Raw genomic sequence first — 48,288 nt, forward strand, 5'->3', positions numbered from 1 at the left:
CTGCGCGGCCGGGCGGCACTCGTCTACGAACTGCGTCGCGGCGCGGTCGTGTTCAGCGGCGAGTCGGGCGAACGGGAGCGCCGTGCAGCGCACCGAAGCGGGTCGACCCCTTCCGGATGAGTTGCGATGTCTTCGAGGTCAGCCGTTCGGTGACGGTGGGCCGCCGCAACTCCATACGGCCCTTGAGTCCGTACCGTCTCGAGCAGTGCGGCCAGGCTCCCCACCCTTGAGTTGCCACCACCTTCCGGGCGATGGCGATCTGCTCCTTGCGGCTGGCGAGATCCGCGCGCGGGGCGTACTTCGACCCGCCGAAGCCCTCCCAGGTGCTCTGCGAGAACTGAAGCCCCCCGTAGTGGCCGTTGCCGGTGTTGATGTGCCAATTCCCGCCGCTCTCGCACTTGGCGACACAGCCCCACGGCCACTGGTCCTTGGCGCACGCGAGCGACGCGGGTTTGGGGGGCGGTCCGGGGGCCGGTCGGGGCGGCGCCGTATGGATGTGCCGCGTTGCGTGTGTTGCCTGTGCTGCGTGCGCCGGTCCCGGTGCGACGGCTGTGAACAGCGTGGCGGCCAGGACGATGGTGAGCGGTGTGCATTTCATATGAGCACGCTAGGCAGCCGATTGCGGCCATCCCGCGCGGCGCGTCCGACGAACGCCGGTGCCCCACCCGGTCGGCGGACCGGGTGGGGCACGGAAGCGTGGGCAGGGAGCGCCGCTCAGAGTTCGAGGCGCTGCCCGGGCACGATGAGGTTGGGATCGGCACCGATGACGGACTTGTTGACCTCGTGCAGCTGCCGCCAGGTGGTGCCGTGCCGGGCGGCGATGCCGCTGAGCGTGTCGCCCTCACGGACGGTGTAGTCACCGCGGGACGAGTCGCGGTTCGTGTGTCCCGACGAACGCTCCGAACGCTCCGACGTCTGCGCCGGAGTCGACGGGGCCGCCTTGGCGGCGGGGGCGCCCGAGCCGGCGGCGGATGCCGCGGGTGCGCTGCCGGACGCTCCGGCCCGGGCCGAACAGGTCGGCCACGCGCCCCATCCCTGGGCACGCTGGACCTTGGTGGCCACCGCGATCTGCTGGTCCTTGCTTGCCTGGTCCGCCGTGGGGGCGTAGGCCGTACCGCCGTACGCGCGCCAGGTGGAGGCGGCGAACTGCAGTCCGCCGTAGTAGCCGTTACCGGTGTTGATGTGCCAGTTGCCGCCGCTCTCGCACTGGGCGATGCGGTCCCACACTCCACTGTCCGCCGCTGCGGCGTTGCCGGTCGCGGCCAGCAGTCCGAGCGGGGCGAGCAGTGCCGCCCCGGCGAGGACCGCCGTCGTACGAGTCCGGCTCCCGTTCGGAGCCTTCGGCGCCTTACGAGCGTTGTCGTGAGTGGTATCGGCACATTCGGACATGTAGTTCCCTCTCCAAGGACCCGGGGTCCCTCAAGGCGGTAGGCCACTCCCCACGCCACCGGGCGTGTGAGTCGCGCTCGCCCCGTCCGCCCGAGGATGGTGCTGCAAGCTGGTTGGTGCGGTCGGCGGACGTACCCGAGCGGTGCTCGTTGCACACGGCCGAGGAATCTATGGACAGCGGGCAGTCGGCATCAACCAACTCCTCGTCACTCCAGGCCAGTTCACAGTTACCCCCGGTATCGGCGAATTTCAGCCACCCACTTCATTCGCTGATTTCCGGATTTGTCGACCAACCACCCCGACGATCTGTGACGCACCCCACGCAACCAACTGCCTTGCATTTCCCTCCCGTTGACCGTGAGTGCGCGATTCCGCACCCGGGGTGACGGTGCGCGATGGATGGTTCGATTCCGTTCGCCCTGATGCGTGACTCCCGCCACAGATCGCCCGTTGTCTTCTTCATGAGCCCGGGACCCGCCCGGTTCACGGGCCGGGAGCCACCCGGCCCGTCCACGCACCACATCCCGAGGGAGCCACCCGTGCCGCGCATGCTCGACGTCAGCGACGAGGTACGTGCCGAGATCGGCGACGAAGAGGCCGACCGGCTGCTCGCCGGAGAGAACGCCCCGGGCAGTTACGACTGCACCTCCTGCCGCACCCCGGGCGACTCCGAACAGGAGCGCACCAGCACCGTCCTGTTCATCGGGGACGAGACCGCCGTCCTCGCCTTCGCCCACGCCACCTGTCTGCCCTCCCAGGTGGTCCAGGTCACCGAGGAGCAGTTGAAGGGTGCCGTGAAGTCCATCACCGGCGACCGGGTCGACCTGGAGCCGGAGTCGATCGTGCCGGAGCAGGCCGTGCTCGGAGTCACCAGCGGACTGGTGCTGATCGCCGGGGAGTTGCACCCCGCCCTGGTGGTCGAGCCGACCGGGCCCATCGTGCGACCCGGGGCGATCGGCGCCGGGGACGACTTCCTGCCGCTGCTCATCGAACAGGGGTTCATGCCGCTGGCGGAGCTGGCCGATGTGCCGCCGGTGCTGCACGGGTGGTCCGTACTGCTGGCCATGGGGCAGCTGCACGCGGTTCTGCAGCCCGGGCCCACCGGGGGGCAGCCGGTCGCGTGGTGGCAGGCGCATCAGCCTCTTCAGGTGACCGACGGGTGGCGGGCCGCCGCGAACAAGCACCAGCAGGTGCTGATGTTCGCGGCGCCGGTGGGTTCCATCGGACGCCAGCCCCGGGAGGACCTGCTCCGGGGGGCGCTGGACAGGGCGGCGGCCAACGGGAAGTTGGTCGGGGCCGCGCTGCCGCTGGCGGGGACCTGAGGGAGCCCGCCGACCGGGAGCTGTGCGTGTAGTGCGTCGCCCGCGCCTCCGATGAGCAGGCGACCCTTCACCACGGCCGCATCTCTTCGAGCGCGGGGTCGTTTGGACATACGTGCATGCATACGACGTTCCCCGCCTCCAGGGCGGCTCATCGCCCACGCCGATCTACGACGCGCTCTACGCCGAGTACGTCAAGTCCTTCCGCTCGCTGCCGGGTGATCGCAGCGGGGAGGAGGACATGGGGTTCGTCGCGTTCGGGAACATGCAGCGCGGCACGGGCTCGTACGGCGGCCACCGCCCGGGGTCGTTCAGCAGTTCGTACAGCGCCTACAGCGCGGGGGCACACAGCGCCCGGCACGGCAGCAACGGCCAGCAGCCGCAGTGGCAGCGCGTCGGGCACATCGGCCCGCAGGGCGCGGGGATGCATCACGTCCCGGCCGCCCTGCCGCCGGCGCGCAGAGGCTGAGCACACGTCAAAGGGGCGGCCCTCACGGGCCGCCCCTTTGACGTGTCCTTGAGTAGCTCTTGCCGCTACTTCTTCTTGCCGCGCTTCTCGCGCACCCGCACCGAGATGTGGATCGGCGTGCCCTCGAAGCCGAACTCCTCGCGCAGCCGGCGCTCGATGAAGCGGCGGTAGCCCGCCTCGATGAAGCCGGAGGCGAAGAGCACGAACCGCGGGGGCTTGGTGCCGGCCTGGGTGCCGAACAGGATGCGGGGCTGCTTGCCGCCGCGGATCGGGTGCGGGTGAGCGGCCACCAGCTCGCCGAGGAAGGCGTTGAGCCGACCGGTCGGGACCCGGGTCTCCCAGCCCGCGAGGGCCGTCTCGATCGCCGGGACCAGCTTCTCCATGTGGCGGCCGGTGTACGCCGAGACGTTCACCCGGGGCGCCCAGGCGACCTGGCCGAACTCGGTCTCGATCTCCCGCTCCAGGTAGTAGCGGCGCTCCTCGTCGAGGGTGTCCCACTTGTTGTAGGCGATGACCATCGCGCGGCCCGCCTCGACGGCCATCGTCACGATGCGCTGGTCCTGCACCGAGATGGACTCGGAGGCATCGATCAGGATGACCGCCACCTCGGCCTTCTCGACGGCGGCCGCGGTGCGCAACGAGGCGTAGTAGTCGGCGCCCTGCTGGAGGTGGACGCGCTTGCGGATGCCCGCCGTGTCGACGAACTTCCAGGTCACGCCGCCCAGTTCGATGAGCTCGTCGACCGGGTCACGGGTGGTTCCGGCCAGCTCGTTGACGACGACGCGCTCCTCGCCCGCCACCTTGTTCAGCAGGGAGGACTTGCCGACGTTCGGACGGCCGATGAGCGCGATCCGGCGGGGGCCGCCGATCCCGGCACCGCCGAAGGTCTGCTCGGGCGCGTCCGGCAGGGCCTCCAGAACGGAGTCCAGCATGTCGCCGGTGCCACGGCCGTGGAGCGCGGAGACGGGGTGCGGCTCGCCGAGGCCCAGGGACCACAGGTAGGTCGCGTCGGCCTCGCCGCTCGGGCCGTCCACCTTGTTGGCGCACAGCACCACGGGCTTGCCGGCCTTGCGCAGCAGTCGTACGACAGCCTCGTCGGTGTCGGTGGCGCCCACCTTGGCGTCGACGACGAAGACGACGGCGTCGGCGGCCTCGATCGCGTACTCGGCCTGGGCGGCCACGGAGGCGTCGATGCCGAGGACGTCCTGCTCCCAGCCGCCGGTGTCGACGACCTTGAAGCGGCGGCCGGCCCACTCGGCCTCGTAGGTCACGCGGTCGCGGGTGACGCCGGGCTTGTCCTCGACGACGGCCTCGCGGCGACCGATGATGCGGTTGACGAGAGTCGACTTGCCGACATTCGGCCGGCCGACGACGGCGAGGACGGGCAGCGGTCCGTGACCGGCCGCCTCGATGGCACCCTCGACGTCCTCGAGGTCGAAGCCCTCTTCCGCGGCGAGCTCCATGAACTCCGCGTACTCGGCGTCGCCAAGCTCTCCGTGGTCGTGCCCGTCGGGCGAGCCCTCGGAGTGGATGTGGTCGTTCATGAAGTCCGTACCTCGTCGTTCATCGTGGTGATCGGTGGACCGCGCGGCTGTCGCCCTGCTGATCCACTACTCAGTGTCGCCTAGCGACCGGTCAGTCGCCTTGCGTTTTCCAGGTGCGCGGTGAGCTGCTTCTGGATGCGCTCGGTCGCCTCGTCGAGCGCCTTGCGCGTACGCCGCCCGCTGCCGTCGCCCGCCTCGAAGGGGTCGCCGTACACGACGTCGACGCGGTGGCGCAGCGGCGGCAGCCCCTTTATCAACCGTCCCCGCTTCTCGGAACTTCCCAGCACCGCGACCGGGACGACGGGCGCCCCGGCGCGCACGGCGAAGTAGGCGAGCCCGGCACGCAGCGAGGCGAAGTCGCCCTCACCGCGGGTGCCCTCGGGGAAGATGCCGAGGACGCCGCCGTTGGACAGCACGTCGAGGGCCTGCGTTATCGCCGTGCGGTCGGCGGAGTGGCGGTCCACCTTCAGCTGACCGATGCCGGTCAGGAAGGGGTCGAGCGGGCCGACGAAGGCTTCCTTCTTGATCAGGAAGTGCACGGGCCGGGGTGACACGCCCATCACCATCGGCCCGTCGATGTTGTGGCTGTGGTTGACCGCGAAGATCACCGGCCCGGTCGGCGGCACCTTCCAGGCGCCCAGGACCCGGGGCCGCCACAGCCCGTACATCAGGCCGACGCCGATGCGTCTCCCGACGTCGGCACCCCGCTCGGACGAATGACTCACTTCCCTGCTCGCTTCTCCTCGACGAGCGTGACGACGCACTCGATGACCTGCTGCAGCGTGAGCTCGGTGGTGTCCACCTCGACCGCGTCGTCCGCCTTGGCGAGCGGCGAGGTCTTGCGGCTGGAGTCCGCCGCATCACGCTTGACCAGCGCCTCACGCGTCGCGTTGACGTCGGCACCCTTCAGCTCACCGCTGCGGCGGGCCGCGCGGGCCTCCGGGGAGGCGGTGAGGAAGATCTTCAGGTCGGCGTCGGGCAGCACGGTCGTACCGATGTCACGGCCCTCGACGACGATGCCGACCTCCGCGGAGGTCGCCAGGGAGCGCTGCAGCTCGGTGATCCGGGTACGCACGTCGGGCACCGCGCTTACGGCGCTGACCTTGGAGGTGACCTCCTGGGTGCGGATCGGGCCGGAGACGTCGGTGCCGTCGACGGTGATCGTCGGGTTGCCCGGCTCGGTGCCGGAGACGATCTCCGGCTTGCCGGCCACGGCGGCGATCGCGGTCGGGTCCTCGATGTCGATCCCGTTGGCCACCATCCACCAGGTGATCGCCCGGTACTGGGCGCCGGTGTCGAGGTAGCTCAGCCCGAGCTGCGCGGCAACGGCCTTCGACGTGCTCGACTTGCCCGTGCCGGAGGGGCCGTCGATGGCGACAATCACGGGCTTGGCGGCACCGTTTTCCACGGGGGGACACCTTCCAGATGCGGTGTGACGGGAGCGTGGGGACGCGAGGGCGCCCCGCACAAGGTTACTGGGTGCGCGTCACTCGTCCGGCCGCCCATGAGCCGGCCGGGCTGCCACGGGGCGGCGCGGTGGGGTCAGGCCCCTACTGACGGATCGCCCAGCCCCGCTCCCGCAGCGCCGCCGACAACACCGGCGCCGCCTTCGGCTCCACCATCAGCTGGACCAGACCCGCCTGCTGCCCGGTCGCATGCTCGATCCGTACGTCCTCGATGTTGACCCCGGCCAGCCCCGCGTCCGCGAAGATCCGCGCCAGCTGTCCCGGCTGGTCGTCGATCAGCACGGCGACGACCTCGTAGATCCGAGGAGCCGCCCCGTGCTTGCCGGGAACGCGCACCTGCCCGGCGTTCCCCCGCCGCAGCACGCCCTCGATGCCGGACGTGCCCTCCAGCCGCTTGTCCTCGTCGGACGACTGCAGCGCCCGCAGCGCCCGCACCGTCTCCTCCAGGTCGGTCGCGACGTCGGTGAGCAGGTCGGCGACGGGTCCCGGGTTCGCGGAGAGGATGTCGATCCACATCCCGGGATCGGAGGCCGCGATCCGCGTCACATCACGGATGCCCTGACCGCACAGCCGTACGGCCGTCTCCTCGGCGTTCTCCAGACGCGCGGCGACCATGCTGGACATCAGATGCGGCATGTGGGACACGAGGGCCACCGCACGGTCGTGGGCGTCGGCGTCCATCACCACGGGCACGGCCCGGCAGTGCGAGACCAGCTCCAAGGCGAGGTTCAGCACCTCGGTGTCGGTGTCGCGGGTCGGCGTCAGCACCCAGGGGCGGCCCTCGAAGAGGTCGGCGCTCGCGGCCAGGGGGCCGGACTTCTCACGCCCCGACATGGGATGCGTACCGATGTACGACGCCAGGTCGAGCCCGAGCGCCTCCAGCTCACGGCGTGGCCCGCCCTTGACGCTGGCCACGTCGAGGTAGCCGCGGGCCACGCCCCGGCGCATGGCGTCGGCGAGCACCCCGGCCACGTGCGCGGGCGGGGCGGCGATGATCGCGAGGTCGACGGGGCCGTCGGGCGCCTCGTCCGTGCCGGCGCCGAGCGCGGCCGCCGTACGGGCCTGCTCGGGGTCGTGGTCGGCGAGGTGGACGACGACGCCCCGCCCCGCCAGCGCGAGGGCGGCGGACGTGCCGATGAGGCCGGTGCCGATGACGAGTGCGGTTCTCACTGGGCGATGTCCTTGCGCAGGGCGGCCGCGGCACCGAGGTAGACGTGGGCGATGCCAGCGCGGGGCTTGTCGGACTCGATGTGCGCGAGGACCCGTACGACCCGGGGCATGGCGCCCTCGATGTCCAGTTCCTGGGCGCAGATCAGCGGTACGTCGGCGAAGCCGTCGCCGAGCTTGCGGGCGGCGGCTGCCGGGAAGTCGCTGTGCAGGTCGGGCGTGGCCGTGAACCAGATGCTGATCAGATCGTCCGCGGTGAGGTCGTTCCGCTCCAGGATCGCGGTGAGCAGGGCCCCGACCTGCTCGTCCATGTGGCCGGCCTCGTCCCGCTCCAGTTGGACGGCCCCCCGGACCGCTCGTACCGCCACGGCGCTGCTCCTTGCTGACGTACGGATCGACTCTTCGGCTGTCCAGCCTAGTCAGCCCGGGTGCGGCCCAGGCATGTCGCCCGCCCGCTGAGACACCGGAGGGCACCCGAAGCCGATGGCGGACCGCTGCCACCTGCGCGCCACCAGACGTACGGGATGCCCGTTTTCTTCCACTTAGCCCCAAGTTGCTTCTTCTTTGCTGACTTCAGTGCAAAGATGCTGTTGATCCGCTCGGAGCGCTTCCGCCCTCTGGTTCTTCCGCACTTTCGGAGTGACGACATGACCTACCGTCCGACGCGGCGCACGATCCTCATCGCGACCGGCGTGACGGGTGCGACGGCGCTCGTCGCCGGCTGCGGCGATTCCGACGGCAACGGCGACTCGTCGCCGACCTCGACCACCGTCTCCCCCGGCCAGGACGGCGACGAGTTGGCCGGCACGTCCGACATCCCCGTGGGCGGCGGCACGATCTTCAAGGACGAGAAGGTCGTGGTGACCCAGCCCCAGCAGGGCGAGTTCAAGGCCTTCTCCGCCATCTGCACCCACCAGCAGTGCCTGGTCGGCAGCGTCTCGGACGGGACGATCAACTGCCCGTGCCACGGCAGCAAGTTCAACATCACGGACGGCGCGGTGGCCAACCCTCCGGCCACGAAGCCGCTGCCGGCGAAGAACATCGTCGTGGAGGGAAATTCGATCCGGCTGGTGTGATCCGCCGCGTACGCTCCGGGGGCATGCACCCCGAGACCCTGGTCCGCGACCACACGATCTACGCCTGTGTGATGGGCTCGCGCGCCTTCGGTCTGGCGACGGACGGCAGCGACACCGACCGCAGGGGTGTGTTCCTCGCCCCCACGCCGCTCTTCTGGCGCTTCGACAAGCCTCCGACGCACATCGACGGCCCGCTGGAGGAGCAGTTCAGCTGGGAACTGGAGCGCTTCTGCGAGCTGGCCCTGCGCGCCAACCCGAACATCCTGGAGTGCCTGCACTCCCCGTTCGTGGAGCACGTCGACGACACGGGCCGCGAGCTGCTGGCCCTGCGCGAGGCGTTCCTGTCCCGCCAGGCCTTCGAGACCTTCACGCGCTACGCGCTGGGCCAGCGCAAGAAGCTGGAGGCGGACGTCCGCTCCCACGGCGCCCCGCGCTGGAAGCACGCGATGCACCTCCTGCGCCTCCTGACGAGCGCCCGCGACCTGCTGCGCAGCGGCCACCTGACGATCGACGTGGGTGACGAGCGCGAGGCGCTGCTGGAGGTCAAGCGCGGCGAGGTCCCCTGGCCGGAGGTGGAGTCCCGGATGACCCGCCTGGCGAGGGAGGCGGAGGTGGCCGCCTCCCACAGCCCGCTCCCGGCCGGACCGGACCGCCGCCGGGTCGAGGACTTCCTGATCCGCGTCCGCCGCGGGTCAGCTCTCCAGCCGGGTCCGTACGACGAAGGCGTGCAGGGCGTCGAAGGCACTCGGGGCGTCGGGCAGCGCTGAGGCCGCCTGCGCCTCGTCCAGCACACCGTGCAGCCGCTCGACGTCGGCCGCCACACGCGCGTGCTCGACGTCGGCCGGCCCGTGCTCCCGCTCCGCCTTGGCCGCGATCAGCTCCGGCAGATAGCCGGGCGCGTCGAACTCCCCGTCCGTGTGGGCCTCCCGGACCAGTGTGGGCAGATGCGGCTGCACCTCACCGCTGCGCATCAGATGGATGCCGGTGAGCAGCACCCGGAAGGTGTAGAGCAGCGGCTTGAGCTCCCCGGTCTTCTCGAACAGCCGCCACTGCGTGTTCGCGAAACCCCGGTAGTGATGGGCGTGGTGGCCGGTGAGGACGCCGGGCACCAGCTCGGCCAGCTCCCGGTGGGCGTCCGTGGTGTGCACGACCAGCGGCGAGAGCAGCTGCTCCAGCACATAGCCGTTGCGGCGCAGCATCAGCCGTACGAACTTGCGCAGGTCGTGCGTGACCAGGTCCATCTCGACGCCGTCCCGGACCCACATCCGTGACCGCGTCTCGTCCGGCTCCCGCAGCCCGACGAGGTCGGCGGCCGGCAGCAGGTGCACGCCCCGCAGGTCCACGTCCGAGTCTCGCGACGGAAAGCCGTACAGATGCGCGCCGGAGACGGTCGCGAACAGCACCGGGTCGGGCTGCTCGGTGACGACGGGCGTGAGGTCGATGTCCAGGGCGTGGATCATCCGTCAAGCGTCCCAGAGCGCTCCGAGGGTCAGCAGATCACCCCGGTACTCGATCCGGTCCGCCCACTCGGTCGGCCAGGCGTCCGCGCCCAGATACGCGCCCGCGAAGGCCCCCGTCAGACACGCGATCGAGTCCGAGTCGCCCGACGTGCAGGCGGCCCGGCGCAGCGCCGTCAGCGGCTCGTCGACGAACCACAGGAAGCACAACAGGCCGCAGGCCATGGCCTCTTCGGCGATCCAGCCCTCGCCGGTGGCCAGGCACGGATCGGTCTCGGGCGAGACGGTCCGTGCGGCGTCCTGGACCCGGTCCAGGATCGCCAGGCACTCGTCCCAGCCTCGCGTGATGAAGTGCCCGGGGGTGGGATCCTGGCTGCGGGTCCACAGGTCGCCGAGCCAGCGCTCGTGGTAGCGGGTGCGGTTCTCGTAGGCGTACGACCGCAGCAGCCCGACCAGTCCGGTCGGCTCGGCTCCTTGGGCGAGCAGTCGTACGGCGTGCGCGGTCAGGTCGGAGGCGGCAAGGGCCGTCGGGTGCCCGTGGGTGAGCGCGGACTGCAACTGGGCGGCGCCCGCGCGCTGTTCGTCGCTGAGGCCGGGGACGAGCCCGATCGGTGCCACGCGCATGTTGGCGCCGCAGCCCTTGGAGCCGATCTGGCTCGCGTCCTGCCAGGGCATGTCGGTGCGCTCCAGCAGGTCACAGGCCCTGAGGCAGGTGTTACCCGGGGCCCGGTTGTTCTCCGGAGAGCGGTTCCATGCCACGAACTCCGCCCGCACCGGCTCCATCATCGCTTCGGGTCCGAGCACGCCCAGGTCCATCGCCGTCCGCAGCCCCTTCCCCAACGCCAGCGTCATCTGGGTGTCGTCGGTGACGATGGCCGGCGTCGGCAGCTCCATCTCGCGCCACGGCCCGCACTTGGCGAGGATCGACGGCACGTCGTTGAACTCTGTCGGGAAGCCGAGCGCGTCCCCGAGGGCGAGGCCGAGCAGGGCGCCGGTGGCGGCGCGCTTGCGGACGGTGGTCGTGGTCATGCGGGGCGTCCTTCCGGGGTGGGCCGCAGCAGGGGCGGGTGGAGGGCGGCGGCGGTGCCCGCGCGGTACAGCGCGGCCGGTTTGCCGCGGCCGCCGGTGAGCCGGGCTGCGCCGGGCACGGGTTCGACGAAGCCCGGCGTGGCGAGCACCTTGCGGCGGAAGTTGGGCCGGTCGAGGGTGGTGCCCCACACCGTCTCGTAGACCTGTTGCAGCTCGCCGAGCGTGAACTGCGGCGGGCAGAAGGCGGTGGCGAGACTGGAGTACTCGAGCTTGGCGCCGACGCGCTCATGGGCGTCGGCCAGGATCCGGTCGTGGTCGAAGGCGAGCGGACCTGCCCCGTCGTACGGCACCCAGCGTGCCTGCGCGGCGTCGCTGCCGCCGTGCGGTTCGGGCGGGTGGGGCAGCAGGGCGGTGAAGGCGACCGTCACGACCCGCATACGGGGGTCGCGGTCGGGTTCGCTGTAGGTCCGCAGCTGCTCCAGGTGCAGTCCGGAGACGTCCGACAGGCCGGTCTCCTCGGCGAGTTCACGCCGGGCGGCGGTCTCCGCCGACTCGTCCGGCTGCACGAACCCGCCGGGGAGCGCCCAGTGGCCCTTGTACGGCTCCTGCCCGCGCTCGACCAGCAGGACCTGCAGGACGCCGTCGCGGATGGTGAGGACGGCGAGGTCGGCGGTGACGGCGAAAGGTTCGTGGGCGTACTTGTCGTAGTGCATGCGAACCCACCCCCTTTATAGTCAGTACGACTATAAAGGGGGTGGGATGGGTCCCGCAAGCCCTGACCCGGTAACGGCTAGGCCCGCGCGCGGGAGGGCGCGAACGCCGCCACCCCCGCCCCCACGGCCGCCGCGGCCGCCGTCACCCACAGCGCCGCCCCGGCTCCGTCGATGAACGCCTCCGGCGAGCCGTAGCCGCCGTACGTCGTGAACACGGCCGCGGCGACGGCGATCCCGAAGACGCCGCCCAGCTCGCGCAGCGCATTGTTGACGCCGGCCGCGACGCCCGCGTCGCCCTGCGGAACGGACGAGGTCACGGCGTTGGCCACGCTCGGGAACACCATGGAGATGCCGACGCCCGCGACGATCAGCGGGACGACGAGACTGCCGTATCCGACGCCGGGTTCGACCAGCCAGGCCAGCAGCGCGAGGCCCGTCGCCTGGAGCACCAGGCCGCCCAGCATGAACGGCCGGGTCCCGAACCGGTCGGCGAGCGCTCCGGCGATCGGCGCGACCAGCAGGGGCGTGGCGTTCCAGACCAGGATCCGGACGCCCGCCTCCAGCGGGGAGTAGCCGAGGCCGAGCTGGAAGAGCTGCGTGATCATGAACAGGGCGCCGAGCAGCGAGGCGAACAGGAGGAAGGCGGAGGCGTTGGCGGTCGAGAAGCCGCGCCGCCGGAAGTGGGACAGCGGCAGCATCGGATAGCGGGCCCCGTTCTTCTCCCAGCCCAGGAAGGCCGCGACGAACACGATCCCGGCGGCCAGCGCGGCCAGCACCTCGGCGCTCCCCCAGCCCGCCTCGGGCGCCCGCACCGGCGCCCATGCCAGGCCCGTCAGGCCCACGGCCGCCAGCACCAGCCCGACGAGGTCGAGCTGGGGGCGGGTGCCGTGGCTCTCGCGCAGCTTGCGGCCGGCGAGGGGGATCATGGCCAGCCCGATGGGCACGTTCAGCCAGAAGATCCACTGCCAGGACAGGCCCTCGGTGACGGCCCCGCCCAGCACCGGCCCGGCGGCCACGCCGAGTCCGGTCACCCCGCCCCACAGGCCGATGGCGACGCCCCGCTTCTCGGCCGGGAACGCCTCACTGATCAGGGTCAGGGTGAGCGGCAGCAGTACGGCGGCCCCGGCGCCCTGCAGCAGGCGCGCACCGATGAGCTGGCCGGGGCCCGAGGCGAGGGCCGCCGCGGCCGAGGCGAGCGTGAAGACGGCGAGGCCCACGACGTACATCCGCCGCCGCCCGAACCGGTCGCCCAGCGCGGCACCGGTCAGGGTGAGACAGGCGAAGACGAGGTTGTAGGCGTTGATCGTCCACTCCAGCTCGGACAGGCTCGCCCCGAAGTCGGCCTGCAGCGCGGGCAGCGCGGTGGCGACCACCACGACGTCGAGGGAGCACAACAGCGCGCCGAGCCCGGCGAGGGCGACCGTCCATCCGCGGCGCGGGGGCGCCTGTGCGGCGGACGCCGGCAGAAGAGGGGCTTTCAGGGTCTCGGTCATGACGATGCCTTCCGTGAGGTCACGAGGGTTCACTCACGGAAGGCAGACCTGGCTCACTCCGGAAAGGAATCGCGGCGGCCCAGGAAGGCCAGCAGCCGGACGTCGGCACGCGCGCGGGGCGGCACCTCGACCAGCGGGCCGAACCGCACGCCCCGGTCCTCCTCCGCGACCACGCAGCGGGCGATGCTCAGCAGCTCGGCCGCGAGCGGGAGCGGGATCGGCCTGGGCCGGCCGCAGGCCTGGGCGACGTCCCACCCGTGCACGGCGATCTCGACGGCGCCCACGGCGGCCATCACCCGTACGTCCAGCGGCCGTTCACCGACCAGGACACGCTCCTCGGCGGGGCCGGCCGACCAGGCTCCGAGCACCGCGCACGCGCGTGTACGGAAGCCGCAGGCCCGGTCGGCACGCGGGAGCAGCCCGATCCGCCCGCCGGTCAGGCCCTCGTACAGCGCGTCCAGCGAGTCGTCGAGATGCCCGAGCAGCTCCCCGAGGTCCCACTCGGCGCAGGGCGTCGCGCGCATCAGGCTCGCGGACTCGGACCCGGCGACGCTGCCCAGTGCATAGGCGAGCGAACGCTCCAGCAGTTCCCCGGAGTTCATGGCAGCTCCTTGGGCAGCCCGAACCGGTCGAGCAGGCCGGCCGGCTCGAGGAAGGCCGTGATCCGGGCCAGGAGCCCTTCCCGCACCGTGAGCACCTGCAGGGAGTGCGCTCGCAGGACGTCGTCCTCCCCGCGGACGTACATCGCCACCGCCGGCTGCCCGTTCGCGCGCGTGCGCAGCATCCGCAGGGTGCCCTTCTCGTGGACACGCGCGTGCAGGAAGCGCAGCACGTCCTTCTTGCCGCTGTACCACTCCAGGAAGGGCGGCATCTCCAGCTCGACGCCGTCCTGGAGGAGCCCGATCAGCGTGTCCAGGTCGGCGTTCTCGAAGGCGGCCACGTACCGGTCGAGCACCTCGCGGTCGGCGGCGCCCTCCGGTTCCTCGACGAGGTCCTCGTCGGGAGCCGCCTCGTCGAGGCGGGCACGCGCACGCTGGAGGCTGCTCTTCACCGCCGCCGTCGACGTGCCGAGCAGCGCCGCCACCTCGGGCGCCCGCCAGGCCAGCACGTCCCGCAGGATCAGCACGGCCCGCTGCCGCGCGGGCAGGTGCTGAAGGGCCGCGACCAGGGCGAGGCGCAGGCTCCCGCGCGCGGCGACGACGCCCGCCGGGTCGACCAGCGCGTCGGGCAGCGGCTGGAGCCACGGAACGTCCGTCACAGGGGCCCTCAGCGGCTCCTCAGGCGCCTCTGCGGGCCCGCCGAGCCCCGAGGGCAACGGACGGCGCGCACGGCCCTCCAGCGCCGTCAGACACGTGTTGGTGGCGATCCGGTGCAGCCACGTCCGCAGGGACGCCCGGCCCTCGAAGCCGTCGTAGGACCGCCAGGCCCGCAGATACGTCTCCTGCACCAGGTCCTCGGCCTCGTCGACCGACCCCAGCATCCGGTAGCAGTGCGCGAGCAGCTCCCGCCGGTACGGGTCGGTCAGCCGGACGAACTCGTCACGGTCCGCAGTGGTCGTACTCATCCCCGCTCCCTCCGTCACTCATACAGACCGGCGGAGCGGCGAAAACGAATCGCCCGGCCCCGGAGCACATCCGGGACCGGCCGATTCGCGCGCGTGGGACTGAGGTCCGGCCTACAGATCGACTTCCTTCATCAGCATGCCGACCTCGGTGTTCGACAGCCGCCGCAGCCAGCCCGACTTCTGGTCGCCCAGCGTGATCGGACCGAAGGCGACGCGCACGAGCTTGTCGACCGGGAAGCCCGCCTCGGCGAGCATGCGGCGCACGATGTGCTTGCGACCCTCGTGCAGGGTCACCTCGACCAGGTAGTTCTTGCCGGTCTGCTCGACGACCCGGAAGTGGTCCGCGCGCGCGTACCCGTCCTCCAGCTGGATGCCGTCCTTGAGCTGCTTGCCCAGGTCACGCGGGATCGGGCCCACGATGTGCGCGAGGTAGACCTTCTTCACGCCGTACCTGGGGTGGGTCAGCCGGTGCGCCAGCTCGCCGTGGTTGGTGAGCAGGATCACGCCCTCTGTCTCGGTGTCGAGCCGCCCGACGTGGAAGAGCCGCGTCTCCCGGTTGGTGACGTAGTCACCGAGGCACTGACGGCCCTCGTTGTCCTCCATGGTCGAGACGACACCGGCGGGCTTGTTCAGCGAGAAGAACTGGTACGACTGCGTCGCGACCGTCAGGCCGTCGACCTTGACCTCGTCCTTCTCCGTGTCGACGCGCTTGCCCTGCTCGAGGACGATCTCGCCGTTGACCTCGACCCGGGCCTGCTCGATCAGCTCCTCGCAGGCCCGCCGCGAGCCGTAGCCCGCGCGCGCGAGGACCTTCTGCAGCCGCTCGCCCTCCTGCTCGGCGCCCGGGAAGGTCTTGGGCAGCTTGACGTCCTTCTTGCCGGCGTAGCGCTCGCGGTTGCGCTCCTCGGCCCGCGCGTCGTACTCGCGGGAACTCGCCGGAGCCGTACGGCCGCGACCGGTGCCCTGACCCTGCTTGGGGCCGCCCTTGGCGCCGCCGCGCGCCGAGGCGCCACGCCCCGACTTCGGGCCGTCCTGGGTGGCTCCGGGGCCCACGTCGTAGCGCCGCTCCTCCGGACGCGGCTTCTTCGGCCGGCCGCCCTGCTTGTCGTCGCGGTTGTTACCGGCGCCGCGGTAGTTACCGCGGCCACCGCTGCTTCCGCCGCGGCCGCCGCTGTTGCCACCACGGCTCCCGCCGTTGTTTCCGCTGCTGTTCCTGCCGCTGCTGCTTCGCATCAAAGTTCCGTCTGGTCGTCTACGTCGTCGGTGCCCCGGGGTGCCGGGACGCCCGGACCGTCATCGGGAGCGTCCGGGTCGAACGACGGAACGCCTTCCTGGGTCTCGGCCTCGATCGCCTCCGCCTCCGGGAGGAAGGGCGCGAGCTCCGGGAGCTCGTCCAGACCGCGCAGGCCCATCCGCTCCAGGAAGTAGTTCGTCGTCCTGTACAGGATCGCACCTGTTTCGGGTTCCGTGCCCGCCTCCTCGACCAGCCCGCGCTGCAGGAGGGTGCGCATCACACCGTCACAGTTCACGCCGCGCACGGCCGAGACCCGGCTGCGGCTGACCGGCTGGCGGTACGCGACGACCGCGAGCGTCTCCAGGGCGGCCTGCGTGAGCCGGGCCGTCTGGCCGTCGAGCACGAGCCGTTCGACGGCGGCCGCGTACTCGGCGCGGGTGTAGAAACGCCAGCCGCCGGCCACGAACCGCAGCTCGAAACCACGGCCCTGCACGGCGTACTCGTCGGCCAGCTCCCGCAGGGCGTCGGCAATCTTGCGACGGGGCCGCTCCAGGAGCTTCGCGAGGCGCTCCTCGGTCGCGGGCTCGTCCACGACCATGAGCATCGCCTCCAGGGCGGGCTTCAGGTCGAGGTCCGCGACGCCGCGCAGCCCGGCCGGAAGCTCGGTGGTCTCCTCACTCACGCCTTCTTCTCCTCCTTGGGCAGCTCGGGCGGGCGGTCGAACTCGTCGGTCACCAGGGGCGCCTCGTCCCCCTCCCCACCGGTCCACCGCACGAGGAGCTCGCCGAGAGCGATCTCCTGGTCGAGGGCGACGGCCTTCTCGCGATAGAGCTCCAGCAGAGCCAGGAATCGCGCTACGACCGTGAGGGTGTCGTCGGTGTCCTCGACCAGGGAACGGAAGGTGGCCTCGCCGAGCTCCTTCAGCCGCGCGACGACGATCCCCGCCTGCTCCTGCACGCTGACGAGCGGTGCGTGGATGTGATCGACGTACACCTGCGGCTTGGGCTTGGGCTGCATCGCCTTGACCGCGAGCCTGGCGAATCCTTCCGCCCCGATGCTGATCACGACCTCGGGCAACAGTTCGGCGTGATGCGGCTCCAGCCCGACGGTCCGCGGATAGCGCCGGGCCTCGTCGTCCAGCCGCCGGCTGAAGATGTCGGCGATCTGCTTGTACGCCCGGTACTGCAGCAGCCGCGCGAACAGCAGATCCCTCGCCTCCAGCAACGCGAGATCGGCCTCGTCCTCCACCTCGGCGGCGGGCAGCAGCCGCGCCGCCTTGAGGTCGAGCAAAGTCGCCGCGACGACAAGGAACTCGGTCGTCTCGTCGAGATCCCAGTCCGGCCCCATCGCCTTGATGTGCCCCATGAACTCATCGGTCACCTTGGACAACGCCACTTCGGTGACATCGAGCTTGTGCTTGGAGATCAGCTGGAGGAGCAGGTCGAAGGGGCCCTCGAAGTTGGAGAGGCGGACCTTGAAGACACCGTCGCCGGGTTCCTGGGGCTCGGAGGCCGCTTGCGCAGGTGCGGCAGCGGTCGGCACGTCGTCGTCACCGCCGCCGTCGTGCCCGCCGGCGGGAGCCGAAGTCTCAACCTCGGGCGGGGGCGAGCTCTCCGCCGCAGGCGGAACAGGCACGGCCTCCTGCGGAGGCAGCAGTACCGGCTCAACCGGCGCAGCCACAGGTGCAGCGCCCGGCCCCCGCCCCAGCGCACGCCGCCGCCCGCCGGAGGCACCGGCGCCGGAGGCGGGAACGTCGTTCGAGGTCATAGCCCCCGCAGGCTACCGCTACCGCCCGCGAAGCCGTCGTACCAGGATGCTGGCGTCTCCCCGGCTCTCCAGATCCGCGAGCACCACGGCCACCGCCTCGCGGACGATCCGCCCGCGGTCGACGGCCAGCCCGTGCTCACCGCGGAGCACCAGACGCGCGTGCTCCAGATCCATGAGCTCTTCGGCGGAGACGTACACGGTGATCTTCTCGTCGTGGCGCTCGCGACCACTGGGCCGGCGCGAGGCCTGCCGTCCGCGCTTGCGCGGCGCGGCGGAGGCGGCGGCAGAAGCAGCCGCCCCGGAGGCGGCAGAGCCGCCGACGGAATTCGCGGACGCCCCGGCAGAACCTTCCTGCTGCGCCCCCTGCCGCCGAGCGGAGCGCTCCGCGGCGGCGGCCCGGCTGCGCGACTCGCCGGCGTCGACGGACTCGGCGTCGGCCGCCACATGCTCTGCGCCGTCACCGTCACCGCCCTGCGCGGGCACCGACTGCGGCGCGTCGTCAGCGGCGGCGGCGTTGTCGCTCTCCCCCGCGGGAGCCGGCACCCGGGCCTCGCCGTTGGCCGGGCGCCGGGGAGTGGACGGCTGGAGCGCCATACCCCCTGTCGTACGGAACAGTTCGTCGGCCCCCGGCAGACTCACTCGGCGTGACACCGGGCGAGCACCTCCCTGGCGAGCTGACGATAGGCGGCGGCGCCGACGGAGTTGGAGGCGTACGTGGTGATCGGCTCACCGGCGACCGTGGTCTCCGGGAAGCGGACCGTGCGCCCGATGACCGTGTGGTAGACGTGATCGTCGAACGCCTCGACCACCCGGGCCAGGACCTCGCGGCTGTGGACCGTGCGCGAGTCGTACATCGTGGCCAGGATCCCGTCGAGCTCCAGCTCCGGGTTGAGCCGCTCCTGGACCTTCTCGATGGTCTCCGTCAGCAGTGCGACACCGCGCAGGGCGAAGAACTCGCACTCCAGGGGCACGATCACCTTGTGGGCGGCCGTCAGCGCGTTCACCGTGAGCAGGCCCAGCGAGGGCTGGCAGTCGATCACGATGAAGTCGTAGTCCGGCAGCAGCGGCTTGAGGGCGCGCTGGAGTGTCGACTCGCGCGCGACCTCGCTCACCAGCTGGACCTCGGCCGCCGACAGGTCGATGTTGCTCGGGAGCAGGTCCATGTTCGGGACCGCTGTCTTCAGGAGCACCTCGTCGGCCGACATGCCCCGCTCCATGAGCAGGTTGTAGACCGTGAGGTCGAGCTCCATCGGATTGACGCCGAGGCCGACCGAGAGCGCGCCCTGAGGGTCGAAGTCGACGAGCAGGACCCGGCGTCCGTATTCCGCGAGCGCGGCACCCAGGTTGATGGTCGACGTCGTCTTGCCGACGCCGCCCTTCTGGTTGCACATCGCGATGATCTTCGCGGGGCCGTGGTCGGTCAGCGGACCCGGGATCGGGAAGTACGGCAGCGGACGCCCGGTCGGGCCGACGCGCTCGCGGCGCTGCCGGGCAGCGTCGGGCGCGAGCGTGGCCGCGTACTCGGGGTCGGGCTCGTACTCCGCGTCGGGGTCGTAGAAGTGCCCGTCGGGCAGTTCGTCGTAGGCGGCGAGTTGGTTGTGGGGCGCGCCACTTCCGTCGCCGGCCATGGCGTTCACGTGATGGCCATCCATGCTCTGGTGTGCTGTCTGAGTCACCCCTGTGCTCCGGTGACCCTGATGGGCTGCGAAGGTGCGCACCGCGACGGAGCCGACAGCCTCGAATCCCGCGGGACCCTGGCCCCGTACCGGCATTCCTGGTTGACCACCCCCGGGAGAAAATGTCGACTCATTCACAAGTCGTCTTACCTCCTTGGTGACCAGGAAACTTCTAGACAGGTCAGCGTTGCACCATGCTGACGGTTGGCGACTCTATGGCGTGTCGGTGGTCCGCAGCAACACAATCCGCCGGACCGAGCAGATGTGTCGACAATGAAACATCCCGCTGTCAAGGGCGTACGGCCGTCGCACAGCAGGTTTCACGGGTGTGCGAATCGGTCGAAGGGTTGCGTTCGAGGCGAGTTGACCGAGAGTCGCAAAGTGACCATACACACATCCGGCCGGACCTTTTCGGGCAAGGTCCGGCCGGGTGCGTGCGGTTGACGACTTGTGTTGACGTATCGCCTTTACCAGAAAGTGACTTAGCCGATCGGCTCAGCCGAGCAGCGAGGCGAGCTCCACGTGCTCCAGGCCGTGCGCCTCCGCGACCTGCCGGTAAACCACCTTGCCGTCATGCGTGTTGAGGCCCCTGGCCAGCGCGGGGTCACGGCGCAGCGCCTCCACCCAGCCGTGGTTGGCCAGTTCGATGATGTACGGCAGCGTGGCGTTGGTCAGCGCGTAGGTGGAGGTGTTGGGCACCGCGCCGGGCATGTTGGCGACGCAGTAGAAGACCGAGTTGTGGACCGGGAAGGTCGGCTCGGCGTGCGTGGTGGGACGCGAGTCCTCGAAGCAGCCGCCCTGGTCGATCGCGATGTCGACAAGAACACTTCCGGGCTTCATCCGGGACACCAGCTCGTTGGTGACCAGCTTCGGGGCCTTGGCGCCCGGGATGAGGACGGCACCGATGACGAGGTCGGCCTCGAGGCAGGCCTTCTCCAGCTCGAAGGCGTTGGAGACGACGGTCTGGATCTTCGTGCCGAAGACCTTGTCCGCCTCCTTGAGCTTGTTGATGTCCTTGTCGAGCAGGGTCACGTGGAAGCCCATGCCGATGGCGATCTGCGCGGCGTTCCAGCCGGAGACCCCGCCGCCGATGACGACGGCCTTGCCGGCCAGCACGCCGGGGACACCGCCGGGCAGCACACCGCGGCCGCCGTTCGCGGCCATCAGGTGGTAGGCGCCGACCTGCGGGGCGAGGCGGCCCGCGACCTCGGACATGGGGGCGAGCAGCGGCAGGGCGCGGGTGGGCAGCTCGACCGTCTCGTAGGCGATCGCGGTGGTGCCGGACTCGATGAGCGCGTCCGTGCACTCCTTGGAGGCGGCCAGGTGCAGGTAGGTGAAGAGCGTCTGGTCCTTGCGGAGGCGGTGGTACTCCTCGGCGATGGGCTCCTTGACCTTCAGCAGCAGGTCGGCGGCGGCCCACACCTCGTCGGCGGTCGGAAGGATCTGGGCGCCTGCGGAGACGTACTCGCTGTCCGGGATCGACGAGCCGACACCGGCGCCCTGCTCGATGACGACCTGGTGGCCGTGGCGCACCAGCTCGTGCACGCCTGCGGGGGTGATGGCCACCCGGAACTCGTTGTTCTTGACCTCGCGGGGGATGCCGACCTTCACGTCGATCACGGTCCTTGGCTCAGAGGGTGTGGGGCATTACAAGACATACCCAGGCATGCGGGGGCACACCGGGAGACACCGCAGAGAAGGTGCGGCAGAGCCAGTCTAATGAAGGCGTTCTCGCTGTCTAGCCTTTCATTGCATCAATCTTCTGCAGATGTACTACGGATTTCGCAGGCGTTAGCGTCCTGTTCCGGCTGGAAACCCGCTTGTCCGGGCTCAGACGCGGCCGCATCGGAGTCCTGAGGCTCCTCTCCCAGCATCCGCTCGGCGGCACCTCGGTGCAGCTGCGCCGCCGTGGGATCGCCGAGGTGCTCCAGCGTGTCGGCGAGCCGCAGATGCAGCGCGCCCTGCAGCCGTACGTCCTCGGCGCGCCGCGCCCACTCCACCGCCTCCTGGCAGGTGCGCAGCGATTCCTCGGGACGGCCGGCGTACTCCTGGACCCGCGCCAGCTCGCTCAACGCCCGGGCGTGCCCGGCGACATCGCCGTTCTTGCGGTGCCCGGTGACCGCGGACCGCCAGTTGCGCAGCGCGTCGCCGTACCGGCCCGCATAGGTGTGCGCCTCGGCGATACGGCCGTACAGTCGGGCGGCGTCCGCCCGCTCGCCGCGGGCCAGCCGCTCGGCCAGCGCGCGGCCGAACCAGTCGGCGGCCCGGTCGTAGTCCCCGAGCTCCAGATGGGCGCCGCCTACGGATTCCATCGCACGGCCGGTCGCATACGGGTCATTTGCTTCCCACCCGGCGTCCAGCGCGGCCCGGAACCGCACCAGCGCCTCCCGGGTGCGTCCCGTCCGGGCGTCGAGATCGCCGAGGTTCAGCAGGGCCGCGGCCTTCTCGCGGGGCAGCTGCCGGCGCTCGGCCACGTCGAGGACCAGGCCGTGGATGTCGTACAGGTCACCGGCGGCCGCCTGGGTGCCGAAGTGTGCGGCCATCGCCCTGACCAGCTGGGACATCAGGCGCCTGGCGAGCGTGTCCAGCTCCCCGTCGGCGACCGCTGCCCGGGCCGCGGCCAGCAGGGCGGGCCTGCGGATACTGAGCCACTCGGCGGCTGCCCGGGGGTTGGGGAAGCGCAGGGCGCGGGGCATGCCGAGGAGCTTCTGCCGGGTCTCGGGGTTGTCGGTCTCGGTGATCGCGCGGCAGGACTGCAGCAGCCGTACGGTCCGCTCCAGCATCCGGGCACGGGCGAGCTGCAGCTCGGCCGGGCGGTCCTGGGTCTCGGTGAGGGCCCGCAGAAGCCGGTGCAGACAGGCCGGGACCTCGTACTGCGGCAGCGGCGAGTCGACGGTCTGCAGCAGGCCGAGGGCTACGAGGTCGTCCAGGGTGGTGTGGGCCCCGTCCACCGAGCAGCCGGCGAGCGCGGATGCGGTGTGCGGGTCGACGAGGCCGCCGGGGGCCAGCGAGAGCAGCCGCAGTATCCGGGCGGCCGGGGTCGGCAGCCCCGCGTAGGCGAGCCGGAAGACCCTGCCCAGCGGTGTGCCGTCCTCGCCCTCGGCGTGCAACTGCTTGGCGAGGTCGGCGACGGCCGCCTTGGGCCGGGCCGCGAGCCAGCCGCCGGCCAGCATCAGGGCGGCCGGCTGGCCCTGGCACACCTCCACCAGGTCCTCGGCGGCCCGCGGGTCGACGGTGATGCGCACCGAGCCGGCGTGCCGGGACAGCAGCTCCACGGCCGACTTGGTGTCGAGGCCGCCGAGTGTGCAGGGCCGGACGTCCGAGATCCCGGTCAGCGGGCCGCCGGAGACCGCGACGGCCAGGCACTCCGGGGTGTCCGGCAACAGGGCGTCGACCTGCTCCGCGCGGGCCGCGTCGTCGAGCAGCAGCAGGACCCGGCGGTCGGCCAGGGTCTCGCGGAGCACCGCCGTGAGGTCGTCCTCGGCGGCGCCGGCCGGTGCCGGCCGGTCCAGGGCGGTGAGCAGTTCGCGGGCGGTGCGCTCGACGGGGACGGGGGTGCCGTCCGGCTCGCTCAGGCGGGCCCGCAGCACGCCGTCGCCGTAACGGTCCGCCACCTGCCGTACGAGCTCCTCGGCGAGTGCCGTACGCCCCGAGCCGGGGCGGCCCGCGATGAGCAGTACGCGCGCGCGTGGTGCCTTGCGGCCGGAGAGGGTGTCGAGGCCCGCGCGCTCGATGTCGGCGAGGAGTTCCTTCAACTCGCGCGTACGGCCCAGGAATTGGCGCACGGCGGGGGCCTGCGGCAACGCCTGCACGCCGCCTGTGTCCACGACCTGATCCGTCACGGGCCACACTCCCGTCCCACGCACGCGCAAGCCCGCCGGGACTCCGGTTCGGGCGTAATCAGAGCCTAGTTCACGCTCTGCTACGTTCCGGGCGGAGCGTGGCGGGCACGGCGAGGACGTCCCTCGATCGGATCAGCCGATCTTCACACCTAAGGCGGGGCGGTTTCGTTCGGAAGGCGCGGTCGTGTCGGTTCAGGACTCGAAGGGGCGCGCCGGCCAGGGCGCCTCCGCCGGGCGCAGTGCGTCGAGCCCGTCGCCGTTACGCGCGGCGACCAGTGACAGCACGCCCACGACGAGGCAATTGTTGTGCACCTCGCCCGCGAGCACACCCCGGACCAGCTCGTCGACCGGCACGCGCGCGTGCTCCATGTCGGCCTCCTCGTCCTCCACCTCGAAGCGCTCGCCCTCGGCCTCGGCCAGATCACGGGCGAGGAAGATCCGTACGGCCTCGTCGCAGCCGCCGGGGGTGGTGTAGACGTCGGTCAGCACCCGCCAGTCCCCGGCCTTGACGTGGGCCTCTTCGTACAGCTCGCGCTGGGCGGCGTGCAGCGGGTTCTCGCCGGGGATGTCGAGCAGGCCGGCCGGGATCTCCCACAGCTTCTGCCGCACCGGGTGGCGGTACTGCTTGATCAGCAGTACACGGTCCTCGGTGTCCAGGGCGAGCACGGCCACCGAGCCCGGGTGGACCTGGTAGTCGCGGCGGACGACCGAGCCGTCGGGCATGACCACGTCGTCCGTGCGGACGGAGGTCTTGTTGCCCACGAAGGGGGTGTCCGTCGCCCGGATCTCCCACTCCTGCGGGGTGTCCTTGATCGTCATGCCCTGCCCTTCCACACGCTTTCAAAAAGAACCCGCCAAAGAAAACCGGGGTGCGCCCCTTTGAAGGTTTGCACCCCGGCCACCGTACAACTGGTGTGTTACTTCGAATTCTTGCGCTCGACCGAGGCCTTCACGAGCCCCGCGAACAGCGGGTGCGGGCGCGTCGGGCGCGAGCGCAGCTCCGGGTGGGCCTGCGTGGCCACCAGGTAAGGGTGGACCTCTCGCGGGTACTCCACGTACTCGACGAGCTTGCCGTCGGGCGAGGTGCCGGAGAACAGGATGCCCGCCTTCTTCTCCAACTCCGCCCGGTAGGCGTTGTTCACCTCGTACCGGTGACGGTGCCGCTCCTCGACGTACTCCTTGCCGTCGTACACCTCGCGCACGATCGAGCCCTCGGCCAGCTTGGCCGGGTACATGCCGAGGCGCATGGTGCCCCCCATGTCACCCTCGCCCGCGACGATGTCGAGCTGCTCGGCCATCGTCGAGATGACGGGGTGGGAGGTGGCCGGGTCGAACTCGGTGGAGTTGGCGTCGCCGATGTCGGCGAGGTTGCGGGCCGCCTCGACCACGATGCACTGCAGGCCCAGGCACAGGCCCAGCAGCGGGATCTTGTTCTCGCGGGCGTACTTGATGGCGCCGACCTTGCCGAGCACACCGCGGTCGCCGAAGCCGCCCGGGATGCAGATGCCGTCCACGTCGGCGAGCTGCTGCTTGGCACCGGCCGGGGTCTTGCAGTCGTCGGACGTGACCCACTTGATCTTCACGCGGGCCTTGTTGGCGAAGCCGCCGGCGCGCAGCGCCTCGGTCACCGACAGGTAGGCGTCGGGCAGATCGATGTACTTGCCGACCAGCGCGAGGGTGATCTCGTGGTCGGGGTTGTGGACGCGGTCGAGCAGATCGTCCCAGGTCGTCCAGTCCACGTCACGGAACGGCAGGTCCAGCTTTCGGACGACATAGGCGTCCAGACCCTCGCCGTGCACGGTCTTCGGGATGTCGTAGATGGAGCGGGCGTCGGGGCAGGCGACCACGGCCGCCTCGTCGACGTCGCACATCAGCGAGATCTTGCGCTTGATCGCGGTCGGCACCTCACGGTCGCAGCGCAGCACGATCGCATCTGGCTGAATACCGATGTTCCGCAGAGCCGCAACCGAGTGCTGGGTCGGCTTCGTCTTCAGCTCTCCCGAGGGGCCGATGTACGGCAGGAGCGAGATGTGGACGACGAAGACGTTGTCACGACCGACCTCGTGACGGACCTGGCGGACGGTCTCCAGGAACGGCAGCGACTCGATGTCGCCGACCGTGCCGCCGACCTCCGTGATCACGACGTCGACCTCGTCCGTCGCCATGCGGCGGATGCGGTGCTTGATCTCGTTGGTGATGTGCGGGATGACCTGCACGGTGTCGCCGAGGTACTCGCCGCGCCGCTCCTTGGCGATCACGGTCGAGTACACCTGACCGGTGGTGACGTTCGCGGAACCGTCCAGGTCACGGTCGAGGAACCGCTCGTAGTGGCCGATGTCCAGGTCGGTCTCGGCGCCGTCGTTGGTGACGAACACCTCGCCGTGCTGGAAGGGGTTCATCGTGCCAGGGTCGACATTGAGGTACGGGTCAAGCTTCTGCATGACCACCCGCAGGCCCCGTGCCTTGAGCAGCATTCCGAGGCTGGAGGCCGTCAGGCCCTTGCCGAGCGAGGAGGCGACACCCCCGGTGACGAAGATGTGCTTGGTCGTCGTGGCTGCGTTGTGTCGAAAAGCAGCGGGCGGCATGGCCAAGAGGGGGCTCCCGTGGTCGCGATCTTGAAGTGCGGTTCGGGGGTCTCTGACGCCCACCGGTCCACGGGCTACCAGGGTATCAGCGACCGAGACCGATGGCTTCCGGCCACGCTCCGCACACGAGTCACCACGAACCTGCACAGGTATCGCGGTTTCTCACCCGTTGCTCACCCGTTCGGCCGACCCGGGTTGCCCGGAGCGGCACGCAGATCATCTACGTGCGTCGTATCCTGCTCGGACATTCGCTGCCGAGCCCGGCCGGCAACACGGCACCACCCCTCGCCCGTAACCACCGGAACAACGAGAGCTCGTCAGTTCGTTGAGCAGAGATTGTCGAGAAGCGACTGTCGTTTTGCCTCACGGCGCAGACGACTGCTTTGCTTCACCGCTCGACGACGCATTACAACCACCCCTTGACCGCACTAAGCGAGAGCCCCCTTGGCAGAGAAGGGGGTGACGTGGCCGTTCGACTGGAGTTGCACGTGGCCGGGCGCATCGAAGACTACGCACTCATCGGAGACATGCAGACCGCGGCACTGGTCTGCCGGGACGGCACAGTCGACTGGCTGTGCCTGCCCCGCTTCGACTCGCATGCCATCTTCGCCGGCCTGCTGGGCACCGAAGAACACGGTTTCTGGCGGCTCGGTCCGGCTCACGCGTCCGACGCCGAACCGCCCACCGCGGCCCGGCGCAGCTACCGCGGCGACTCGCTGATCCTGGAGTCCGAGTGGGACACGCCGCGCGGCACGGTCAGGGTGATCGATTTCATGCCCCCGCGTGACGGGGCGCCCCAGCTGATCCGGATCGTGGAGGGCGTCTCGGGCCGGGTGCCGATGCGCTCGGCGCTGCGGATGCGTTTCTCTTACGGCCGTGTGGTGCCGTGGGTGCACAAGCACGAGGGCCGTACGGTGGCCGTCGCCGGTCCGGACTCCGTGTGGTTCGACACGGAGGCCGAGACGTACGGCAAGTCGCTGACGACGTACTCGGACTTCACGGTCGCCCCGGGTGAGCGGATCGCGTTCACCATCTCCTGGGAGCCCTCGCACAAGGAGCCGCCGGCCCTGCCGGAGCCGGAGCAGTCGCTGGAGGCGACCGAGGACTTCTGGCGGGAGTGGGTCGAGCACTGCACGTACCACGGCCCGTACCGCGAGGCGGTGGTCCGCTCGCTGATCACGCTGAAGGCCCTGACGTACGCCCCCACGGGCGGCATCGTCGCCGCCCCGACGACCTCCCTGCCCGAGGACATCGGCGGCGTCCGCAACTGGGACTACCGCTACACCTGGCTGCGCGACGCGGCGATCACCCTGTCCTCGCTGCTGCGCACCGGCTACCGCGAGGAGGCTCGCGCCTGGCGGGAGTGGCTGCTGCGGGCGGTCGCGGGCGACCCGGAGAACCTGCAGATCATGTACGGCATCGCCGGCGAGCGCGAGCTGGGCGAGGCCGAGCTGGACTGGCTGCCCGGATACGAGACCTCCGCGCCGGTCCGGGTCGGCAACGGCGCCGCGCACCAGCTCCAGCTGGACGTGTACGGCGAGGTCACCGAGGCCCTGCACCTGGCCCATATGACGGGCCTGGCCCGTAACGACTACGCCTCGCTGCTCCAGCTGAAGCTGATCCGCTACCTGGAGGACCACTGGGACGAGCCGGACGAGGGCATCTGGGAGGTGCGCGGCCCGCGCCGCCACTTCGTGCACTCCAAGGTGATGGCCTGGGTCGCCGTCGACCGCACCATCAAGCTCATCGAGTCCGGCGACGCGGACGGCCCGCTGGAGCGCTGGCGCGAACTGCGCGACGACATCCACCGGGACGTGTGTGAGAAGGGTTACGACAAGGAGCGCAACACCTTCACGCAGTCGTACGGCTCGAAGGAGCTGGACGCCTCCCTGCTGCTGATCCCGCAGATGGGCTTCCTGCCACCGGACGACAAGCGCGTCATCGGCACCATCGAGGCGATCCAGCGCGAGCTGTCGACCTCGGACGGCTTCATCCTGCGCTACCCGACGCAGGGCGATGACGAGGGCGTCGACGGCCTCCCCGGTGACGAGGGCGCCTTCCTCGCCTGCTCGTTCTGGATGGCGGACGACCTGGCGATGATCGGCCGCGTCGACGAGGCCCGCAAGCTGTTCGAGAAGCTGCTGTCGCTGCGCAACGACCTCGGTCTGCTGGCCGAGGAGTGGGACCCGCACCTGCAGCGTCAGGTCGGCAACTTCCCGCAGGCCTTCAGCCACGTCCCGCTGATCGACACCGCGCTGCGGCTGACGGCGTCCGGGGCGTACGGCGGCTGAACAGGACTGCCGTAAGGCGCCCGCCTAGGCTGGGAAGCAGCGACTGCCCCGGCAACGGAAGGGGGCGGCCATGGCTTCCCTCTCGAAGGCGGGCGCGGCCCTCACCGCGCTGCGCGAGGATCTCGCCGGTGATGTGTTCGCGCCGGGGGACTTCGGTTACGACGACGCCCGGGCCGTCTTCAACGCCATGATCGACCGGCGGCCCGCGGTGATCGCGCAGTGCGTGGACGAGGACGACGTCGCGCGGGCCGTGCGGTTCGCACGGGATCTGGACCTCAACATCGCGGTGCGCGGCGGCGGGCACAGCGTCGCGGGCATGGCGCTCAACGACAACGGCCTGGTGATCGACCTGCGCCATATGCGCGCGGTCACCGTCGACCCCGCGGCCGAGGCGGTACGGGTCGCGGGCGGGGCGACGATGAGCGACCTGGACCGCGCCACGCAGGTCTTCGGCCTCGCCACGACCGGCGGCCGGGCGTCGACCACCGGCGTCGGCGGCTACGTCCTCGGCGGGGGCACGGGCTGGCTGGACCGGTGTTGCGGGCTCGCCGTGGACAATCTGCTCGGCGTGGAGCTGGTCACCGCCGACGGCAGCCGGGTGCATGCGAACGCGGACGAGAACCCGGACCTGTTCTGGGCCCTGCACGGGGGCGGGGGCAACTTCGGCGTCGCCACCGCGATCACGCTCAAGCTGCACGAACTCCCCGAGTTCGCCATCGCGTTGCTGCTGTACCGGCCGGAATTCGCACCGGACGCCGTGCGCACCTTCCGCGATGTGATCGAGTCCGGCCCCGACGAGGTGGGCGGTGGCGTCCTGCACTTCACCGCCCCGCCCGAGGACTTCGTACCGCCGCCGCTGGTCGGCACCCTCGTCTGCGGTGTCCTCCTGACGTACGCCGGCGCCGAGCAGGACATGCGCAAGTACGCCGATCCGCTGCTGGCGCTGCCGCACGAGGCGGAGATCGTCGGCGCGATGCCGTACGCCGACGTGCAGTGCATGATCGACGATCCGCCCGGGATGCGGCACTACTGGTCGGCGGAGAATCTGTCGGGCGCGCCGGACGACTTCCTGGACGTCTACTGCGCGGACGCACGGACCATGCCCGTCCCGACCGGCACGCAGCACGCGTTGCTCCCGCAGGGCGGCGCGATCGCCACCGGCCCGCGCGAGTACCCGGTGCCGTACCGGGACGCGCCCTGGGCGGTGCACCCGTACGGCATGTGGCAGGACCCGGCGGACGACGAGCGGTGCGTGCGGTGGGTGCGTGACGTCCGCGCGGACGTCCGCCCGTGGAGCACCGGCGCGGTCTACCTGAACTTCATCGGCGACGAGGGCGCGGAACGGGTGGTGGCCGGTCTGGGCGCCGAGAACACGCGGCGGCTGGCGGAGCTGAAGCGGCGCTTCGACCCGGACAACGTCTTCCGGTTCAACCACAACATCAGGCCTGCCTGAGCGCGGTCGGCCCGGGTGCCGTCAGCCGACCTGCTGGAACGCCGTCAGCGTCCGCTCCCCGCCCGGGTCGCCCGCCGTCGCCGGCACGAGGGCGATCTCGTCCAGTCCGGCCTCGGCGTACGCCTCGACACGCGCGCGTACGGCGTCCAGGTCGCCCACCAGGGCGACCATGTCCGCCGCAGCGGCGGGCAGCGCCCGGACCAGCGTGCCGGGATCGGCACCGGTACGGGCCAGCTCGACCGCCTCCCCGAAGCCGGCCGCCTCGAACATGTCGCTGTAGCCCGGCACCGCCAGATACCCGGCGATGCTCCGCAGGACCTGCGCGAGGGAGTCCGGGTCCGGGTCGACGGCGGCGGGCAGCCAGGCGGCCAGCGTGGGCGGCGACGTACGGCCCGCGCGCGTGGCGGCCGCCTCGAGCTTCCTCCGCAGCGACCGCACCTGTTCCGGCGAGACGATGTCGAGCAGCATCCGGTCGGCGTGGACCGCCGCCGTGGCGATCGCGCGGTCCCCGAACGCCGCCACGGTGAGCGGGCCGCCGGGCGGCTGGAGACGTCGCGGGAAGGCGCTGCCGGGGACGACCGGTTCGCCGGGCTTGCCGTGCAGGAAGACGCGCAGGGCCGCCGCCGAGGCCTCCATCGCCGCGGCGGGCCGTACCCGCGGCACCCCGTGCACGCCCTCGACCACCCGCTTGCTGGACGTCCCCAGCGCCACCCCGACCGGCCGCCCGGTGACGGCGGCGACCGAGGCGGCGCCCCGCGCGATCCCGAACGGCTCGCGCACCGACACCGCCACGGGACCGGCCGTCAGCGCGACCCGCTCGGTGGCCCGCCCGATGGCCGTGGCGAGGACGAAGGAGTCCCAGGTCGGCCCCTCCCCCGCCCACACCTCGCGATACCCGAGCCGATCGGCGACCACGGCCACCCGCAGCGGCTCCTCGACCGGACTCTCGTCCTCCCGTGCCACGGCAACCACGCTGAAGTCCATGCCGACGCGGCTACCCCGCTCACGCGCCGCAACGCGTGATCGGCTCCGGAGATGTCAGGGACGCCCGCGCACGGGTAGCGTCCGGCACATGGACAGCGGTACGGGCGGTACGGACAGCGGCTACGGGACCCACAGCGCCGGGATCACCGTGCGGCGGGCGCTGGAGCTGCCCGGGCTGCGCAGTGGGCTGCCGGAGGTCCTCGCGGGCGGCGACCGGCTGGGGCGGACCGTGCGCTGGGTGCACGCCGGCGAGGTGCCCAACATCGCCTCGCTGCTGAAGGGCGGGGAACTGCTGTTGACCACGGGCTACGGCCTCGGCACGCGCCCTGCCGACCAGCGCGCGTTCGTGCGCACCCTGGCGGAGCGGGGCATCGCGGCCCTGGTCGTCGAGTTGGGCACGCGCTTCACGCGGCTGCCCGCCGCGCTGGTCGACACGGCACGCACGGCCGGTCTGCCGCTCGTCCAGCTGCATCGCGAGGTGGCCTTCGTGACGGTCACCGAGGAGATCCACACCGAGATCGTCAACGGCCACTACGCGCTGCTGCAACGGGCCGAGGAGGTGCACCGCCGGTGCACGGAGGCGCTGCTCGGCGGCGGCGGTGTGCCCCAAGTGCTGGGCATCCTGGCCGACTTCAGCACCAACCCGGTGTTCCTGGAGACGACCGACGGCCAACTGCTGTACGCCGCCGGGTCGGGCCCGGCGGGCGCGGATCCGTTGCAGGTGTGGGAGGGACTGCGGGGCCAGCACAAGGACGCGCCACCGCCGGGTGGGGCGGTGCTGGTGGATGTGCCGGGCGGCGGCCCGGGCACGGGGTCGGTGCGGGCCCGTCTCGTGCTGCTCCCCGTGCGGGGCCCGCTCGCGCCGGTGCACCGGATCGCCGCCGAGCGGGCCGCGGGCAGCCTGGCCGTGGTGCTGATGCAGGCGCGCCAGGAGGAGGAGCTGGCGGCGCGCGGGCGCGGCGACTTCCTGACCGACCTCGCGGAGGGCCGTATCGCCGCCGAGGACGCCCCGGCGCAGGCGCGCGTGCTGGGCTTCAAGCCGGGTGACAGTCCGCTGCTGCCGGTCGTGATGCGGCTCGGGGACGCGCTGTCGCCGGGCGGGGGATGGGCGGTTCTGGCGCGAGCGGTCGGTGAGGAGCTGGCCTCGGTGGGGGCGCCGGTGCTGTTGGGCGTACGGCCGGTGGAGGGGCGGGTGCCGCTGCTGCTGGGCCTGCGTTCGGAGGCGGAGCGGTCGGCGGTCGCGGACCGGGTGGCGGTGGCCCTGCGGGCGGGCGTGGAGCGGGCCGGGGTCCAACGCCCCGGGGCACCGCCGCCGGTCGTGGTCGTAGGGGTGGCCGGCAGCTGGGCGGCGGCCTCGGCGGGCCTCAGGCACGCGGCGGAGACGGCGACTGCGGCGCAGGGCCTGTCCGACCGCCCCTGGTACGACGCCCGGCGCCTGGACATCGACCTGCTGCTGTGGCGGCTGCGCGACCACCCGGACCTCGCGGCCTTCGTGGACCGCGCGATCGGCCCGCTCCGCGACCACGACAACCGCTCCAAGCCGCCCCTGCTGCCCACCCTGGAGACGTACTTGGCGCACGCGGGCCGCAAGGCGGAGACGGCACGCGAGCTGCACCTCAACCGGCAGACGCTCTACAACCGCCTCGCCCGCATCGGCGAGTTGCTCGGCACGGACCTCGACGACCCGCAGACGGTGCTGGCGTTGAGTCTGGCGCTTCGGGCACGCAGGCATGCGGGATAGAGCGGCACGCGGGCCGCGGACGCTTCCGGTGTCTAGATCATGGGCCGCGGCTGCGTCAACTCGTCGTACACGCTGAGCACTTGGGCGACTGTCTCGTCCTCGGTCGGCCAGGTGGCCGCCTGCCGGGCGCCCCGCTCCCTGAGGAACTCCTGCCGCTCGGGATCGCCGAGCAGCCGTACGACGGCGTCTGCGAGGGCCTCCGGGTCGCCGTACGGGACGAGTTCGGCCGCGTCGCCGACGAGTTCCGGCACGCCGCCGACGTCGGTGGCGACGAGCGGCACGCGCGCGTGGAGGGCCTCCTGGGCGAGGACCGACCGTGACTCCCAACTGCTCGGCAGAAGCGCCACGTCGGCCGCCGCGAGCAGCTCGGAGACGTCGTCGCGCCGGCCGATGAGCCGCACGGGCAGCCCCTCGTCCTCGATCCGGCCCTGTAGTTCGGCCCGCAGCGCCCCCTCCCCCGCGATCACGACCAACGGCACGGCATCGAGCCGCAGCCACGCGCGCGAGGCGTCCAGCAGCACGTCGTACCCGCGATGCCGCTCCAGCGATCCGACGGCGATCAGCAACGGGCGTCCGGTGGCGCCGAGTTCGGCCCGGACCTTGGGGCGCAGCCGGTCGGGGTCGTCGTGCTCGACGGCACGGCTCGGCGCGGGCAGCGCGACGGCGGCAAGGCGCGCGTCGCGGGCACCGGTCCGCCGGGCCCGGTCCACCAGCGCCGAGGTGGTCCCGAGCACGACGGAGGCGGCCTTGACGACTCGCCGCTCCAACAGCCGCAGGAGGTGGGCGCGGGCGCCCTCGGCGTGTGCCCGGTCGTGCCAGGTGACGACGAGCGGAGTACGCCGCCCGCTCAGCGCGAGCACGGCGCGGAAGGACGCGTGCAGCCCGTGCGCGTGCACCAGGTCGGCGTCCACGCAGGCGGCCCGCAGTGTGGCCACGGAAGCCGGATCGCTGCTGCGCGGCACATGCACATGTTCGGCGCCGGCGCCCGTGAAGTCGTAGAGGTGATCGGCCTCGACAGGGGCGCACACCGTGACCCGCACGCCCCGTGCGACCAGCCCCGAGGCCAGCGATCGCACATGCGCACTACTGCCGGCGTTGCCGCCGCCCAGCACCTGCACGGTGCGCAGCGACGACTGGCCGTGCGGTGAGTGGCTGCTCACGGGGGTCACGTGGCCGGGGCTCCTGCTTCGGGTCGGGCGGTCACGAAGAACGTACAGAAGGATCGGGCGGAGGGGGTGTACCGCGAGAATCCCTACGCGTACGACGTGTTTACGCCAAGGATGCCAGGACGTACGGCCGTTCCGGGAACGGCGACAGGGCGTGGACGGCTCAGCTGCGGGGCAACGCGCCGGGCCGAGTCACCTGCACGAGTGAGGCGGGGTGGGGGTGGTGGCCGAACATGCGCGCGCGGGGCATGCTCAGTGACCTGCGGCGCGTCACCCGACGGCCCTGCGGACGGCCTCGCTCACGTTGTCGCCGTACACCGCCGCGGCGACGACCGCAGCGGCGTGCGCGACCAGCCCGGCGCGCCCGTTCCCGGCCACGACCGCCGTCCCGAGGGCCGCGCCCAGCGCATGCGCCCCGGTGTCGCCGATCATCGCCCGCTCGCCGAGGTCGTCGGGCAGTACGGCCGCCGCGGCCCCCATGACACCGGCGGCCGACTCGGCACCGGGGCCCGGGCGCAACAGCCCCGGCACACCGAGCGCGAGCAGCGCGGCGGCGGCCCGCCCGGGCCGCACGTCCACGAGGTTGACGAAGTGCGCGGCACCCGCGATCACCACGCCCGCGAGCAGCTTGTCCAGCGGCCGCTCCTTGAGGACGGCCCCCGCGACGAGCCCGGCGGCGGAGACCCCGAACAACTTGACGGCCCCGCTGGTCACTTCGCCGTCCCGGAGCGCGCGGAGATGCGCCCGGAACCCACGCCGGGGGTCACCGTCCCCCACCACGTCGTCGTACGCCCCGCAGGCACCGGCAACGGCCACGGCGACCCCGGCGGCCGGCGCGACCCGCCCGACGGCCACCGCAGCCGCCAGGGCGGAGGCGGGCCCGGCGTACAACTCCACGGTGCGGCCCGCGTAGTTCTTCCGCTCCCAGCGGTCACGGCCGCCGGGGACCTTGGCACGCAGGACGGCGACCGCGGCGCGGGTGAGAGTGGCGGAGAGGCCGAAGGAGACGGCTTGCTTGATCATCCGGCCACCCTACGGGCCCCAGCCGGGCTACCTGTCCGCCCGAGCCGTCTCCAGCAACTCCTCCGCGTGCGCGCGGGCCGTCTCCGAGTCCTCCTGGCCCGCGAGCATCCGGGACAGCTCCCGGATCCGCTCCTCGCCCTCCAGGACCTTCACGCCGGACCGGGTGACCGACCCGTCGTTGGTCTTCTCGACGAGCAACTGCCGGTCGGCGAAGGCGGCGACCTGCGGCAGGTGGGTCACCACGACGACCTGCGCGGTCTTGGCCAGCCGGGCCAACCGCCGGCCGATCTCCACGGCCGCCTTGCCGCCGACACCGGCGTCGACCTCGTCGAAGAGGTACGTCGGCACGGGATCGGTGCCCGCGAACACGACCTCGACGGCGAGCATCACACGCGACAGCTCACCGCCGGACGCGCCCTTGGCGATCGGCCGGGGCGGCGCTCCCGGGTGCGGGGCGAGCAGCAGCTCGACCTCGTCCACACCCGAGGGCCCGTAGGCGACCGTGCGCCCACCGACCTCCACGCCCTGCGGATCCTCGGTCTGCCGGATGTCGAAGGACACGCGCGCGTGCGGCATCGCGAGCGAGGCCAGTTCCGCCGTCACGGCGGCGGCGAACCGCTCGGCGGCCTCCGCGCGCGCATCGGTCAACGCCTGCGCCAGGCCGCCCAGCTCGGCCCGCAGCCCGTCCCGCTCGGCGGTCAGCTCGTCGATGCGCTCGTCGTCGCTGTCCAGCTCGGTCAGCCGCCGGCTGCTCTCCTCGGCCCAGGTGAGCACGGCGGCGACGTCCTCGCCGTACTTCCGCGTGAGCGCGGTCAGCGCGGCCCGCCGTTCCTCGACGGCCGCGAGCCTCAGGGGATCGGCGTCCAGGTCGTCGGCGTACCCCGCCAGTTCCCCGGCGACATCGCCCAGCAGGATCCCGATCTCCCCGATCCGGTCGGCCAGCGCGGCCAGCGCCGGATCGTGCGACCGCACGGCGTCCAGGGCCCGCTGCGCGCCCGCTACGAGCGTCGCCGCGTCGATGCCCTCAGGGTCCTCCGGGTTGCCGGCCAGCGCGGCGTGCCCGGCCGTGGCGGCCGACGACAGCGCCTCCGCGTGCCCGAGCCGCTCGGCCTCCTCGGCGAGCTCCACGTCCTCCCCGGCACGCGGCTCTACACCGGCGATCTCGTCGAGCCCGAACCGCAGCATGTCGGCTTCCTGGGCCCGCTCACGCGCGCGCGTGGTGATCTCGTCGAGCTCGACGGAGACCGCCCGCAGCCGCCGGTACGCCTCGCCGTACTTGGCGAGCGGCACGGCGACGGCATCACCGGCGTACCGGTCGAGTGCCTGCCGCTGCCGGGTCAGCTTCAGCAGCCCCTGCTGGTCCGTCTGCCCGTGCACGGCCACCAGGTCGTCGGCGAGGTCGGCGAGCAGCCCCACAGGCACGCTGCGCCCGCCCACATGCGCCCGTGACCGCCCCTCGGCGGAAACGGTACGGCTGATCAGTAGCGCCCCGTCATCGAGCTCGGCCCCGGCCTCCTCGGCCCGTACGAAGGCCGACGCGCCCGCGGCGACGGTGATCCGCCCCTCCACGACCGCCTTGTCGGCCCCGATCCGCACGAGCGCCGGGTCGGCACGCCCACCCAGCAACAGCCCGAGGCTGGTGACCACCATGGTCTTGCCCGCACCCGTCTCACCGGTGACGGCTGTGAACCCCGGCGACAGCTCGACGACAGCATCGTCGATGACTCCGAGCGACCGTATCCGCATCTCCTCCAACACGGACACGACCTTACGAGGTCGGGTACCGGGGATGCGACGCCCCCCGGTCCCAGTCATGTGAAGGTCCAGGTGACGAATGCGTACCGACCGCACATTGTCACTCGGGCGAGTGTCACGCCCTCAGGGGCGCGGGGCTGTATCGATGTGCGGCTCCACCGCGTGGGCGCGACTGGCCACCACGGGCCCGCAGCCGCCGACGCACCCGTCACACCACGGCGAATGGGCTAATGCGGCGCCCCGCGCCACCCGGAAACCGGCAGCGCAAACTTCGCCACAAGCCGGTCAGTGAACGACGCATGATGCAGCCGAGCCAACCGCACCGGCACAGCCCCCCGCCGCACCTCGACCCGCGCCCCCGGCGGCAGTTCCACCGTCCGCCGCCCGTCACACCACAACACCCCCGGCGGGATGTGCGGCAGGACCTCCACCGCCAGCACGGAATCCGGCGACGTCACCAACGGCTTCGCAAACAGCGCGTGCGCCGAGATCGGCACCATCAGCAGCGCCTCGACCTCGGGCCACACCACAGGCCCACCCGCCGAGAAGGCATACGCCGTGGACCCGGTCGGCGTGGACAGCACGATCCCGTCGCACCCGAACCCCGTCACCGGCCGCCCGTCGATCTCCAGTACGACCTCGAGCAGCTTCTCGGCGCCGGCCTTCTGCACGGCCGCCTCGTTCAGCGCCCAGTCGGTGTGCACGATGTCGCCGTTCTGATGCACGACGACGTCGACGGTCATGCGCTCCTCGACCTCGTACGCCTTGGTCACGACCCGGTCGACAACCTTGTCGAGATCATCGCGCTCGGCCTCCGCGAGGAACCCGACCCGCCCGAGGTTCACACCCAGCATCGGCACCCCGGACGCGCGGGCGAACTCGGCGCCCCGCAGCAGCGTCCCGTCGCCGCCCAGCACTATCAGCAGCTCGCACCCGTCGAGGCACTGCGCGGTCGCCTCCTTGACGAGCTCCACCTCGTCCGGCAGCGGCAGGTCGGCGGCCTCGTACTCCAGGACGCGCACCCCGATGCCCTCCCGCAGCAGCCCCTTGACGACCAGTTCGGCACTGCGAATGGCCGCGGGCCGCCCCGTGTGGGCGAGCAGAAAAACAGTACGAGCTCGGTTCTGTGTCAACGCGGCCCCTCCGCAACTGCACGGTCAACGTCGGCCGGTTCCAGAGCGGGCGCCCCGGTACGCAGCCACAGAAAGTACTCGACATTCCCCGAGGGTCCGGGCAACGGACTCGCCGTGACCCCCTTCACCCCGAGCCCGAGTTCCCACGCCTTCTCGGCCACGCCGCGCACGGCCTCGGCCCGCAGCTGGGGACTGCGGACGACCCCGCCGCTGCCCAGCCGCTCCTTCCCCACCTCGAACTGTGGCTTGACCATCATCACCAGATCGGCGTCCGGCTTCACGCACCGCACCAGGGCGGGCAGCACCAGTCCGAGCGGGATGAAGGACAGGTCCCCCACGACAAGATCCACTGGTTCCCCATCGATCGCTTCGAGCGTCAACTCGCGTACGTTCGTACGGTCTTTGACGGTCACGCGTTCATCGCTTTGGAGAGTCCAGGCGAGTTGTCCGTATCCGACATCGACGGCGACCACATGGGCGGCCCCGGCCCGCAGCAGCACATCGGTGAACCCGCCGGTGGACGCCCCCGCATCGAGCGCCCGCCGCCCTTCGACCGCCAGGCCCTGGGGTACGAAGACCTCCAAGGCGCCCGCGAGCTTGTGCCCTCCCCGGGACACGTACTCGGGATCGCTGCCGTCGGCCACGACGACGATCGCCGCCGCGGTCTCCACCTGTGTGGCCGGCTTGGTCGCGACGGTCTTGCCGACGGTGACCCGCCCGGCGGCGATCAGCTGGCTTGCGTGCTCGCGCGAGCGCGCAAGCTTTCGGCGGACCAGCTCCGCGTCAAGACGGCGGCGTGCGACTCCTGCCACTTTCGGTTCAGCTCCTGTTCCCGTACGGACTAGAAGGTGTGGCCCGAAGGGCCTCGTTGAGGGGTGGTGCTCGGGTGACGGGCGGGCGGGGGCGCCGGAGGTCCCGGGCGGGCGTCGAGCGCGGTGAGCGCGTCGCGCAGCCCCCGGTGTACATCCTCGTACACCTCCAGGTGCCCGTCCGCGGCGAGGTGGTCGGCATCGCCGAGCCGCTCCAGCTGCGCGTCGACGTCGGCATGGCCGGTGGGGGTGCGCGGGACGTTCAGCGGGGCTGGGGCGGCGGGATCGTACTCGGATTCGACCGCGAGCCCGGGGTCGGTCGCCTGCCCGGCCTCGGCCTCGGTCTCCTCCGGGACCTCCGGCTGCGGAACTGTGTCGCTCATGCCCAGACGCTACCGCGAACCGCTGCGGTACCGTCGATCGCGATGGCCACGACTGAGGAGTGCCGCGCCGCACTCGAAAAGCTCTCGGACAACATGCAACGCGCCGAAGGGGACGTCCGCTCGGCCGCTGCCCTGGACCGCTCGGTGAGCTGCCACATCACCGACCTGGACGTCACCTTCGTCGGCCGCATGGCGGGCGGCCGCATCCAGGTGCACGACACGCTCCAGGGCCCGCCCCGCGAGAAGGCCCAGATCAGACTGAGCATGACCGGCGACGACCTGGTCTCCATGGTCGACGGCGACCTGAACTTCGCCAAGGCGTGGGGTTCGGGCCGGGTGAAGCTGCACGCGGGCCTGCGCGACCTGCTGGTCCTCAGGAAGCTTCTGTAAGTCACCTCAGGAAGCTTCTCCGGGTCGCCTCAGGAGGCTTCTCCGGGTCGCCTCAGGAGGCTTCTGCGGCGACCACCTTCGTGACATCCGCCTTCGTGACGTCCGCCTTCGTGACGTCGGCCTTGTCCCCGACCCGCGCCTGGCGCGCCGCCGGAACCACGAGCGGCGTCCCCGTCTCGGGGTCGTCGATGACCTGGCACCGCAGCCCGAAGACGTCCTCGACCAGCTCGGCCGTCACGATGTCGTTCGGCGCGCCCTCGGCGATGATCTCCCCGCCGCGCAGGGCGATGAGGTGCGTGGCGTACCGGGCGGCGTGGTTCAGGTCGTGCAGCACGGCGACCAGCGTCCGCCCCTGCTCCTCGTGCAGTTGGGCGCACAGGTCGAGGACATCGATCTGGTGCTGGATGTCCAGGTAGGTCGTCGGCTCGTCGAGCAGCAGCAGCGGTGTCTGCTGGGCGAGCGCCATCGCGATCCACACGCGCTGGCGCTGACCGCCGGACAGTTCGTCGACATAGCGATCCGCGAGCTCGGCGACCCCGGTCTGCTCCATCGACTCCTGTACGACCCGCTCGTCCTCGGTCGACCACTGGCGCAGGATCCCCTGGTGCGGGTACCGGCCGCGGCCCACCAGGTCGGCGACGGTGATCCCGTCCGGTGCGATCGACGACTGCGGCAGCAGCCCCAGGGTGCGCGCGACCTTCTTCGCCGGCATCGACTGGATGACCTGCCCGTCCAACAGGACCCGGCCCCGGCTGGGCTTGAGCATCCGCGACAGCGCCCGCAGCAGCGTGGACTTGCCGCACGCGTTCGGGCCGACGATCACGGTGAAGGAGTTGTCGGGTATCTCCACCGACAACTGCTCGGCGATGACCCGCTGGTCGTAGGCGAGGGTGACGTTGTCGGCGGACAGGCGGTTCACAGTGCTCCTTCGGTTGTTCAGCCCGTTGCTCGACCCGCTGCTGAGGCTGTCGTTGCTCAGGCTCTCGTGGCTGAGGCTCTCGTGGCTGAGGCTCTCGTTGCGGTTGTGGCCGGGCCTCATATCCGGCCCGCCTTGCGCTCGGTGACCAGCAGCCAGAGCAGGTATACGCCGCCGAGCACGCCCGTGACCACGCCCACGGGCATCTGGTCAGCGCCGAAGACCCGCTGGGAGAGCCAGTCGGCGGTGACGAGGAGGGCGGCGCCCATGCACAGCGAGGGCAGCAGGTTCGGCCCGGGCGAGCGGGTCAGGCGCCGGGCGAGCTGCGGCGCGGTCAGCGCCACGAAGCTGACGGGGCCCGCGGCGGCGGTGGCGGCCGCGGTGAGCAGCACGGCGCCCAGCATCAGCAGCAGCCGTACGCGTTCGACACGCACTCCGAGGGCGTATGAGACGTCGTCGCCCATCTCCATCATCCGCAGCCCGCGCGCGTTGGCGAGGACGAGCGGTACGAGGACGACGCACAGCGCGAGCAGCGGCCAGACCTGGGCCCAGTCACGGCCGCTGAGGGAGCCGGTCATCCACACGACCGCGCGGGCCGCGTCGACGAGGTCGGCCTTGGTCAGCAGATAGCCGTTGACCGCCGTCATGATCGCGGACATGCCGATACCGACCAGGACCAGTCGGTAGCCGTGCACGCCCCGCTTCCAGGCGAGCAGGTAGATGGCGAGCCCGGTCGCGAGTCCGCCCACGAGCGCACCGACGGTGACTTGGGCGGAGTCCCCGGAGAACAGCACAATCACCACGAGCGCCCCGGCCGTGGCCCCCTGCCCGAGGCCGAGGATGTCCGGGCTGCCCAGCGGGTTGCGGGACAGCGCCTGGAACAGCGCCCCGCCGAGTCCGAGCGCGGCACCGACCAGGAGCCCGACCAGGACCCTCGGCAGCCGCAGCTCGTTGACGATGAACTCCTGCCCGGCGTTGCCGTTGCCGACCAGCGTCTTGAGCACGTCGCCCGCCGAGATCGGGAAGTCGCCGGTGCCGATCAGCAGGACGCTGGCGGCGAGCGCGGCGAGCAGCAGCAGGACGATGGCGGTCAGCGCCCGGACGTCCAGCCGGAGGGAGATCCCGCCCGGCGTCCGCACGGCACGGGAGGCGCGCGTGGTCGCCGCCGGCGCCGCGGTCTTGGCTTCGCTCTTCACTGCGGTCCTCACAGCTGGGCCGTCCTCCGCCGTCGTACGAGAAAGATGAAGACCGGTCCGCCGAGGATCGCGGTGACGATACCGACCTGGAGCTCGGCGGGCCGGGTGACGGTCCGGCCGAGCACATCGGCGCCGAGCAGCAGCACGGGCGACAGGACGGCCGCATACGGCAGGATCCAGCGCAGGTCAGGGCCGGTGAAGGACCGCACGACATGCGGCACCATCAGGCCGACGAACACGATCGGCCCGCAGGCCGCGGTCGCGGCGCCGCACAGCACGGTCGCGGCGAGCATCGACAGCACCCGGGTCCGGTTCAGGTTGGCGCCGAGAGCCTTGGCGGTGTCGTCGCCCATCTCCATGGCGTTGAGCGGCCGGGCGAGGGCGAGCGCGAGGACCACTCCGACGACGAGGAACGGCAGCACCTGCTTGATGGTCGAGTCCGTCGCCGAGGTCAGCGAACCGACCGTCCAGAAGCGCATCTTGTTGAGCGCCGCGTTGTCCATGATCATCACGGCCTGGAGATAGCCGTAGAGCGCGGCGCTGATCGCCGTACCGGCGAGCGCGAGCCGCACCGGTGTGGCACCCCGGCTGCCGCCGAGGAACCACACCATCGCCCCGACCGCTGCCGCACCGAGGAAGGCGAACCAGACGTAGCCACTGAGGCTGGTGACACCGAAGAACGTGATGGCGGTGACGACCGCGGCGGACGCGCCCGCGTTGATGCCGAGCAGCCCGGGATCGGCGAGCGGATTGCGGGTGAGCGCCTGCAGCACCGCCCCGGCGAGACCGAGCGCCGCTCCGGCCAGCAGTCCGAGGACGGTGCGCGAGATCCGGTCGTCGACCACGACGTCGCCGTAGGTCCCGGAACTCTCGAACAGACCGTGCCAGACCTCCCCCAGGGACAGCTGTTTCGCCCCGATCGCAATGCTCGCCAGAGCGACGACCACCAGAATCAGGACAGAGACGAGCAGCCCAACGGCACGTATCGCCCGTCGGGTTGGTGGCGCGGACTGGGACTCCGCGCGCTGTTCAGGAGGACTCTCGACCAACACCCAGTTAGGTTAGCCTACCCTCCCATTCAGCCACGATCCCGCCGTACAAGGTCACGATGCCGCCGTACGGCGTCACAACCCCGGCCACAATTCCTCCCCACGGCGCCAACACCCCCGGCCACAGCGCTTCCCTACGAGGTCACAACCCCAGCCGCGCCAGCTCCTTGCCCGCGTCCAGCGCGCACGAGCCGTCCCCGGCCGCGGTCCAGGCCGCCGCACACAGCGCCCGCAGCCCGTCCAAGGCCTCACCGTCACCGCCGAGTTCCAACCGGTCCGCCCTGGCGGTCGCCGTCCAGCCCCCGCACCGGAAGCCTTCTCCGTCCTCGGCGACCTCCGGCTGGCCGGTGAGCATCCCGCGCAGATCGGCGTCGACATAAGTCGGCCGGTGCTGCGGCGGCGCGGCAAGCAGCTGCGCGCCATCGGTCACCCCGGTCAGTACGAGCAGCGAGTCGACGTCCCCGTTGAACGCGCCCTCGATGTCCGTGTCCAGGCGGTCCCCGACGACCAGCGGCCGCTCGGCGCCGGTACGCAGGATCGTCTCCCGGTGCATGGGGGGCAACGGCTTGCCCGCCACCTGTGGCTCGGCGCCGGTGGCAATGCGCACGACCTCCACCGCCGCGCCGTTGCCCGGCGCGATCCCGCGCGCGCTCGGAATCGTCAGGTCGGTGTTGGACGCGAACCACGGCACCCCGCGCGCGATGGCGTAGCACGCCTCCGCGAACCGCCCCCACGCCAGCTCCGGCCCGCCGTACCCCTGCACGACGGCCGCCGGATCGTCGTCGGCCGACTCCACCGGCTCCAGCCCACGCTCGCGCAGCGCCACCCGCAGCCCCTCGCCACCGATCACCAGCACCCGGGCGCCCGCCGGCACCTGCTCGCTGATCAGCCGCGCGACCGCCTGCGCCGAGGTGATCACGTCGTCCGCCCCCGTGGGTATCCCCAGCGCGGTCAGATGCGCGGCCACGACGTCCGGAGTCCGCAGGGCGTTGTTCGTGACGTACGCGAGATGCATCCCGCCCGCACGCGCCGTGGCCAGCGACTCCACGGCATGCACGATCGCGTTGCCCCCGGCGTACACCACACCGTCGAGGTCGAGCAGCGCCGTGTCGTACGCCTCGCTCAGGGCCTGGTCACTGCCCTCGGGCCTCCTCCTGACGCTCTGGCTCATTCCACATCGCTCCTCGTTCGACGGCTTTCCTCCGATCATCCCCCATGCCACCGACACCCGTACGATGCCGGGATGAACACAGCAGGTCACCAGGAAGCAACGGCGCGCCGAGGCCTCGAACTCACCCCGTTCCGAGGGCTTCGCTACGACCCCGACCGGGTCGGCAGCCTGGCCGCCGTGACATCGCCTCCGTACGACGTCGTCGTCCGCCCCGACGGCCTGCACCACCTCCAGGACGCGGACCCGTACAACATCGTGCGGCTGATCCTCCCTCAGGCAGACACCGCGGACGCCCGCAACAACCAGGCCGCGACGACCCTGCGCCGCTGGCTGTCCGAAGGCGTACTGACCGCCGACCCGGAGCCCGGCCTGTACGTCTACGAACAACGTGACGGCGAGGGCATGCTGCAGCGCGGCGTCATCGGCGCCCTGCGCGTGACGGAGCCCTCCGAGGGCCTCGTCCTGCCGCACGAGGACGTCATGCCGCACGTTGTCGCCGACAGAGCGGCTCTGATGCGCGCCACCTCCGCGAACCTCGAGCCGCTGCTGCTGACCTACCGCGGCAACGGCACGGCGACCGACACGACCGCCGTCATCGAGCGCACGGTCGAACGCCCGCCGCTCTTCGCGACCACCACGGAGGACGGGTTCAACCACCGCCTGTGGTCGATCACCGACCCGGCCGACCTGGCCCGCGTCCAGTCCGACCTGACGCTCCGCCAGGCCCTCATCGCCGACGGCCATCACCGCTGGGCGACATATCGACGTCTACGCGCGGAGCACGGCTCACCCAGCCCCTGGGACTACGGCCTCGTCCTCCTGGTCGACACGGCCCGCTACCCCCTCCGCGTCCGCGCCATCCACCGCCTCCTGCACGACCTTCCGGTGCCGGACGCCCTGGCCGCCCTCGACGGGCACTTCCGCGTACGCCGCCTCGAAGTCCCGCTTGCCGAGGCGCTGGAGGCGCTGGCCGACGCGGCGCGCACGGGCAACGCCTATCTCCTCGCCGGAGACGGCGCCTTCCACCTCGTCGACGACCCGGACCCGGCCCTCCTCGACCGCACGGTCCCCACCGACCGCCCCGCAGCCTGGCGCACCCTGGACGCCACCGTCCTGCACTCCGCACTCCTCGCGCACGTCTGGCACATCCCCGAGGACGACCCCACCCGCATCGCCTACATCCACGACACCGCCGCCACCGTCAAAAAGGCGGAACGGGACGGCGGTACGGCCGTCCTGATGCACCCGGTCCGCGAGGACGTCGTACGCGACCTCGCCCGCCAGGGCGTCACGATGCCCCGCAAGTCGACGTCGTTCGGCCCGAAGCCGGCGTCGGGCCTGGTGCTGCGCACCCTGGACGGGTAACGCAAAAAGGGCGGGACCCCAGCCCGGGATCCCGCCCTTCACATCACACGCAGCTCACTCCTTGCCGCCCTCTTCGGGATCGGCCTGGGCCTGCTCCTCGCGACTGCCGTCGCTCTCGCCTTCGCTCTCGTCGAAGGCATCGACGAACTCGACACCGTCCAACTCGGCGAGCCGGTCGGAGGCATCCGTGCTGCCGTCCTTGTCCGCCTCGACGGCCTTGGCGAACCACTCACGCGCCTCACCCTGCCGCCCGGCGGCCAGCAGCGCGTCCGCGTAGGCGTACCGCAGCCGCGCGGTCCACGGCTGCACGGCGTTGGAGGCCAGCTCGGGGCTCTGCAGCGTCACGATGGCCGCGTCCAGCTGCCCCATGTCACGCCGAGCGCCGGCCGCGACGAGCCGCATCTCGACCTGCCCGGCCTTGTCCAGCTTGTGCGACTCGGCCGCCCCGGCCATGTCCAGCGCCTTCTCCGGCCGCCCGAGCCCACGCTCACAGTCGGCCATCAGCGGCCACAGCTCCACGCCACCCGTCATCCGCCGCGCCGCCCGGAACTCGGCAAGCGCCTCGGCGTACTTCTGGTTCGCGTACGCCGCGAACCCGGCCGCCTCTCGTACGGCCGCGACACGCGACGCCAGCCGAAGGGCCACCTTGGAGTAGCCGTACGCGCCCTCGGGGTCCTCGTCGATGAGCCGCGCGACCATCACCAGGTTCTTGGCGACGTCCTCCGCGAGCGTCTTCGGCAGGCTCTGCAGCTCCTGCCGTACGTCCTTGTCGATCTCGTCACCCGTGACGTCCTCCGGGATGGGCAGCCGCTTGATCGGCTCACGGTCCCGATCCCGCTCATCACGGAACCGGCCACCGCCACGCCGGTCGTCACGACGGTCATCCCGCCGGTCGTCGCGCCCACGGAACCCACCGGGACGCCCACCGCGGTCGTCCCGACGGGGCCCACGACCACCACGGTCGTCACGCCCACGGAACCCACCACGGTCGCCTCGGCTGTCATCCCGCCGGAAGCCGCCACGGTCATCGCCGCGACGGTCATCACGCCGGTCATCGCGACGATCGTCACGACGGTCATCGCGCCGGAACCCACCACGGTCATCGCCACGACGGTCATCACGCCGGTCATCGCGACGATCGTCACGACGGTCATCGCGCCGGAACCCACCGCGGTCATCGCCACGACGGTCATCACGCCGGTCGTCACGACGGTCATCGCGCCGGAAATCGCGTCGGTCGCCACCGCGGTCGTCACTCCGACGGTCGTCACGGCGGTCGTCACGCCGGAAGCCACGGTCCCGGTCATCGCCACGGAACCCACGGTCCCGGTCGTCACGCCGAAAGCCGCCGCGGTCACCATCACGACGGTCGTCGCTACGTCGGTCGCTGCCACGGTCGTCGCGACGGCCGTAGCCGCCACCACGGTTGTCGTCCCGCCGGAAGCCACCGCGGTCATCGCCACGACGGTCATCACGCCGGCCGAAACCGCCTCGCTCGTCGTCGCGACGCTCCCCACGGTCGTCACGACGGAAGGACGGACGATCACCCTCGCGACGGAAGCCACGGTCACGGTCGTCACGACGCGGCCCGCCGGAACGGTCGTCCCTGCGGAACGGCGGACGGGGACCTCGATCGCCTTCACGCCGGTCGCCGCCACGGTCATCACGCCGGCCGTAGCCACCGCCACGGTTGTCGTCCCGCCGGAAGCTGCCGCGGTCATCGCCACGGCGGTCGTCACGACGGTCATCGCGGCGGAAGCCACCGCGGTCGCCGCCCCGGTCGCCACCCCGGTCGTCACTTCGGCGATCGTCACGACGCCCCTGGCCACCACGGTCGTTGTCGCGACGGACCCCGCCACGGTCGCCGCCTCGGTAACCGCCTCGATCACCCCGGTCGCCGCGGTCACCACTGTCCCGTCGCCGCGGTTCGCGCTCCGGTCGGTCGTCGGGAGAGTTGGTGGACATCGGTGACTCCTGTCTTCGGTACTGCAAGCATTGTAAAAACGAAAGGACCCCCGGTCCCAGCTGAACGCTGGTGACCAGGGGTCCTTCCCAAAGATTGTTCGGCGGCGTCCTACTCTCCCACAGGGTCCCCCCTGCAGTACCATCGGCGCTGTAAGGCTTAGCTTCCGGGTTCGGAATGTAACCGGGCGTTTCCCTCACGCTATAACCACCGAAACCCTAATGGTTTCGAGCGAACAAGCACACTTTTCTTTTGTCTGTTCTGCTCAAGAAACCGGCAACGGTCGTTGCCTCAGAACTAACACAGTGGACGCGAGCCTCTATGGACAAGCCCTCGGCCTATTAGTACCGGTCACCTCCACACGTTACCGTGCTTCCAGATCCGGCCTATCAACCCAGTCGTCTACTGGGAGCCTTACCCCATCAAGTGGGTGGGAATACTCATCTCGAAGCAGGCTTCCCGCTTAGATGCTTTCAGCGGTTATCCCTCCCGAACGTAGCCAACCAGCCATGCCCTTGGCAGAACAACTGGCACACCAGAGGTTCGTCCGTCCCGGTCCTCTCGTACTAGGGACAGCCCTTCTCAATATTCCTACGCGCGCAGCGGATAGGGACCGAACTGTCTCACGACGTTCTAAACCCAGCTCGCGTACCGCTTTAATGGGCGAACAGCCCAACCCTTGGGACCGACTCCAGCCCCAGGATGCGACGAGCCGACATCGAGGTGCCAAACCATCCCGTCGATATGGACTCTTGGGGAAGATCAGCCTGTTATCCCCGGGGTACCTTTTATCCGTTGAGCGACGGCGCTTCCACAAGCCACCGCCGGATCACTAGTCCCGACTTTCGTCCCTGCTCGACCCGTCGGTCTCACAGTCAAGCTCCCTTGTGCACTTACACTCAACACCTGATTGCCAACCAGGCTGAGGGAACCTTTGGGCGCCTCCGTTACTCTTTAGGAGGCAACCGCCCCAGTTAAACTACCCATCAGACACTGTCCCTGATCCGGATCACGGACCCAGGTTAGACATCCAGCACGACCAGAGTGGTATTTCAACGACGACTCCCCCTGAACTGGCGTCCAGAGTTCACAGTCTCCCACCTATCCTACACAAGCCGAACCGAACACCAATATCAAACTGTAGTAAAGGTCCCGGGGTCTTTCCGTCCTGCTGCGCGAAACGAGCATCTTTACTCGTAGTGCAATTTCACCGGGCCTATGGTTGAGACAGTCGAGAAGTCGTTACGCCATTCGTGCAGGTCGGAACTTACCCGACAAGGAATTTCGCTACCTTAGGATGGTTATAGTTACCACCGCCGTTTACTGGCGCTTAAGTTCTCAGCTTCGCCAGGACGAATCCTGACTAACCGGTCCCCTTAACGTTCCAGCACCGGGCAGGCGTCAGTCCGTATACATCGCCTTACGGCTTCGCACGGACCTGTGTTTTTAGTAAACAGTCGCTTCTCGCTGGTCTCTGCGGCCACCCCCAGCTCAGGAAGCAAGTTCCCTCACCAGTGATGGCCCCCCTTCTCCCGAAGTTACGGGGGCATTTTGCCGAGTTCCTTAACCATAGTTCACCCGAACGCCTCGGTATTCTCTACCTGACCACCTGAGTCGGTTTAGGGTACGGGCCGCCATGAAACTCGCTAGAGGCTTTTCTCGACAGCATAGGATCATCCACTTCACCACAATCGGCTCGGCATCAGGTCT

The 48,288-nt window shown here is 71.0% G+C and carries 44 protein-coding genes and 2 rRNA genes (2 of these 46 running past the window's edge); 10 read left to right on the plus strand and 36 right to left on the minus strand.

What is annotated here, in order from left to right; all coding sequences use genetic code 11:
• A protein-coding gene (locus tag AB5J55_RS08795) for an ABC transporter ATP-binding protein (protein WP_369270110.1) crosses the window boundary here: on the plus strand, window positions 1-120 show its 3' end. The gene continues 558 nt to the left of window position 1, outside the view; only the last 120 of its 678 coding nucleotides appear in the window; the start codon falls outside the window, past its left edge; it ends in the stop codon at window positions 118-120.
• Here the strand turns inward: AB5J55_RS08795 and AB5J55_RS08800 are convergent.
• Window positions 53-598 (minus strand): transglycosylase family protein, encoded by a 546-nt coding sequence (locus tag AB5J55_RS08800; protein ID WP_369270111.1) that lies wholly within the window; start codon window positions 596-598, stop codon window positions 53-55. The two genes, AB5J55_RS08795 and AB5J55_RS08800, sit on opposite strands and share 68 nt — an antisense overlap.
• A 116-nt stretch (window positions 599-714) precedes the next feature.
• A complete protein-coding gene (locus tag AB5J55_RS08805) occupies window positions 715-1,389 on the minus strand; it encodes a transglycosylase family protein (protein ID WP_369270112.1) in 675 nt (224 codons plus the stop codon).
• 539 nt (window positions 1,390-1,928) lie between these two features.
• Between AB5J55_RS08805 and AB5J55_RS08810 the strand changes: the two genes are divergently transcribed.
• Together AB5J55_RS08810 and AB5J55_RS08815 are read left to right on the plus strand one after the other, a co-directional pair.
• Window positions 1,929-2,711, plus strand: coding sequence for a hypothetical protein (locus tag AB5J55_RS08810; RefSeq protein WP_369270113.1), 783 nt, complete (start codon window positions 1,929-1,931; stop codon window positions 2,709-2,711).
• A 112-nt stretch (window positions 2,712-2,823) separates the two neighbouring features.
• Entirely contained in the window at window positions 2,824-3,177 is a 354-nt protein-coding gene (locus tag AB5J55_RS08815; protein ID WP_328882608.1) for a hypothetical protein, read from the plus strand.
• 65 nt (window positions 3,178-3,242) lie between these two features.
• Here AB5J55_RS08815 and der read toward each other — a convergent pair whose 3' ends face one another.
• The 5 genes from der to aroH form a co-directional block, all read right to left on the minus strand.
• Complete coding sequence (gene der / locus AB5J55_RS08820; protein WP_369270114.1) at window positions 3,243-4,721, minus strand: ribosome biogenesis GTPase Der; 1,479 nt, start codon at window positions 4,719-4,721, stop codon at window positions 3,243-3,245.
• 80 nt (window positions 4,722-4,801) lie between these two features.
• Complete coding sequence (locus AB5J55_RS08825) at window positions 4,802-5,389, minus strand: lysophospholipid acyltransferase family protein (RefSeq protein WP_369276132.1); 588 nt, start codon at window positions 5,387-5,389, stop codon at window positions 4,802-4,804.
• A gap of 53 nt (window positions 5,390-5,442) precedes the next feature.
• Window positions 5,443-6,129, minus strand: coding sequence for a (d)CMP kinase (gene cmk, locus AB5J55_RS08830; protein WP_369270115.1), 687 nt, complete (start codon window positions 6,127-6,129; stop codon window positions 5,443-5,445).
• A gap of 142 nt (window positions 6,130-6,271) precedes the next feature.
• The gene (locus tag AB5J55_RS08835; RefSeq protein ID WP_369270116.1) at window positions 6,272-7,357 is read right to left on the minus strand and encodes a prephenate dehydrogenase; all 1,086 of its coding nucleotides are present in this window, start codon (window positions 7,355-7,357) and stop codon (window positions 6,272-6,274) included.
• Window positions 7,354-7,722: a chorismate mutase gene (gene aroH / locus AB5J55_RS08840; protein WP_369270117.1), complete on the minus strand. Its 369-nt coding sequence runs from the start codon at window positions 7,720-7,722 to the stop codon at window positions 7,354-7,356. The genes AB5J55_RS08835 and aroH overlap by 4 nt, the downstream gene beginning before the upstream one ends.
• 279 nt (window positions 7,723-8,001) lie before the next feature.
• On the opposite strand from aroH, the gene AB5J55_RS08845 reads away from it, so the two are divergent.
• Both AB5J55_RS08845 and AB5J55_RS08850 read left to right on the plus strand, forming a co-directional pair.
• Window positions 8,002-8,430 (plus strand): Rieske (2Fe-2S) protein, encoded by a 429-nt coding sequence (locus AB5J55_RS08845; protein WP_369270118.1) that lies wholly within the window; start codon window positions 8,002-8,004, stop codon window positions 8,428-8,430.
• Between the two features lie 23 nt (window positions 8,431-8,453).
• Window positions 8,454-9,197, plus strand: a complete 744-nt coding sequence (locus tag AB5J55_RS08850; RefSeq protein WP_369270119.1) for a nucleotidyltransferase domain-containing protein — start codon at window positions 8,454-8,456, stop codon at window positions 9,195-9,197.
• On the opposite strand, the gene AB5J55_RS08855 is transcribed toward AB5J55_RS08850, so the two are convergent.
• The 15 genes from AB5J55_RS08855 to AB5J55_RS08925 form a co-directional block, all read right to left on the minus strand.
• Window positions 9,123-9,890 (minus strand): nucleotidyltransferase domain-containing protein, encoded by a 768-nt coding sequence (locus AB5J55_RS08855; RefSeq protein ID WP_369270120.1) that lies wholly within the window; start codon window positions 9,888-9,890, stop codon window positions 9,123-9,125. The two genes, AB5J55_RS08850 and AB5J55_RS08855, sit on opposite strands and share 75 nt — an antisense overlap.
• Before the next feature lie 3 nt (window positions 9,891-9,893).
• Window positions 9,894-10,916: an ADP-ribosylglycohydrolase family protein gene (locus AB5J55_RS08860; RefSeq protein WP_369270121.1), complete on the minus strand. Its 1,023-nt coding sequence runs from the start codon at window positions 10,914-10,916 to the stop codon at window positions 9,894-9,896.
• Complete coding sequence (locus tag AB5J55_RS08865) at window positions 10,913-11,629, minus strand: NUDIX domain-containing protein (RefSeq protein WP_369270122.1); 717 nt, start codon at window positions 11,627-11,629, stop codon at window positions 10,913-10,915. Before AB5J55_RS08865 ends, AB5J55_RS08860 begins: the two co-directional genes overlap by 4 nt.
• 77 nt (window positions 11,630-11,706) lie before the next feature.
• Window positions 11,707-13,122, minus strand: coding sequence for an MFS transporter (locus AB5J55_RS08870; RefSeq protein ID WP_369270123.1), 1,416 nt, complete (start codon window positions 13,120-13,122; stop codon window positions 11,707-11,709).
• Between the two features lie 53 nt (window positions 13,123-13,175).
• Window positions 13,176-13,724 (minus strand): TIGR03086 family metal-binding protein, encoded by a 549-nt coding sequence (locus tag AB5J55_RS08875; protein WP_369270124.1) that lies wholly within the window; start codon window positions 13,722-13,724, stop codon window positions 13,176-13,178.
• Window positions 13,721-14,686 (minus strand): sigma-70 family RNA polymerase sigma factor, encoded by a 966-nt coding sequence (locus AB5J55_RS08880; protein WP_369270125.1) that lies wholly within the window; start codon window positions 14,684-14,686, stop codon window positions 13,721-13,723. The genes AB5J55_RS08875 and AB5J55_RS08880 overlap by 4 nt, the downstream gene beginning before the upstream one ends.
• A 111-nt stretch (window positions 14,687-14,797) precedes the next feature.
• Complete coding sequence (locus tag AB5J55_RS08885; protein ID WP_369270126.1) at window positions 14,798-15,919, minus strand: pseudouridine synthase; 1,122 nt, start codon at window positions 15,917-15,919, stop codon at window positions 14,798-14,800.
• Window positions 15,919-16,602 (minus strand): SMC-Scp complex subunit ScpB, encoded by a 684-nt coding sequence (scpB, locus tag AB5J55_RS08890; protein WP_328882594.1) that lies wholly within the window; start codon window positions 16,600-16,602, stop codon window positions 15,919-15,921. The genes AB5J55_RS08885 and scpB overlap by 1 nt, the downstream gene beginning before the upstream one ends.
• On the minus strand, window positions 16,599-17,687 hold the full coding sequence (locus AB5J55_RS08895) for a ScpA family protein (protein ID WP_369270127.1): 1,089 nt from the start codon (window positions 17,685-17,687) through the stop codon (window positions 16,599-16,601). The genes scpB and AB5J55_RS08895 overlap by 4 nt, the downstream gene beginning before the upstream one ends.
• Window positions 17,688-17,705: 18 nt before the next feature.
• Entirely contained in the window at window positions 17,706-18,338 is a 633-nt protein-coding gene (locus tag AB5J55_RS08900) for a hypothetical protein (protein ID WP_369270128.1), read from the minus strand.
• Window positions 18,323-19,459 (minus strand): ParA family protein, encoded by a 1,137-nt coding sequence (locus AB5J55_RS08905; RefSeq protein WP_369270129.1) that lies wholly within the window; start codon window positions 19,457-19,459, stop codon window positions 18,323-18,325. Before AB5J55_RS08905 ends, AB5J55_RS08900 begins: the two co-directional genes overlap by 16 nt.
• 399 nt (window positions 19,460-19,858) lie before the next feature.
• Entirely contained in the window at window positions 19,859-20,983 is a 1,125-nt protein-coding gene (gene ald, locus AB5J55_RS08910) for an alanine dehydrogenase (protein WP_328882591.1), read from the minus strand.
• 134 nt (window positions 20,984-21,117) lie between these two features.
• Window positions 21,118-23,205 (minus strand): tetratricopeptide repeat protein, encoded by a 2,088-nt coding sequence (locus AB5J55_RS08915; protein ID WP_369270130.1) that lies wholly within the window; start codon window positions 23,203-23,205, stop codon window positions 21,118-21,120.
• A gap of 192 nt (window positions 23,206-23,397) precedes the next feature.
• Entirely contained in the window at window positions 23,398-24,024 is a 627-nt protein-coding gene (locus tag AB5J55_RS08920; RefSeq protein WP_369270131.1) for an NUDIX domain-containing protein, read from the minus strand.
• A 98-nt stretch (window positions 24,025-24,122) separates the two neighbouring features.
• Window positions 24,123-25,790, minus strand: coding sequence for a CTP synthase (locus tag AB5J55_RS08925; RefSeq protein WP_369276133.1), 1,668 nt, complete (start codon window positions 25,788-25,790; stop codon window positions 24,123-24,125).
• 488 nt (window positions 25,791-26,278) lie between these two features.
• Between AB5J55_RS08925 and AB5J55_RS08930 the strand changes: the two genes are divergently transcribed.
• Window positions 26,279-28,081, plus strand: coding sequence for a glycoside hydrolase family 15 protein (locus tag AB5J55_RS08930; RefSeq protein WP_369276134.1), 1,803 nt, complete (start codon window positions 26,279-26,281; stop codon window positions 28,079-28,081).
• A gap of 70 nt (window positions 28,082-28,151) precedes the next feature.
• The gene (locus AB5J55_RS08935; RefSeq protein ID WP_369270132.1) at window positions 28,152-29,534 is read left to right on the plus strand and encodes an FAD-binding oxidoreductase; all 1,383 of its coding nucleotides are present in this window, start codon (window positions 28,152-28,154) and stop codon (window positions 29,532-29,534) included.
• Between the two features lie 21 nt (window positions 29,535-29,555).
• On the opposite strand, the gene AB5J55_RS08940 is transcribed toward AB5J55_RS08935, so the two are convergent.
• A complete protein-coding gene (locus AB5J55_RS08940; RefSeq protein WP_369270133.1) occupies window positions 29,556-30,518 on the minus strand; it encodes an LLM class F420-dependent oxidoreductase in 963 nt (320 codons plus the stop codon).
• A gap of 88 nt (window positions 30,519-30,606) precedes the next feature.
• On the opposite strand from AB5J55_RS08940, the gene AB5J55_RS08945 reads away from it, so the two are divergent.
• The gene (locus AB5J55_RS08945) at window positions 30,607-32,259 is read left to right on the plus strand and encodes a PucR family transcriptional regulator (protein ID WP_369270134.1); all 1,653 of its coding nucleotides are present in this window, start codon (window positions 30,607-30,609) and stop codon (window positions 32,257-32,259) included.
• A 32-nt stretch (window positions 32,260-32,291) separates the two neighbouring features.
• Here AB5J55_RS08945 and AB5J55_RS08950 read toward each other — a convergent pair whose 3' ends face one another.
• From AB5J55_RS08950 to AB5J55_RS08975, 6 genes are all read right to left on the minus strand, one after another.
• Window positions 32,292-33,428, minus strand: a complete 1,137-nt coding sequence (locus AB5J55_RS08950) for a glycosyltransferase family 4 protein (RefSeq protein ID WP_369270135.1) — start codon at window positions 33,426-33,428, stop codon at window positions 32,292-32,294.
• A 267-nt stretch (window positions 33,429-33,695) separates the two neighbouring features.
• Window positions 33,696-34,448: a hypothetical protein gene (locus AB5J55_RS08955; RefSeq protein WP_369270136.1), complete on the minus strand. Its 753-nt coding sequence runs from the start codon at window positions 34,446-34,448 to the stop codon at window positions 33,696-33,698.
• A 27-nt stretch (window positions 34,449-34,475) separates the two neighbouring features.
• Window positions 34,476-36,194, minus strand: a complete 1,719-nt coding sequence (gene recN / locus AB5J55_RS08960) for a DNA repair protein RecN (RefSeq protein WP_369276135.1) — start codon at window positions 36,192-36,194, stop codon at window positions 34,476-34,478.
• 236 nt (window positions 36,195-36,430) lie between these two features.
• Window positions 36,431-37,336 carry an NAD kinase gene (locus AB5J55_RS08965; RefSeq protein ID WP_328428696.1) on the minus strand — a complete coding sequence of 302 codons (906 nt, stop codon included), beginning with the start codon at window positions 37,334-37,336 and terminating at the stop codon, window positions 36,431-36,433.
• Complete coding sequence (locus AB5J55_RS08970; RefSeq protein ID WP_369270137.1) at window positions 37,333-38,148, minus strand: TlyA family RNA methyltransferase; 816 nt, start codon at window positions 38,146-38,148, stop codon at window positions 37,333-37,335. The genes AB5J55_RS08965 and AB5J55_RS08970 overlap by 4 nt, the downstream gene beginning before the upstream one ends.
• A gap of 29 nt (window positions 38,149-38,177) precedes the next feature.
• On the minus strand, window positions 38,178-38,528 hold the full coding sequence (locus AB5J55_RS08975; RefSeq protein WP_369270138.1) for a hypothetical protein: 351 nt from the start codon (window positions 38,526-38,528) through the stop codon (window positions 38,178-38,180).
• 42 nt (window positions 38,529-38,570) lie between these two features.
• Between AB5J55_RS08975 and AB5J55_RS08980 the strand changes: the two genes are divergently transcribed.
• Entirely contained in the window at window positions 38,571-38,918 is a 348-nt protein-coding gene (locus AB5J55_RS08980; protein WP_369270139.1) for an SCP2 sterol-binding domain-containing protein, read from the plus strand.
• Window positions 38,919-38,970: 52 nt separating this feature from the next.
• On the opposite strand, the gene AB5J55_RS08985 is transcribed toward AB5J55_RS08980, so the two are convergent.
• The 4 genes from AB5J55_RS08985 to AB5J55_RS09000 all read right to left on the minus strand — a co-directional run bounded on the left by AB5J55_RS08985 (window position 38,971) and on the right by AB5J55_RS09000 (window position 43,250).
• Window positions 38,971-39,837 carry an ABC transporter ATP-binding protein gene (locus AB5J55_RS08985; protein ID WP_369270140.1) on the minus strand — a complete coding sequence of 289 codons (867 nt, stop codon included), beginning with the start codon at window positions 39,835-39,837 and terminating at the stop codon, window positions 38,971-38,973.
• A gap of 116 nt (window positions 39,838-39,953) precedes the next feature.
• Window positions 39,954-41,030, minus strand: a complete 1,077-nt coding sequence (locus AB5J55_RS08990) for a FecCD family ABC transporter permease (RefSeq protein ID WP_369276136.1) — start codon at window positions 41,028-41,030, stop codon at window positions 39,954-39,956.
• An 8-nt stretch (window positions 41,031-41,038) separates the two neighbouring features.
• Window positions 41,039-42,082 (minus strand): FecCD family ABC transporter permease, encoded by a 1,044-nt coding sequence (locus AB5J55_RS08995; protein WP_369270141.1) that lies wholly within the window; start codon window positions 42,080-42,082, stop codon window positions 41,039-41,041.
• A 139-nt stretch (window positions 42,083-42,221) separates the two neighbouring features.
• Window positions 42,222-43,250, minus strand: coding sequence for an HAD hydrolase-like protein (locus tag AB5J55_RS09000; RefSeq protein WP_369270142.1), 1,029 nt, complete (start codon window positions 43,248-43,250; stop codon window positions 42,222-42,224).
• A 72-nt stretch (window positions 43,251-43,322) separates the two neighbouring features.
• Here AB5J55_RS09000 and AB5J55_RS09005 point away from each other — a divergent pair, with 72 nt between their 5' ends.
• Window positions 43,323-44,615: a DUF1015 domain-containing protein gene (locus tag AB5J55_RS09005; protein ID WP_369270143.1), complete on the plus strand. Its 1,293-nt coding sequence runs from the start codon at window positions 43,323-43,325 to the stop codon at window positions 44,613-44,615.
• Between the two features lie 54 nt (window positions 44,616-44,669).
• On the opposite strand, the gene AB5J55_RS09010 is transcribed toward AB5J55_RS09005, so the two are convergent.
• From AB5J55_RS09010 to AB5J55_RS09020, 3 genes are all read right to left on the minus strand, one after another.
• Window positions 44,670-45,422 carry a hypothetical protein gene (locus tag AB5J55_RS09010; protein WP_369276137.1) on the minus strand — a complete coding sequence of 251 codons (753 nt, stop codon included), beginning with the start codon at window positions 45,420-45,422 and terminating at the stop codon, window positions 44,670-44,672.
• 1,254 nt (window positions 45,423-46,676) lie between these two features.
• Window positions 46,677-46,793, minus strand: a 5S ribosomal RNA gene (gene rrf, locus AB5J55_RS09015).
• A 106-nt stretch (window positions 46,794-46,899) separates the two neighbouring features.
• Window positions 46,900-48,288: ribosomal RNA gene (locus AB5J55_RS09020) — 23S ribosomal RNA — on the minus strand; it runs 1,733 nt beyond the window's last position.

This window comes from Streptomyces sp. R11 (assembly GCF_041051905.1).
Classification (GTDB): Bacteria; Actinomycetota; Actinomycetes; order Streptomycetales; family Streptomycetaceae; genus Streptomyces.

Coding starts and splice junctions, on each gene's coding strand:
- AB5J55_RS08800 (WP_369270111.1), bottom strand. CDS start 598: ATGAAATGCACACCGCTCACCATCGTCCTGGCCGCCACGCTGTTCACA.
- AB5J55_RS08805 (WP_369270112.1), bottom strand. CDS start 1,389: ATGTCCGAATGTGCCGATACCACTCACGACAACGCTCGTAAGGCGCCG.
- der (WP_369270114.1), bottom strand. CDS start 4,721: ATGAACGACCACATCCACTCCGAGGGCTCGCCCGACGGGCACGACCAC.
- AB5J55_RS08825 (WP_369276132.1), bottom strand. CDS start 5,389: ATGTACGGGCTGTGGCGGCCCCGGGTCCTGGGCGCCTGGAAGGTGCCG.
- AB5J55_RS08845 (WP_369270118.1), top strand. CDS start 8,002: ATGACCTACCGTCCGACGCGGCGCACGATCCTCATCGCGACCGGCGTG.
- AB5J55_RS08850 (WP_369270119.1), top strand. CDS start 8,454: ATGCACCCCGAGACCCTGGTCCGCGACCACACGATCTACGCCTGTGTG.
- AB5J55_RS08855 (WP_369270120.1), bottom strand. CDS start 9,890: ATGATCCACGCCCTGGACATCGACCTCACGCCCGTCGTCACCGAGCAG.
- AB5J55_RS08860 (WP_369270121.1), bottom strand. CDS start 10,916: ATGACCACGACCACCGTCCGCAAGCGCGCCGCCACCGGCGCCCTGCTC.
- AB5J55_RS08865 (WP_369270122.1), bottom strand. CDS start 11,629: ATGCACTACGACAAGTACGCCCACGAACCTTTCGCCGTCACCGCCGAC.
- AB5J55_RS08870 (WP_369270123.1), bottom strand. CDS start 13,122: ATGACCGAGACCCTGAAAGCCCCTCTTCTGCCGGCGTCCGCCGCACAG.
- AB5J55_RS08875 (WP_369270124.1), bottom strand. CDS start 13,724: ATGAACTCCGGGGAACTGCTGGAGCGTTCGCTCGCCTATGCACTGGGC.
- AB5J55_RS08880 (WP_369270125.1), bottom strand. CDS start 14,686: ATGAGTACGACCACTGCGGACCGTGACGAGTTCGTCCGGCTGACCGAC.
- AB5J55_RS08885 (WP_369270126.1), bottom strand. CDS start 15,919: ATGCGAAGCAGCAGCGGCAGGAACAGCAGCGGAAACAACGGCGGGAGC.
- AB5J55_RS08895 (WP_369270127.1), bottom strand. CDS start 17,687: ATGACCTCGAACGACGTTCCCGCCTCCGGCGCCGGTGCCTCCGGCGGG.
- AB5J55_RS08905 (WP_369270129.1), bottom strand. CDS start 19,459: ATGCCGGTACGGGGCCAGGGTCCCGCGGGATTCGAGGCTGTCGGCTCC.
- AB5J55_RS08920 (WP_369270131.1), bottom strand. CDS start 24,024: ATGACGATCAAGGACACCCCGCAGGAGTGGGAGATCCGGGCGACGGAC.
- AB5J55_RS08925 (WP_369276133.1), bottom strand. CDS start 25,790: ATGCCGCCCGCTGCTTTTCGACACAACGCAGCCACGACGACCAAGCAC.
- AB5J55_RS08935 (WP_369270132.1), top strand. CDS start 28,152: ATGGCTTCCCTCTCGAAGGCGGGCGCGGCCCTCACCGCGCTGCGCGAG.
- AB5J55_RS08940 (WP_369270133.1), bottom strand. CDS start 30,518: ATGGACTTCAGCGTGGTTGCCGTGGCACGGGAGGACGAGAGTCCGGTC.
- AB5J55_RS08945 (WP_369270134.1), top strand. CDS start 30,607: ATGGACAGCGGTACGGGCGGTACGGACAGCGGCTACGGGACCCACAGC.
- AB5J55_RS08955 (WP_369270136.1), bottom strand. CDS start 34,448: ATGATCAAGCAAGCCGTCTCCTTCGGCCTCTCCGCCACTCTCACCCGC.
- recN (WP_369276135.1), bottom strand. CDS start 36,194: ATGCGGATACGGTCGCTCGGAGTCATCGACGATGCTGTCGTCGAGCTG.
- AB5J55_RS08975 (WP_369270138.1), bottom strand. CDS start 38,528: ATGAGCGACACAGTTCCGCAGCCGGAGGTCCCGGAGGAGACCGAGGCC.
- AB5J55_RS08980 (WP_369270139.1), top strand. CDS start 38,571: ATGGCCACGACTGAGGAGTGCCGCGCCGCACTCGAAAAGCTCTCGGAC.
- AB5J55_RS09000 (WP_369270142.1), bottom strand. CDS start 43,250: ATGAGCCAGAGCGTCAGGAGGAGGCCCGAGGGCAGTGACCAGGCCCTG.
- AB5J55_RS09005 (WP_369270143.1), top strand. CDS start 43,323: ATGAACACAGCAGGTCACCAGGAAGCAACGGCGCGCCGAGGCCTCGAA.